The organism is Cupriavidus sp. MPR-AND1C (genome assembly GCF_058809705.1).
Genome location: NZ_JBXASU010000025.1, coordinates 1 through 57,671 on the forward strand (window position 1 = coordinate 1; position 57,671 = coordinate 57,671).

Consider the following 57,671-nt stretch of genomic DNA (forward strand, 5'->3'; position numbering starts at 1 on the left):
GGTTTGGCGGGCTTGGCGGGCTTTCTGGCGCCGTGCGTCATGGCGAGTCTCCGGGGTGCTCGGCGTGATTATAGGGTGGCAGGGCGGGGCGCGGCTGGTGCGTGCGGCGGCATCACCGGCTCGAAAAAGACAAAGGCCGGGCAAGCCCGGCCTGAGCCTTCAGTCTTTGTCCTTTACTGCAGGGCTTCCACGTAGCGCTGCGCATCCAGGGCTGCCATGCAGCCCGTGCCGGCGCTGGTGATCGCCTGGCGATAGATGTGGTCCTGCACGTCGCCGGCTGCGAACACGCCCGGGATGCTGGTGGCCGTGGCATCGCCGGCCAGGCCGCTCTTGGTGACGATATAGCCGTTGTGCATCTCGAGCTGGCCTTCGAACAGTTCGGTGTTCGGCTTGTGCCCGATGGCCACGAACACGCCCGCCAGCTTGAGGTCTTCGACCGTGCCGGTGTTCACGTTGCGCACCTTCAGGCCCGTCACGCCGGAGTCGTCGCCGGTCACTTCTTCCAGCACGGAGTTCCAGCGGATTTCCACGCGGCCTTCCTTCTCGCGCTGCAGCAGGCGGTCGACCAGGATCGGCTCGGCGCGGAACTTGTCGCGGCGATGCAGCACGGTCACCTTGCTGGCGATCTGGGACAGGTAGAGGGCTTCTTCCACGGCGGTGTTGCCGCCGCCGACCACGGCCACTTCCTGGTTCTTGTAGAAGAAACCATCGCAGGTGGCGCAGGCCGACACGCCGCGGCCCATGAACAGCTCTTCCGACGGCAGGCCGAGATACTGGGCCGAGGCGCCGGTGGCGATGATCAGCGAATCGCAGGTGTATTCACCGGCGTCGCCCACCAGGCGGATCGGGCGTTCGGTCAGCTTGGCGGTATGGATGTGATCGAAGATGATTTCGGTGTTGAAGCGTTCGGCATGCTCCAGGAAGCGCTGCATCAGTTCCGGGCCTTGCACGCCGTTGGCGTCGGCGGGCCAGTTTTCCACGTCGGTGGTGGTCATCAGCTGGCCACCCTGGGCCAGCCCGGTGATCAGCACCGGCTGCAGGTTGGCGCGGGCCGCATAGACGGCGGCGGTATAGCCGGCGGGGCCGGAACCGAGAATCAGCACTTTTGCGTGTTTGGCCATGATGCTTTCCTATGGCTGGTGCGCCTTGATGCGCACTAGCGTGAATCGAAACCAGCATTATAAGTGGACCGGCGTTTGCTCACTGTTGCAAATTCCAATGGGAGCGATAGCCCTGGCCAAGGTTAAAATGGCCGGCACCACCCTCTTCCGTTGGCAACCCAGATCCAGGCATGGCCCGAGCTACTACCACAACACGTACCGATCCTTCCGCGCTGCCCTCGCGCATCGGCAAGCTGCTGGGCGAAGTGCGCTGGTTCCTGTTGCTGGCGGTCACACTGGCCTTCGTCTGCATCCTGGCCAGCTACAGCAAGGCTGACCCTGGCTGGTCGCACGCCAACCATGTGGCCGACATCCACAACCTCGGCGGCCGCGTGGGCGCCTGGATGGCCGATGTGCTGTTCTTTATCTTCGGCTTCTCCGCCTACTGGTGGGCGGTGTTGCTGGTGCGCCGCTGCTGGCGCGGCTGGCGCGCGCTGACCGCCGAGTTGCCCGAGCGCAACGGCGAGGCCCGGCAGGGCCTGGTGGTGAGCTGGATCGGCTTTGGCCTGTCGCTGACCGCCAGCATGGGCCTGGAGGCCATCCGCATGTATCCGCTGCGCGCCGCGCTGCCACGCGCCCCGGGTGGCGTGCTGGGCGACCTGCTCGGTGGCTGGATGCAGATGGCGCTGGGCTTCACCGGCGCCACGCTGCTGCTCTTGCTGACGCTGGCCATCGGCCTGTCGCTGTTCTTCCATTTCTCGTGGCTGTCGGTGGCCGAGCATGTGGGCGGCTTCGTCGAGACGCTCTTCCTCGGCTTCAAGGCGCGGCGCGAAAGCAAGCAGGATCGCATCATCGGCGAGGCGGCCAAGGTCGTGCGCACCGAAACCGTGGAAGTGCAGCGGGTCAAGATCGAGGAGGCCACGCCGGTGCAGATCGTGCGGCCCCAGGCGGTGCCCAAGCACGAACGCGTGGAGCGCGAGAAGCAGCAGCCGCTGTTCGCCGATATCCAGGACTCCGACCTGCCGCCGCTGGCGCTGCTGGACCCGATCCCCACGCACCAGGAAACCGTCAGCGCCGAAACGCTGGAATTCACCTCGCGCCTGATCGAGAAGAAGCTCAAGGATTTCGGTGTCGAGGTCAAGGTGGTGGCGGCCTACCCGGGCCCGGTCATCACCCGCTACGAAATCGAGCCGGCCACCGGCGTCAAGGGCAGCCAGGTGGTCAACCTGGCGCGGGACCTGGCCCGTTCGCTGTCGCTGGTTTCCATCCGGGTGGTGGAAACCATTCCCGGCAAGGTCTACATGGGGCTGGAACTGCCCAACCCCAAGCGCCAGACGGTGCGGCTGTCCGAGATCCTTGGCTCGCAGGTCTACAACGAGAGCGCGTCCAACCTCACGATGGCGCTGGGCAAGGACATCGCCGGCAAGCCCATGGTGGCCGATCTGGCCAAGATGCCGCACTGCATGGTGGCGGGCACCACCGGCTCCGGCAAGTCGGTGGGCATCAACGCCATGATCCTGTCGCTGCTCTACAAGGCCAAGGCCGAGCAGGTCAGGCTGATCCTGATCGACCCGAAGATGCTGGAGATGAGCGTCTACGAAGGCATCCCGCATCTGCTGTGCCCGGTGGTGACCGATATGCGCCAGGCCGGCAACGCCCTGAACTGGGCGGTTGGCGAGATGGAGCGGCGCTACAAGCTGATGAGCAAGCTGGGCGTGCGCAACCTGGCCGGCTACAACAAAAAGATCGACGAAGCCGCCTCGCGCGAGGAGAAGCTTCCCAACCCGTTCAGCCTGACCCCGGACGCGCCCGAGCCGCTCGAGAAGCTGCCGATGATCGTGATCGTGATCGACGAGCTGGCCGACCTGATGATGGTGGTGGGCAAGAAGGTGGAAGAGCTTATCGCGCGCATCGCGCAGAAGGCTCGCGCCGCCGGCATCCACCTGGTGCTGGCTACGCAGCGTCCGTCGGTCGACGTGATCACCGGCCTGATCAAGGCCAACGTGCCGACGCGCATCGCCTTCCAGGTCAGCAGCAAGATTGATTCGCGCACCATCCTCGACCAGCAGGGCGCGGAAGCGTTGCTCGGCATGGGCGACATGCTCTACCTGGCACCTGGCACCGGCGTGCCGATCCGCGTCCACGGCGCCTTTGTCTCCGACGATGAAGTGCACCGCGTGGTCGAAAAGCTCAAGGAAGGCGGCGAGACCAACTACATCGAGGGCATCCTTGAAGGCGGTGTGGCCGAGGGCGACCTGGGCGGCGATGGCATGGGCGGTGGCGCGGGCATTGGCGGCGGCGGCGAAGCCGATCCGCTCTACGACCAGGCTGTCGACGTGGTGCTGAAGAACCGCCGCGCCTCGATTTCCCTGGTGCAGCGCCACCTGCGCATCGGCTACAACCGTGCCGCGCGGCTGCTGGAGGACATGGAAAAGGCCGGCCTGGTCTCCGCCATGTCGGGCAACGGCAATCGCGACATCCTGGCCCCGGCGGGCACCGCCCGCGAGGAAGAATAAGCGGCCGCACGTAACATGTTGTTACGTGCGAAGCACATCGTTGCGGAATCCGGCGCGTGCGCGCCGCTCTAACCGGACAGGCAGTGCAGCCGCCCCGGCGGTGCGCACCCTCCAACCCAGCAAGGACAACATCATGCGAATCCGCATTCTCGCGTCGGCATGCGCCGCGGCGGCCATGCTGTCGCTGACAGCGACGGCGGCCATGGCGGCCGGCACCGACCAGCTCCAGGCCTTCGTGGCGGGCGTGAAGAGCGCCAAGGGCGAATTTACCCAGCGCCAGGTAAAGGGGCAGGGTGACAGCCTCAAGGTGGCCGGCACCTCCAGCGGCACCTTCGCTTTTTCGCGCCCTGGCAAGTTCACCTGGCGCTACGTCAAGCCGTACGACCAGTTGCTGCAGGCTGACGGCCAGACGCTCTACATCTACGACAAGGACCTCAACCAGGTCACAGAGCGCAAGCTCGATGGCGCCCTCGGGTCCAGCCCCGCCGCGATCCTGTTCGGCAGCAACGACCTGGAAAAGAACTTTGTCGTGAAGAACGGCCCGACGCGCGACGGCGTGGAGTGGCTTGAGCTCACGCCGAGAGCCAAGGACACGCAGTTCGAGCGCATCGGCATCGGCTTCAAGAGCGGCAACCTGGAAGCGATGGAGTTGCGCGATGCCTTTGGCAACACGACGCTCCTGACCTTCAGCGCGATGCAGAAGAACCCCGTGCTGCCGGCAGACACCTTCCGCTTTGCGGTGCCCAAGGGCGCCGATGTGCTCAAGCAATGAGGCGCGCCATGATCCCCGCATTCCTGACCCGGCCGGCCTGGCACCGTTGCGGTGCCGTTGCCGGCATTGCCGCCGCAGCGTTGCTGGCCGCCTGCGCCAGCCCCGGTGCCAGCAAGCAGTTCGACGTGGATGCCTTCCTGCGTGCCTCCGATACGGCGCTGCCGGAAGTGCTTGCCAATCCGGATTTTCTCTCCGCCACGCAGGCCAGCGCCAACGATTGCGCCGTGCTGCTGCAGTCGGTCGGCAGCGGCGTGCTGGAAGGGCTGCCGCCAACCGGCGGCGGAAATGGACCCGCCTGGCTGCTGCATCCGGCGGGCGCCCCGGCCAAGGTGTGGCTGGTGGTCAGCAAGACCGGCGGCGAGCGGACCTGCCATGGGCCGCTGCCTGCCGATGCCATGAAGGCATTGGTGGAACGCGCCAGTACCTGAGTGTGATGCACGGATAACGCCGGGCGCAATCGAAGACCCGGCGGTATCTGCCGTCCCGGTCCGCGTTTCAGCGTCCCGATCGGCACTTTTACCTCCCCAGGCTTACCGCGAGAAAAGTGACAACGTTGTAACTTGACTGCCAAAACGGGAATGATTATTGTTTCTAGGTTGTCTTGTCCAGGATGCATGGATGGCATCGTCAGGACGGCATACAACAATCATCGAAGAGGAGAGTCATGACCGTATTCCGCCGCTTGCTGCCACGGGCCACAGCGCTTGCCGCGCTCGCTGTTCTGACGCTGCCGCTCGCCGCGCACGCACAAGAAAAGGTGCTGAACCTTTACACCGCGCGCCACTACCAGACCGACGAAGCGCTCTACGCCAACTTCACCAAGCAGACAGGCATCAAGATCAATCGCATCGAAGGCCAGGAAGACCCGCTGCTGGAGCGCATCAAGAGCGAGGGCGCCAACAGCCCGGCCGATGTGTTCATCACCGTCGACATCGGCCGGCTATGGCGGGCCCAGCAGGCGGGCGTGTTCGCGCCGCTCAAATCGAGCGTGCTGGAGTCGCGCATCCCCGCCAACTACCGCGACCCGAACGGCGACTGGTTCGGTTTCTCGGCTCGGGCCCGCGTAATCGCCTATAACAAGGCCGCGGTCAAGCCCGGCGACATCAAGACCTACGAAGATCTCGCCGATCCCAGGTGGAAGGGCAAGCTGTGCATCCGCTCCAGCGGCCACGTCTACAACCTGTCGCTGATGTCCAGCCTGATCGCCCATGACGGCGAGGCCAAGACCGAGCAATGGACGCGCGGCGTGGTGGCCAACCTGGCGCGCGCGCCCAAGGGCGGCGACACCGACCAGCTCAAGGCCGTGGCGGCGGGAGAGTGCGATATCGCGGTGGCCAACACGTACTACATCGCCCGTATCCTCAAGTCGGCCAAGCCCGAGGACAAGGCCGTGGCGGAGAAGCTTGGCGTGCTGTGGCCCAACCAGGCCAGCCAGGGCGTGCACATGAACATCTCCGGCGGCGGCATGCTCAAGCATGCGCCCAACAAGGCGTCCGCGCGTGCGTTCCTGGAGTACCTGGCCAGCGATGACGCGCAGCGTTATTTTGCCGATGGCAACAATGAGTGGCCCGTGGTGGAAAGCGTGAAGATCAGCAATCCGGCGCTGGAAGCGCTGGGCAGCTTCAAGGCGGACAAGATCAACGTGGCCGAACTGGGCAAGCACCAGCCGCAAGCGCAGAAGCTGGCGGACAAGGCTGGCTACAAGTAAGAGGCTGTTTCAAAATGAAGCGAAGCGGTTCTGGCTAGGCGCGCGGCCGCAGACAGTACAAGTGGTACGGCAAGGCCGCGCAACGACGCCAGAATCTTTTTGAAATGGCCTCTAAGAAATCAAGAAGAGGCCAGCGCGGCCTGGCCGGCGGGACGGGGATGGCGGCGCGAGCCGCCATTTTCTATTTCCCATTCTCCATTTCTATGGCTTGGGCAGGGGCCTGGCTTTGGTCCCCGGCCCCTTGGCGGCGTTGCTCTCGCCGCCGTCGCCAGGTTCAAGGCGGCGGAAGTTCAGCTTCGCGCCGCGCTCCCTGTGCTTCTCGAAGGTCACCTTCAACTGCTCGCGCCGCTTCTTGTGCGAGTGGCCCAACGTGCCAGCCGCATATGGCAGCTTGGCCACCACCTTGCCCGCGGTCTGGCGCTCCAGGAGCACGTCCAGCGCTTGCCGCGCGCGTACCTGTGCTTGCAGCAGCGCGTCCGAGGGATTGGCCTTGGCGCGGATCATGTCGTAAGGCAACATGACCGGCCCGGCAAGCTGGCGCAGTGCTGCGCGGATGTGCGGGCTGTCCAGCCCGGCCTCCTGGAGCACCCAGGCCGCGTCATGGCGCAGCCAAGGCTCCGGGTCGCCGAGCTTGCGCAGCAGGGCAAGTGAGATATCTGCCTGAAGGTAACCATGCGCGCGCCGCACCGCATTGAGTGCGATGCGCCTGACATGGAAGTTCTCGTGATCGAACAGGTCCGCCACAAGGCGCTCGACCATGCCCGGTTTTTCCAGTTGCTCAGCCAGTTGGCCCGCCAGGGCGATTTCCTCGACGGCGCTGATCCGGTCTTGCTGGGTCATCCGGTTCAGCTTGAACACGAGCATGCGGTAACGAAGCTGCATAACACTCCCTGAAAACGCTGCGAACAAATGCCGGGCAAGGATTGCGGCCGGCACAGTCAGGTTGCGGCGCGAAGCACGTCAGCGGTGGGGGCAGACCGCCTGGCTCGCACGAAAAGGGGTGCGGCGGGCCGGGGCGCAGCTTCGGACTAGGGGGATATCGGCAAGACGTTGGAGAACTTTAGGAAAATCCGTGGGCGGCTTGGCCGGCCTATTCCCTAGCATCCCGCGCATCCCGCCGTATCGAGCGCGACAGCAGGATCACCGGCAGCAGGCCCACTGCCACGATGACCAGCGAGGCGGTGGCGGCCTCGGCCAGTCGCTCGTCGGAGGCCAGGTTGTATGCCTGCACGGCCAGCGTGTCGAAATTGAACGGCCGCATCACGAAGGTGGCGGGCAGCTCTTTCATGACGTCGACGAAGACGATCAACGCCGCGGTCAGCAGGCTGCCGCGCAGCATTGGCAGGTGCACGCGCCGCAGCGTGGCGCCGGGGCCGTGGCCCAGGCTGCGCGCCGCCGCGTCCATGCCCGGCGTGATCTTGACCAGGCCCGCGTTGACGGTTTGCAGGGCCACGCCCAGAAAGCGCACCAGGTAGGCATAGACCAGAGCGGCAATGCCGCCGGTCAGCAGGAGCCCGGCCGACCATCCCAGATGCTGCTGCAGCCATGCCGACATGGCATTGTCCAGTCGCGCCACCGGCACCAGCACGCCGACCGCTACCACCGAGCCGGGCAGGGCATAGCCCATGCCGCACACCCGCGTCAGCCCGCGCAGCAGCCAGCCCCGGCCGGCGGCCATGCCGCGCCCGGCATAGCCGATCACCAGCGCGGCCAGCACCGCGATCAGCGCGGTCACGCTAGCCAGCAGGAAGCTATTGCGCACCAGGCCGATAAAGCGCTGGCCGAACTGCGCGTCGCCTTCGGCCAGCGCCATCTTGCACAGCATCAGCGCCGGAATGGCAAAGCCCAGCAGCACCGGCACCGCGCATACCAGCAGCGCCAGCGCGGCGCGCCAGCCATGCAGCCGGTAAGCCGGCGCGCGGCGCTGGCCACCGTGCACGCGGGCGCGGCCCCGGCTGGCACGCTCGACCAGCAGGATACCGATCACGAACAGCAACATGCAGGCCGACAACTGCGCTGCCGCGTTCTTGTCGCCCAACGAGAACCAGGCGCGGTAGATGCCCGTGGAGAAGGTCGGGATGCCGAAGTAGGCCACGGTGCCGAAATCGGCCAGCGTCTCCATCAGCGCCAGCGCTGTACCAGCCACGATGCCGGGGCGCGCCAGTGGCAGCATCACCCGCCAGACGCTGCCCCAGGTGCCATAGCCAAGCAGCCTGGCCGCTTCCAGCGTGTTCAGCGTTTGCTGCAGGAAGGCCGCGCGCGCGGTCAGGTAGACGTAGGGATAGAGCACCAGCGTGAACAACACGATGGCGCCGCCCAGCGAGCGGATATCCGGGAACCAGTACTCCCGGGCGCGCCAGCCGGTCAGCTCGCGCAGCCAGCTTTGCACCGGGCCAGCGAACTGCAGGGCATCGGTATAGGCGTAGGCGATGACATAGGCCGGCATCGCCAGCGGCAGCACCAGCGCCCATTCCAGCCAGGCCCGCCCGGCGAACCGGTAGGTGCTGACCAGCCACGCGGTGGGCACGCCCACCAGCAGCACGCCGGCGCAGACGCCGGCCAGCAGCCACAGCGTATTGCCAACGTACTCGGCCAGGACTGTGTCGGCCAGATGCCGCCAGGTGTCGCCGCTGGGCTCGAACAGGCTGCCAGCCACCTGCGCGATCGGCAGCGCGATCAGCAGCGCGGCCAGGGCGGCAACCAAGGCTAGCGGGTGCAGGCGGCGGGTACGGCTAGGGCGAAACAGGCTCATGCGGCAGCGGCGTAGGTGTCGGTATTGGCGAGGGACGGGGCGTGGCCCGGCGGCGGGGCGCGGCCGGCAGGCCTTCGGGCAGGCCATCGGGCAAGCCCCGCATTCTAGCAATGCGGATACGCCGGGCAACGCATCCGCATGTGACAGACATCCAGGGCCCGCGTCCATATAATGCTCGGCATGCCAGGCCACCCGCATTCCAATTCGTCCATGCCCGCACGATCCGATATCGTGATCGAGGTCGATCGCATTCACCATGGCTTCGGCAGCCAGCGCGTTGTCGACGACCTGTCCTTCACCCTCGCGCGCGGCAGCATCGCCTGCCTGCTCGGCCCCAGCGGCTGCGGCAAGACCACCGTGCTGCGCGCCATCGCCGGATTCGAGCCGCTACGCGAAGGCCGCATCCTGCTGCAAGGGCAGGTGATGTCGTCGCCGGGGTTTGCCGTGGCGCCCGAGCACCGGCGCATCGGCATGGTGTTCCAGGATTACGCCTTGTTCCCGCACCTGAACGTGGCCGACAACGTCGCCTTCGGGCTGCATGCCGTGGGGCGCGGCGAACGCGCGGCGCGGGTCGAGGAAATGCTCACGCTGGTGGGCCTGGCCGGTTCCGGCGGCAAGTTTGCGCACGAGCTCTCGGGCGGCCAGCAGCAGCGCGTGGCGCTGGCGCGCGCACTGGCGCCGAAGCCGGAGCTGCTGCTGCTCGACGAGCCGTTCTCCAATCTCGACGTCGACCTGCGCGAGCGCTTGAGCCTGGAGGTGCGCGACATCCTCAAGGCCCAGGGCACCACCGCCATTCTGGTCACCCACGACCAATATGAAGCCTTTGCCATGGCCGATGAGATCGGCGTGATGCACGCCGGCGCCATCGAGCAGTGGGACAGCGCGCATAACCTCTATCACCGGCCGGCCACGCGCGTGGTCGCTGACTTCATCGGGCAGGGCGTGCTGATGCCGGGCCTGCTTGCCAGCCCGCACTCGGTCACGCTGGAACTCGGCACGCTGCATAGCAGCGAGCCGTTGGGCGTACCGCCCGCAACGGCAGAGGTCGATGTGCTGATCCGCCCCGACGATATCGTGCACGACGATGACAGCCCGCTGCGCGCGAAGATCCTGCACAAGGCCTTTCGCGGTGCCGAGATCCTGTACACGCTACGCCTGGCCGGCGGCGGCCAGGTGTTGTCGCTGGTGCCTTCGCATCATGACCATGCGCTCGGCGATCACATCGGCATTCGCGTGGAGGTGGACGACGTGGTGGCGTTCCGGCGCGGCTGAGCGGGCCGCGCGGCCGGCCGCGCGCGATGGTCTACACTGTCAGGTTCCTGGGCGCAGCCGGCACGCACCGTGCGCGCCTGACCTGACTTAAAGGCCTGAATACCGTGGCGGACACGCTGTTTTCCGAAGCTCCCGATCGTTCCCAACAACCCCTGGCCGAGCGTCTGCGCCCGCGCAATATCGATGAGGTGATCGGCCAGCAACACCTGCTTGGCGCTGGCAAGCCGCTGCGGGTGGCGTTCGCGTCCGGCGAGCCGCACTCCATGATCCTGTGGGGCCCGCCCGGCGTGGGCAAGACCACGCTGGCGCGGCTGATGGCCACAGCCTTCGACGCCGAGTTCATCGCGCTGTCGGCGGTGCTGTCCGGCGTCAAGGACATCCGCGAGGCAGTCGAGCGTGCTGAGCAATACCGTGCCCACGGACGGCGCACGCTGGTGTTCGTGGACGAGGTGCACCGCTTCAACAAGAGCCAGCAGGATGCCTTCCTGCCGCACGTGGAAAGCGGGCTGTTCACCTTTATCGGTGCCACCACCGAGAACCCGTCCTTCGAGGTCAACGGCGCCTTGCTGTCGCGCGCCGCGGTCTACGTTCTCAAGAGCCTGGACGACGCCGAGCTGACGCAGCTGGCGCGGCGCGCCAGTGAAGAGCTGGGCGGCCTGCAGTGGGAGGACGAGGCGCTGCAGCTGATCGTGGCCTCGGCTGATGGCGATGGCCGCAAGCTGCTCAACAATATCGAGATCGTGGCGCGCGCCGCGCGCAGCGCCGGCGCGCCGGTCATCGACAACGCGCTGCTCGGCAGCGCGCTGTCGGAGAACCTGCGCCGCTTCGACAAGGGCGGCGACGCGTTCTACGATCAGATCAGCGCGCTGCACAAATCCGTGCGCGGCTCCGATCCCGATGCCACGTTGTACTGGTTCTGCCGCATGATCGACGGCGGCGCCGATCCGCGCTACCTGGCGCGCCGCATCGTGCGCATGGCGTGGGAGGACATCGGCCTGGCCGATCCGCGTGCCGCCCGCATCACGCTGGATGCCGCCGAGACCTACGAGCGCCTGGGCTCGCCGGAAGGCGAGCTCGCGCTGGCGCAAGCCCTGATCTACCTGGCCGTGGCGCCCAAGTCCAATGCCGGCTACAACGCCTACAACACCGCGCGCGCCTTCGTGGCCAAGGACAAGTCGCGCGGCGTGCCGGTGCACCTGCGCAACGCGCCGACCAAGCTGATGAAAGAGCTGGGCTACGGCCACGCTTACCGCTACGCGCACGACGAGCCCGAAGCCTATGCCGCAGGCGAGCATTATTTCCCCGATGACCTCAAGCGGCCGGGCTGGTACAAGCCCACGCCGCGCGGGCTGGAAGGCAAGATTAGCGACAAGCTGCGCCACCTGCGCGATCTTGACGCGCAGTGGCTCCGGCAGCAGGGCAAAGGCAAGGGCCGGGGCGAGGGCGGTGGCGAAGGCGGCGGCGAGGGCGGCGCAGCGCAATAGCACGCATCACCCCTGGCCGGCGGCATGTCCCCGCGAACAGCGGGCGCTCCGCCGGCTTGTTCTCCAGCCAGCGGTTCGGCGTGGGCCCGGGCCAGTACAGTAAAATGCCAGATCCGCCAGCATGTCGCTGGCCAATGCACCTGCCCTCACACGCAACATGCTAGACATCCAGCTGTTCCGCAAAGACATCGACGCCGTGGCGCAACGCCTTGCCACGCGCGGATTCCAACTCGACGTAGCGGCCTTCCAGGCACTCGAAGCCGAGCGCAAGCAACTGCAGACCCGGACCGAGGAGTTGCAGGCGCGCCGCAACAGCCTCTCCAAGCAGATCGGCATGCTCAAGGGCAAGGGCGAAGACGCCTCGGCGGTGATGGCCGAAGTCGGCGGCATCGGCGACGCCCTCAAGGCCTCGGCCGCGCGCCTGGAAGAAATCCAGGCCCAGCTCGCCGAGATCATGGAAGCCATCCCCAACCTGCCGCACGAAAGCGTGCCGGTGGGCCGGGACGAGACCGGCAACGTGGAGGTGCGCCGCGTCGGCACGCCGCGCAGCTTCGACTTCGAGGTCAAGGACCACGTCGACGTGGGCGAGCGCCTCGGACTGGATTTCGATACCGCGAGCAAGGTCACGGGCTCGCGCTTTGCCATGCTGCGCGGTGGCATCGCACGCATGCACCGCGCGCTGGTGCAACTGATGCTGGACACCCACACGATCGAGCACGGCTACACCGAGATGTACGTGCCTTACATCGTCAATGCCGCCTCGATGCGCGGTACCGGCCAGTTGCCCAAGTTCGAGGAAGACCTGTTCAAGGTGCCGCGCAAGGTCGGTGGCGAGAACAGCGAGGGTGGCGAGCGCACCGAGAACTTCTACCTGATCCCCACGGCCGAAGTGCCGCTGACCAACATCGTGCGCGACGCCATCGTGGCCGGCGACAAGCTGCCGCTGCGCTTCGTTGCCCACACGCCTTGCTTCCGCTCGGAAGCCGGCTCCTACGGCCGCGACACGCGCGGCATGATCCGCCAGCATCAGTTCGACAAGGTCGAGCTCGTCCAGGTGGTGCAGCCCGAGCATTCGTTCGACGCGCTCGAGCAGCTCACTGGCCACGCCGAAGCTATCCTGAAGAAGCTGGACCTGCCGTTCCGCACCATGGTGCTTTGCACTGGCGACATGGGCTTTGGCAGCACCAAGACCTATGACCTCGAAGTGTGGATCCCCGCGCAGGGCACCTACCGCGAGATCAGCTCCTGCTCGAACATGGGCGACTTCCAGGCCCGCCGCATGCAGGCCCGCTTCCGCGCAGGCCAGGGCAAGCCGGAACTGCTGCACACGCTCAACGGCTCCGGCCTGGCGGTTGGCCGCACGCTGGTGGCGATCCTGGAGAACTACCAGAACGCCGACGGCTCGCTGACAGTGCCGGCCGCATTGCAGCCGTATCTGGGCGGCTTGACGCGCCTGGAGCCCGAGGCGTAAATTTTCACGCGAGGGGCTTGCAGTGGAAACGAGATTTCCTCTATAATCTTGTTCTTCGCGACAAGCGACCCAGTTACCGGAGAGGTGGCAGAGTGGTCGAATGTACCTGACTCGAAATCAGGCGTAGGTGCGAGCCTACCGTGGGTTCGAATCCCACCCTCTCCGCCAGCAGTACGCAAAGCCCCACGATTCCTTGAGAGTCGTGGGGCTTTTGCTTTGGGGGTACGGTTCGCGCGCGTTGCCGGCTCACGCGATATCCTCTGCGCGCCTTCATTGGGCGGGCCTGGGCAGGGGAGCCTTCGGGCTCGCCGGATCCTTTTCGCCGGTGCGCCAACCTTGCCTTGCGCCCTCCCACCCTGATTGGCGCCGGGGTGCGGGATCGGGACAAGCGGCCCCGCGTGGTCAATGCACTATCATGACGCTGCTCCGATTTGAACAGCCGCTCATGACACAGTCTTCTTGCCAGCCTTCCCCGCACGCCTTGCCCGGCGCAGAGGGGTCCTCCGACTATCTCCACGGCATGCCCTACCGCCACTACAAGGGCGGCGCCTACGCCATCGTTGGCCTCGGCGTGATCGAGTCGGACCTGTCGCAGGTGGTGGTGTATGAGTCGATGCGGGACCGCTCCCGCTTGTGGGTGCGGCCGCTGGAGGTGTTCGGCGAAAGCGTGGACACGCCGCAGGGCATGCAAGCGCGTTTTGCGCCGGATTGGCCGGCCGCGCTGGCTTGCCTGGACTTCTTGCCGCGCGCGACGGTGTTGCAGGTGCTGGCCTGCTACGACGCGCCTTACCGGCATTACCACGATCGCCACCATGTGCTGGAGATGTTCGCGCTGGCGCAGGCGCGCGGCATTGCGCTCACGCCCGCGCAGGCGCTTGCCGTGCTGTTCCACGACGCGATCTACGTGCCGGGCTGCGAGCACAACGAAGCGGCGTCGGCCGTGTTGATCGAGACCATGGTGAGCGGGGTCGATGTGGCGGTGACAGCGCTGGCCGCGCGCATGGTGATGGATACCTGCGGGCATCGTGCATCGGTGCCTGAGTCCGAGGTGGTGCTGGATCTGGATCTGTCCCGGCTGGCTGCGCCGGACGCGGAATTCGACGCCTGGACTGTCGCTGTGTTCGAGGAAAACAAGGCGCTGCTGGCCAATCGCACCGGCCTGTCTGGCGATGCCCTGTACGCGGCATTCATGCAGCGGCGGATCGCGTTCCTGCAGGCGATGGCGCAACGGCCGCAGTTGTTCCTCACGCCAGCCTTTGCCGATTGCGAAGCGCCGGCACGCGCCAATATCGCGCGCATGGCGGCGGGGGGCTGAGCCGATGGTGGCCGCTCCCGTTCAAGCGCTCGCGGCCGTCCAGCCGGCTGGCGCGTCCTGGCTCACACCGGCAACGGCGCTGGGCGTGGTGGGCCTTCTCGCCTTGTTCGCGTTGTTGCTGCTCTGTGTGGTGCGCGGTTTGCTGCTGGTCATCCGCCCGCTGGTGCGCAGGCTCGATACCGCGCGCTTGCGTGGCCGCGAGGCGCTGCGCGCGCGCGACACGCAGCCCTGGCCGCGCGTGGCCGGCATGCTGGAGCGCGATATCGTCGAGCTGCTCCTGCTGGCCGCAGGCGGTGTGCTGTTGCTGGCTTGCGCGGCCGCGTTGCTGTGGCTGGGTGAATCCATCGCCGAAGGCGCGCCGCTGGTGCAGGTGGACCAGGCGGTGTTCGCGCAGCTTCGCGCGTGGCAGCAGGGCTGGCTGGATACGGTCATGGTGGCGCTGACCGAGCTGGGCGGCGCGCGGGTGTCCGTGGCCGTGGGCGTGGCGGTCTTTGGCTGGCTGGCGTGGCGCCGTGCCTGGGTGGCGGCAGCGTACTGGGTGGGGGCGCTGATTGGCGCACGCGCCTGCGTGATGGTGCTCAAGCTTGCCCTTGAGCGCAGCCGGCCGGCCAGCATCTACGGCGGCCTGGAGTCGTATTCGTTTCCCAGCGGCCACGCCACCAGCAGCATGGTGACCTATGGCTTCCTGGCCTTCCTGCTGTGCCTGCGCCAGCCGTGGCGCGTACGGATGCCGGTGGTGGCGCTGACGGCGGTGGTGGTCACGCTGATCTGCCTGTCGCGGCTCTACCTTGGCATGCACTGGCTGTCCGACGTGCTGGCGGGCTGCGCGCTCGGCTTTGCCTGGATCGTGCTGCTGGGCACCGCCTATGCCACCTTGCATGCACCGGAACGCCTGGCGCCGCTGCGCCTGGGCGCGGTTGCCGCCGCAGCGGTGGTGGTGGTCGGCACGTGGATCGTGGTGTTCCAGTTGACCGGCACGGTCGAGCGGTATCGCCGCGCGCTTACGGCTGGAACGGCTCCGCCTGCGGCAGCCGCGAAACCAGCAACTGATCGATCTTGTGATGGTCGATGTCCAGCACTTCAAAGCGGAATCCCGCGGCCTCGATCGCTTCCGACTTCTTCGGGATCCGCTTGAGCGTGTAGATGACGAGCCCGGCGGCGGTGTCGACGTAATCCTCGCCGGGCAGCTCGTCGAGCTCCAGCGCCTTCTTCAGGTCCACCAGCGGCGTGACGCCGTCGACCAGCCATGAGCTTTCGTCGCGCTGCACGATCTGTTCATCCTCGGTGGAGTAGATGATGTCGCCCATCAGCGCGCCTACGATATCGTCCAGCGTGACGATGCCCACCACCAGCCCGTACTCGTTCATGACCACCGCAAAGTTCTGGTGCATCTCGCGAAAGCGCGTGAGCGATTCGGTGAGCGTCAGCGTGTCCGGGAGCACCAGCACGTTCTTGTCGTGGTGCTTGCCGATATTGCCGATGTTGCCGATCACGCCGGTGGAGTCGTCGGCGAGGAACAGCTGGAGGATGTCTTTCGAATCGATGTAGCCCAGCACGTCGTCGAGGTTGTGCCCGCACACCGGATATTGCGCGTGCGGATAGTTGACCAGCTTGCGCCGCAGGCTGTCGGCCGATTCGTCCAGGCCGATGTAGACCACATCGTCGCGCGGGGTCATCACCGCGGTGACGTTCTTCGCGTCCAGCTCGAACACGTTCTCGATCAGGTGGATCTCGTGTTTGTGCAGCACGCCAGCCTCCGCCCCGGCATCGACCATGGCGGCGATGTCCTCCGAGGTGATCTGGTCGATGTGCTTGGTGGGCACGCCGAACAGATGCAGCGTGGCATTGGCGGCACCGTTGAACACGTAGACCAGCGGCTTGAAGATCTTGATGAGCGTTAGCATCGGCCCGATCACCGCCAGCGCGCAGGCCTCGGGAAACGTCATGGCGATGCGCTTGGGGATCAGGTCGGCGAACTGGATGAACAGCAGGGTGACGATCAGGAAGGAGCCGACATTGGCGATGCGCTGGGTGGTGACCACATCCAGGTAGGGCAGCAGCGCCGTCTGCAACAGGTCGGAGACATGCTTCTCGCCGACGATACCGGCCAGGATGGCCACGCTGTTGACGCCGATCTGCACGATGGTGAAGAAGTTGCCCGGCTCCTCCTTGAGCAGCATGATCTTGGTGGCGCGGCGGTCGCCACGCTCGGATAGCGTCTGCAGCTTGGTGCGGCGCGATGCGGTCAGCGCGATCTCGGAAATCGAGAAGAAGGCGCTGATCAGGATGAGGAGAAGCAGGGTTAGGGCGAACATAGGTTTGGGAAAGCACCGTTCAGGCACTTTGATGATGGTGCACGGCACACGGTACTGTCAAATTCCGCGAGGGCTGCGGGGCGTTTCACCTAGGCGCATGCTCAAAACTGACCGCCGGCGCTTCCAGCCGCCGCGGCAGCGCGGCAGCCAGCTCCCGTGCGGCGGCGGCAAACTGTTCGCGCATGGCGTCGGCCAGGCTGGAGCTGCCGCGGTGGCTGGCGCGCAGCAGCTGGATCTCGAAAGGCAACGCGGGCTTGACCTCGTGCAGCGAAACACGCTCCGGGTTTGCGCCCAGCGCGGTGTACTGGTCGAGCAAGGTGAGGCCCAGGCCGGCATCGACCAGGGCCAGCGCCAGCGAATAGGTCTGGACTTCCAGCGTGGAGCGCGGCTCAAGCGCATTGCGCGCCAGCGTCTGGCGCACCAGCAGCCCAAGCGAGCTGTTGTCGTCGTAGGCGATGAAGGGGCGCTCAACCAGCTTGTGCATCGGCACGTCGGCCCGCCGGCCGCGGGCCGCCAGCGGCTCGCCGCGCGGCGCCGCCAGCAGCATCTGGCCGCCCGCTACCGGTTCGCTGATGATGGCTTCGTGGCGCGGTGGCGAGAATGCGAACCCCAAGTCGATCTGGTTAGCCAGCAGCCCTTGCACGATCTCGTCGGTGTGGTGGGTGAGTACCTGGACCTGGGTGTCGGGATGGCGCGCGCAAAAGCGGCGTACGGCTGGCACCAGCAGCGGATTGGCCAGGCTGGGCGTGGCCGCCACGCGCAGGCGGCCGGCGCCTTTGTGGCGCAGGCTTTCGGAGACACGGCGCACCCGCTCGATCTCGCCGTATAGCCGCTCGACATCGCCGTACAGCGCGCCGGCTTCCGGCGTGGCCTGCAGCCTGCCTTTTACCCGGTCGAACAAGCGAAAGCCGAGCGTGGCCTCGGCATGCTGCAGCACGCGCGTGACCACCGGCTGGGAGACGTGCAGCAGGCGCGCGGCCTCGCTGACGGTGCCGGTCAGCATGACCGCGCGAAAGACTTCGATCTGACGCAATCGCATGTGCAAGGGGAGGGCGCTGCAGCAAAGCGGCACCCATAGCCTAAAGACATATTCTTGCACGTATTGGCATTGGGCAAGGCGGGCTGCGTGGTCTACCCTGTGTCGGGTCGAAAAGGACCGGATCAAAGAGGCGGGTGATGAAGGTTGTGATCGTAGGGGCGGGCGTGATCGGGATGAGCGCGGCGTGGCGGCTGGCGGGCGACGGGCACGAGGTGACCGTGCTGGAGCGGCGCGACGGCCCGGGCGAGGAAACCAGCTTCGCCAACGGCGGGCAGCTCAGCTATAGCTATGTGGCGCCGCTCGCCGGGCCGGGCGTGCTGGCCAAGGTACCCGGGTGGCTGCTGCGCGCCGATTCGCCGATGCGTTTCCGGCCATCGGCTGACCCGGCGCAGTGGCGCTGGCTGGCCGCGTTTGCACGGGCTTGCAATGCCTCGGCCAGCGAGGCCGCTACGCGCAAGCTGCTGCGGCTGGCCTTCTACTCCCGCGACCTGATGCAGGCCTTTGTCGACAGCCAGCCGGCGGACTTCGGCTTTGCCCGGCGCGGCAAGCTGATTGTGCACCGCGACGCGGCCAGCTTTGCTGCGGCGTGCCGCCTGCTCGATTACCAGGCCAGCCTGGGCTGCGAGCAGCAGGCGCTGGATGGCGACGCGTGCGTGGCGCTGGAACCGGCGTTGGCCGGCATCCGCGGCGCGATTGCCGGGGCGATTCACACGCCGAGCGAGGAGGTGGCCGATTGCCATCGTTTCTGCCTGGCGTTGGCACAGTTGCTGCATGACCGTCCTGGCGTGTCGCTGCGCTTTGGCACCAGCGTGCTGGGCATCGAGCGCGAAGGCGATCGCGTGAGCGGCGTGCGTACCGATGCCGGCATCGAGCGGGCGGATGCCGTGGTGGTGGCTGGCGGCATCGGCAGCGTGGCCTTGCTCAAGCCCCTGGGCGTGCAGGCACCGCTGTGGCCACTCAAGGGCTACAGCATCACGGTGCCGATCCGCGATGGCGAGCGCGCGCCGCACATCAGCATCACCGATGCTGCGCGCAAGATCGTCTATGCCCGCATCGGTAACACCTTGCGCGTGGCGGGCATGGCCGACCTGGTGCGCGCGGATACCAATATCGACCGTGCCCGCATCGCCACGCTGGCCTGTGAGACCCGCACGCTGTTTGGCGGCATGGCGCCGGGCATGGAGCCGGAGCAGCTGCAGCCCTGGGCGGGCCTGCGCCCGGCCACGCCGACCGGCCTGCCGATGGTGGGCCGCTCGGGCGTGCGCGGCCTGTGGCTCAACATCGGCCACGGCGCGCTTGGCTTCACGCTGGCCATGGGCAGCGCAGGTTTGCTGGCCGATGGCCTGGCCGGGCGCAAGCCGGCCATCGATGACACCGATTTCGCCGCGATGCTGGCTTGACGGGCAGCGTTGCGGGGCAGTTTTTTCGTTTGCATTACCACTGAGAAACACCGCTTCACGACCAGGCAGTACCTCGAGCCATTCCCACCCAAGGAGAAAACGATATGAAATCGCAGGTCCGCTCCAACCGATTCTCCCGCTGCCTGCTGGCGGTTGCCATGCTGGCCGGCACCGCAGGCGCTGTCAGCAATGCGCACGCCGCCGACGGCGATACGCTGCGCAAGATCAAGGAAACCGGCGTGATTTCGCTGGGCTATCGCGAGTCCTCCATCCCGTTCTCCTATACCAACGGACGCGATGTGATGGGCTACTCGCACGAGATCCTGCTGCAGATCGTCGACAAGGTGAAGGCGCAACTGCAAAACCCCAAGCTCGATATCAAGCTGGTGCCGATCACGTCGCAGAATCGCATTTCGCTGATGCAGAACGGCACCATCGACATCGAGTGCGGCACCACCACCAACAACCTGGAGCGGCAGAAGCAGGTAGCGTTTTCCAACAGCCTGTTTGTCTACGGGCTGCGCATGCTGACCAGGAAGGATTCGGGCGTGAAAGACTTCCCGGATCTCAAGGACCGCAACGTGGTGACCACCGCTGGCACCACGGACGAGCGCCTGCTGGTCAAGATGAACGGCGAGAAGACCATGAACATGAACCTGATCAGCGCCAAGGACCACGGCCAGTCCTTCCTGATCCTGGAGACGGGGCGCGCGGTGGCCTTCGTGATGGATGAGCCGCTGCTTTACGGTGAGCTGACAAAGGCCAAGAGCGCCAATGACTGGACCGTGGTGGGCACGCCGCTGCAGACCGAGAACTACGCCTGCATGTTCCGCAAGGACGATCCGTCCTTCAAGGCGCTGGCCGACGGCGTGATCGCCGACCTGATGACCAGCGGCCGCGCCGAGCAGTTGTACAAGAAGTGGTTCCAGTCGCCGATTCCGCCGCGCAACATCAACCTGAACTATCCGCTGTCGGCCGACATGAAGGATCTCTACGCCCATCCTAACGACAAGGCGTTCCAGTAATTGGACCACTTCAAGCGTGGCGGGGCAGGGCGAATCGTTATTGCTGTTCGACGCGAAATTGCGCTAGGCTAAAAGCCGGCTTGCGCGCTTGGCGGACCAACGCCGGGCCAACGCTTGCCGGACCGACGCGGACGCCGTCCGCGTCGGCTGTGCTGACTGGAGAACATATGCGATCGCTTCGTACTGGCTGTCTCAACGCCCTGTTCGCCGTTTCGCTGCTGGCGGCCGGCGCCGCCGCGCAGGCCGCCGACCTGCTCGATACCGTAAAGCAGGCCGGCGTGCTCAAGATCGGGCTGGAAGGCACCTATCCGCCATTCAACTACCGCGGCAGCAACAACCAGCTGGAAGGCTTCGACGTGGATGTGGCGAAGGGCGTGGCGGCCAAGCTGGGCGTCAAGCCGGAGTTTGTCACCACCGAGTGGAGCGGCATCATTGCCGGGCTGCAGGCCGGCAAGTTCGACGTGATCGTCAACCAGGTCGCGGTAACGCCGCAACGCAAGCAGGTGCTGGATTTCTCCACGCCTTACGTGTATTCGGCGGCGCAGCTGATCCAGCGCAAGGATGACAACCGGCAGTTCAAGTCCCTCGAGGACCTGAAAGGCAAGAAGCTCGGCGTGAGCCTGGGCAGCAACTACAACGAACTGGCCAAGTCGGTGGCCGGCATCGATGTCAAGACCTATCCGGGCGCACCCGAATACCTGCGCGACCTGGCCGCGCAGCGCGTGGATGCCGCGCTGAACGACCGCCTGATGATCGGTTACCTGATCAAGACGTCAAACCTGCCGCTGCGGCCCGGCGCGATTGTGGAAGGCGGCAATTCCGAGGTGGCGATCCCCTTTCGCAAGGACAATCCGAAGTTTGCGCAGGCCATCGACCGCGCGCTCGACGAGATGCGCAAGGACGGCAGCCTCGGCAAGCTTTCGGCCAGGTGGTTTGGCAGTGACGTGACCAAGCCGGCCAGATAAGCGCGGGCACGCCTCCCGCCAGGGCTTTCCATGTCCGCTCTCCAGCTCGTTGCCACATCGCTGCCCGTGCTGCTGCAGGGCATGCTGCTGACCATCAAGTTCGCGCTGCTGTCGATGATCTTCGGGCTGGTGCTCGGCACCGTGGTGGCGTTGATGGGCATCAGCCACCAGCCCGTGCCGAAGGCCGTCGCACGCGCCTACGTCAGCATCATGCGCGGCACGCCGCTGCTGGTGCAGATCTTCGTGGTGTATTACGGCTTGCCGGGCATCGGCATCGCGCTGGAACCCACCCCGGCGGGCGTGCTCACGCTGAGCCTGAACGTAGGGGCGTATCTCTCGGAGAGCATGCGCGGCGCTATCCTCGGCATCCCGCGCGGGCAGTGGCTGGCGGCTTACAGCCTGGGCCTGACGCAAGGCCAGGCCTTGCGCTACGTGATCGGCCCTCAGGCGCTGCGGCTGGCGGTGCCGAGCCTGTCGAACAGCCTGATCAGCCTGATCAAGGACACCTCGCTGGTGTCTGTGATCACGGTGACCGAGCTGCTGCGCACGGCCCAGGAGGTGATTGCCGCGACCTACCAGCCGTTGCCGCTTTATCTTGCCGTGGCTGCTATTTATTGGATGCTCAGTACGGCGCTGGCGCATATGCAGCGCTTGTTGGAGAGGCGGCTGTCGTTGCCGGGGAGGCATTAGGGGTGGGGGTATAGGTGGCTTTGTACCCAAGGGTCATACGGCAGTTGGGTACAAGACGCCAACGCCAACGCCAATCAAAATCCGAAAGCAAGAAAGCCAGCCGACGAGGCTGGCTTTCTGCTTGCTGCGTGGCGACTTCCCACTCACCCTTGAGCAATCCTCTGCTCAATATGCGCCAGCGCCTCCTCCACCTGATCCACCAGAATCAGGCAAAGATCCCCCGGCTGCAAATGCGACAACGCAGTATCGATAGCAAGGAACTCCCCACGGATCTCCTCGACTGCGCTGGCGCGCTTCGCGCCCTCCAGGCCTTCGCGCAGCAGGGCCAGCACTTCGCCGTCCTCGCGTCCGCGCTGGCACTGGTCCTGGTACAGGATCACTTCGTCGAACACATCGCCAAGGATCTCCGTCTGGCGGCGGATATCGACGTCGCGGCGGTCGCCGGCACCGCTGATCACCACCGAGCGGCGCTCGGCCGGCATGCCTTCGATGGCGTTGCACAGGGCCTGGATCGCATCCGGGTTGTGGCCGTAGTCGGCGATCAGCGTCGCGCCCTTGTAGTCGAATACGTTGAAGCGGCCGGGGGCGGTGGCCGCATCGTTGACGAAGGTTGCCAGGCCACGGCGGATCACTTCCCAGTCGATGCCCAGCGCCCACGCCGCCGCTGTGGCGGACATGGCGTTCTCGACCTGGAAGCCGATCGAGCCGCCGCGCGTCAGCGGAATGCTCGACAGCGCGATGCGCACCTGGTTCTCGCCTTCGGCGGCCACGATATGGCCATCCTCGACGTACACCACGCGCTTGCCCTGCGCGCAGTGCGTAGCCATCACGGGGTTGTTGAGGTCGGCCGCGAAGAACGTCACGGCGCCCGGGCAGGCGTCGGCCATACGCACCACCATGGGGTCCGCGGCATTGAGCACGGCCATGCCGTGCGGCGCCACGTTCTGCACGATGACGCTTTTCAGCACGGCGAGGTCTTCCACGGTGCTGATGAAGGACAGTCCGAGGTGATCGCCTTCGCCCACGTTGGTGACCACCGCCACGTCGCAGCGGTCGAAGGCCAGGCCTTCGCGCAGCAGGCCGCCGCGCGCGGTCTCGAACACGGCGGCGTCCACGTCGGGGTGCATCAGCACATTGCGGGCGCTGCGCGGGCCGCTGCAGTCGCCGGTATCGATGCGCTCGCCCTTGACGTAGACACCGTCGGTGCCGGTCATGCCGATGCGCAGGCCGCTGCCGGCCAGCAGGTGGGCAATCAGGCGGACCGTGGTGGTCTTGCCGTTGGTGCCGGAGACCGCCACCACGGGGATGCGGCCATCGTCGCCGTCGGCGAACATCGTGGAGATGATGGCCTCGCCCACCGCACGTCCCTTGCCGTAGGAGGGTTGCAGGTGCATGCGCAGGCCCGGCGCCGCATTGACTTCGACGATGCCGCCGGCTTGTTCCTCGAACGGCTTGAGCACGGTCTCGCAGACCGCGTCGACGCCGCAGATGTCCAGGCCGACCATGCGCGCGGCCGCCACGGCTCGGGCCGCCATGTCCGGGTGCACATCGTCGGTGACGTCCGTCGCGCTGCCGCCGGTGGACAGGTTGGCATTGTTGCGCAGCACCACGCGGGTGCCCTTGGGCGGCACCGCATCCGCGGTGAGATGCTGCTTGGCCAGCGTGGCCAGCGCGATATCGTCAAAGCGGATCTTGGTCAGTGAGGTGGCGTGTCCCTCGCCGCGGCGCGGGTCGCGATTCACTTCCTCGACCAGCTGGCGCACGGTGTGCTTGCCATCGCCGGTGACCTGGGGCGGATCGCGGCGGGCCGCGGCGACCAGGTGGTTGCCCACCACCAGCAGGCGGAAATCGTGGCCGGGAATATAGCGCTCGACGATCACGTCGGAACTGATCTCGGCGGCGACTTCATAGGCGGCGATGACTTCCTCGCGGGTGCGGATGCGCACCGCCACGCCCTTGCCCTGGTTGCCGTCGCGCGGCTTGACCACCACCGGCGCATCGATTTCCTGCGCGGCGGCCCAGGCTTCGTCGGGGTCCGAGACGGAGCGTCCCATCGGCACCGGCACGCCGGCGGCGTGCAGCAGCTTCTTGGTGAGCTCCTTGTCTTGTGCGATCGATTCCGCGACCGCGCTGGTCATGTCGGTTTCGGCGGCCTGGATGCGGCGTTGCTTGCTGCCCCAGCCAAACTGGACCATGCTGCCTTGCGTCAGGCGGCGATACGGAATGCCGCGTGCCACGCCCGCGTAGACGATGGAGCCGGTGCTCGGCCCCAGGCGCACGTCTTCGTCGAGCTCGCGCAGCCGATGCAGCGCACCAGCCAGGTCGAACGGCATGTCGTCGCGCGCGGCGCGGCACAGCGTGGCGGCTAGTTCCAGCGCCAGCCGGCCGACTTCTTCCTCGCTGTACTGCACTACCACCTGATAGGTGCCGGGTTCGACGGTGGGTGCGGTGCGGCTGAAGCTGACCGGGCAGCCGGCCTCTGCTTGCAGGCGCATGGCCGCGCATTCGAGCGCGTGCGCCAGCGACACCACGCCTTCGTTGTCATCGGGCCGCAGCGGGCCTACCTCGGGAAAGCGCGCGCGCAGGCGTTCTTCAAAACCGGGCAACTGTGCCAGCGTGTGGGCCTCGTCGGAGCAAGAAACGATGGCTTCGATGGCGGTGTGGCGGCACCACAGGTTAGGGCCGCGCAGGGCCCGGATACGTGAGACTTCCATGAAATCAGTTTCCTTGCGGATCAGGCGCGGCGGCCCGGTTGGCCCATCCACTGGTGCACCAGGTCGATCGTCGGCAGGGTCGTCGCCTCATCGCATTGCAGGACCAGCAGGTCGCCGGCCACTACTTGTGCGAGTGCGGCCTCGATCGCCTGGCGGCGCGAGCCCTCGTCGATGATCTTGGTCACGCGGCGGCCTTCATACAGGCCCTGCTTGAGCAGCGCGCGTGCCTCGGCATCCGGCAGCGCGCGCTTGACCGAGGTGTCTTCGCACAGGAAGACGCGGTCGAACGCGGCACCCAGCACCTTGCCTTGCTTGACCATGTCTTCGTCGCGGCGCGGCGCGCCGGCGCCGTACACCACCACGCGGCGCTCGCTCGGGAAGCGTTCCAGCGATGCCACCAGCGCTTCCAGCGCGGGTGCATTGTGGGCGTCGTCGATCACCACGATGGCACCGTTGCGCTCGAACAGCGTGAAGCGTCCGGGCACATCCACCTGGCCCACATCGAATGTCACCACGCCGGCACGGATCAGGTCGTTGGAGATGCCCAGCGCCCAGCCGGTGGCCACAGCCGCCAGCACGTTCTCGACCTGGAAGGCCACGCGGCCCGCATAGGTGAGGGGGATCGCGGCCACATCGGCCAGCGGCACCTCGCGGCTGCCGGTGGCGAGCACCACCTTGCCGTCGCGCACGTAGACCGCGCGGCGGCCCGCCGCGCGATGCGCGGCAATGGCGGGCAGGTCGGCCGTCATGCCGAAGAAGATCACGTCGCCATCGCACAGCTGCGCCATCTCCACCACCAGCGGGTCGCGCGCGTTGAGCACGGCCACGCCGCCGTCCAGCACCACATCGACTTGCGTGCGCAGCACGTTGTACATCTTCTCGACTTCCTCGACGTAATACTGGCCAAGGTGGTCGGGCACATCGATATTGGTCACCACGCCGACCTGGCAACGGTCGTAGGCGAGTCCTTCGGACAGGATGGCGCCGCTGTCGTTCTCGATCACGGCGGCATCCACCGCGCGGTTCATCAGGATGCGGCGGGCCGCGTCCCAGTTGGCGCGGTCGCCGCCCTGCACCTGGCGGCGGTCCAGGTAGAGACCGTCGCTGCAAGCCAGGCCGGTGTGCTTGCCCGAGAGCTGCAGCAGGCGTGCGACCAGCTTGGCCACCACGGTCTTGCCGTTGGTGCCGGTGATGCCGACCACGGGAATGCGGCCGTTGTCGTCGCCTTCGCCAGCCGGGAACAGGTGATCCACCACGGCACGGCCCACCGGGCGGGCTTCGCCGTTGGAGGGTTTCAGGTGCATCAGCAGGCCGGGGCCGGCATTGACCTCGACAATGGCGCCGCGCTGCTCGGCGAGCGGCCGCGAAATGTCCTGCGCCACCAGGTCGACGCCGGCAATGTCCAGGCCCACGATGCGGGCGGCCAGCGAGGCATGCGCGGCCACGCTCGGGTGCACGCGGTCGGTCACGTCGAAGGCCACGTTGCCGTTGCGCTGGATCAGCACATGCTTGCCCTCGGGCGGTACGGACGTGGCGTCGAAGCCCTGGCGCTTGAGTTCCAGGCGCGCGGCCGAATCCAGCCGCACTTTGTTGAGCGGGTGGTCTTCGGTGCTGCCGCGGCGCGGGTCGGAATTGATCTGCGACTCGATCAGCTCGTCGATGGTCGACTTGCCGTCGCCGGTCACGCTGGCGGTCTCGCCCATGGCGGCGGCTACCAGGCGGCCGCCCACCACCAGCAGGCGGTGTTCGTTGCCCAGCACAAAGCGCTCGACGATGACGCCGCTGCCTTCGTCGATGGCGACGCCGTAGGCGGTCTCGACTTCTTCGCGCGTGGTCAGGTTGGTGAACACGCCGCGGCCGTGGTTGCCGTCATAGGGCTTGACCACCACCGGCAGGCCGATGTCCTCGGCGGCGTCCCAGGCGTCGGCGGCACTTTCCACCAGCCGGCCTTCGGGCACGGGCACGCCGCAGGATTCCAGCAGGCTCTTGGTCAGGTCCTTGTCGCGCGAGATGCTCTCGGCGATGGCGGCGGTGCGGTCGGTCTCTGCGGTCCAGATGCGGCGCTGGCGGCTGCCATAGCCGAGTTGCACCAGGTTGCCCTCGGACAGGCGCAGCGCCGGGATGTTGCGGTCGTCGGCCGCATCGACAATGCAGGCAGTGCTCGGACCCAGGCAGTGCTTGTCCACCAGGCGGCGCAGGTGATCCACCGTCTCCTGAACGTCGTAGGGGCGGTCCTCGATGGCGGCCATCACCAGGTCGCGGGCGGCGAACAGGGCGGCACGGGTGACATCCTCGTGCCAGGCCCGCACGATCACCTTGTAGACACCCCGGATCGGGGTCTCGCGCGCCTTGCCGAAGCCGCCGGGCATGCCGGCGAGATTCTGCAGCTCAAGCGTGACGTGTTCCAGGATGTGGCCAGGCCACGTGCCTTCCTTGAGCCGCTGCAGGAAGCCGCCGCGCTCGCCGATACTGCAGCGATGCTCGACCAGCGAGGGCAGCCATGCCGACAGGCGCTCGTAGAACCCCGGAATCGTGTTGGAGGGAAAATCCTCCAGTTCCCCGATATCGACCCACGCCTCCAGCACAGGCCGATATGTCCACATATTCGGGCCGCGCAGCGACATGACATCGAAAATCTCAATGTCCTTCTTTTTCATTGATTTAGCTTGAGGCAGTGGGCGAGTGCCCGAGAAATAGAAGCCTAACCTTTCAGTAACGTTACAACGGTCAGCCGGTTGACTTTCTTGATTAAAAAGCGATTGTGCAGTGCATCAGGGGCGCCCGTGTGTTTGGCCTTATGTATACTGCGGGCAAATCGGCGGGCCGCCAGGGCGCGCCCGCGCTAAATTGTTTCAAGTTATGTCCATAGCCCAAGGACGCAGCATGCCGTACCAACGATGACCCAACTTTCCTTGCCCGTGATTGACAGCGACGCCCAGAACGAGCCGTGGCGTAACGAACTCGGCGCCCGCCTGCAGCCTGGCGAAGCCGTGCTTGCCTGGCTCGAAGTCGACCTTGACGCAAAGCTGCATTTTACCCAAGGCTGGGTACTTGTGACGGATCGTCGCTTGCTGGCGCGCATGCCGGGACAAAAAGACTGGCAGGAATGGGCGATCCAGCCCGGATTATCGCTGCATCACGCCGATCATGCGGGGGTTGGCACGCTGGAGTTGCAAGGCAACGGGCGATTGCTGGCCAGTTGGCGCTACACGCTGGGCCACAACCCGGCCGCGTTGCGCCTGATCGACCAGTTCCACGCGCAGCGCGACCTGTCGGCCTCGGGCCGGGCAGGGCAGCTGGATCTGGATGCCGAAGCGGTCTGCCCGACCTGCAAGGCCCCGCTCCCCCCGGACGACGACCAATGCCCGCAATGCAGCCGTGACCTGGAAACGCCGCCGTCGACCTGGGCGCTATTGCGCCTGTGGCGGTTCGCCCGGCCGTACCGCTTCCAGTTGCTGGCCGGTTTCCTGCTGACGCTGCTGTCCACCGCCGCGACGCTGGTGCCGCCGTACCTGACCATGCCGCTGATGGACAACGTGCTGATCCCCTACCAGAACGGGCTGCCCATCGATTACGACCGGGTCAAGCTGTACCTGGCCGGCCTGCTGGGTGCGGCGCTGGTGGCGTGGAGCCTTGGCTGGGCTCGCACCTATCTGCTGGCGCGAGTGTCCGAGCGCATCGGCGCGGACCTGCGCACTACCACGTACGAGCACTTGCTGCGCCTGTCGCTAGAGTACTTCGGCGGCAAGCGCACGGGCGACCTGATGGCCCGCATCGGCTCGGAAAGTGATCGCATCTGCGTGTTTCTGTCGCTACATCTGCTGGATTTCGCCACCGACGTGCTGATGATCGTCATGACGGCGGCCATCCTGATTTCGATCAACCCGTGGCTGGCACTGGTGACCCTGGTGCCGCTGCCGTTCATCGCGTGGATGATCCACCTGGTGCGCGACCGGCTGCGCCACGGCTTCGAGAAGATCGACCGGATCTGGTCGGAGATCACCAACGTGCTGGCCGATACCATCCCGGGCATCCGCGTGGTCAAGGCCTTCGCGCAGGAAAAGCGCGAAGTGGAACGCTTCCGGGAAGCCAACCGGCACAACCTGGCCATCAACGACCGCGTCAACGCGGTGTGGTCGCTGTTTACCCCGACCGTCACGCTGCTGACCGAGATCGGCTTGCTGGTGGTGTGGATCTTCGGCATCTGGCAGGTCTCGCACAAAGCGATCACGGTCGGCGTGCTGGTGGCCTTCCTCACCTATATCAGCCGCTTCTACACACGCCTGGATTCGATGAGCCGCATCGTCTCGGTCACGCAGAAGGCCGCCGCCGGCGCCAAGCGCATCTTCGATATCCTCGATCATGTCTCCAGCGTGCCGGAACCCACGCGGCCGGTGCATCTGGAGCGTGTGGAGGGCGCCATCGAGCTGCGCGACCTGGGCTTCCGCTACGGCAACCGTGCCGTGATCCGCGGGCTCAACCTGTCGATCGCACCGGGCGAGATGATTGGCCTGGTGGGACACAGCGGGTCAGGCAAGAGCACGCTGGTCAACCTGATCTGCCGCTTCTACGATGTCTCGGAAGGCGCGATCCGGCTGGACGGCGTCGATATCCGCTCGCTGCCGGTCTCGGAGTTCCGCAGCCATATCGGGCTGGTGCTGCAGGAGCCGTTCCTGTTCTTTGGCACGATTGCCGAGAACATTGCCTACGGCAAACCGGGTGCTTCGCGCGAAGAGATCATCGCCGCGGCGCGCGCCGCCCATGCGCACGAGTTCATTCTGCGCCTGCCGCACGGCTACGACTCTTTGGTGGGCGAGCGCGGGCAAGCGCTGTCCGGCGGCGAGCGCCAGCGCATCTCCATCGCTCGCGCGCTGCTGATCAACCCGCGCATCCTGATCATGGACGAGGCCACCTCGTCGGTGGATACGACGACGGAGAAGGAAATCCAGAAGGCGCTGGACAACCTGGTGCAAGGCCGCACCACCATCGCCATCGCCCACCGCCTGTCCACGCTGCGCAAGGCGGACCGCCTGGTGGTAATGGATCGTGGACAGATCGTGGAGGTTGGCAACCACGATGAGTTGCTGGCGCGCGAAGGCGCCTACTACAAGCTCTACCAGGCGCAGGCCCGCAATGTCGATGCCGACGCGGATCTCACCTCCGCCGATGCGGTCAACGTGCAATAAGGATGGGAGCCCACATGCAGCAAGTCGATTTCAAGCTCTCCCGCAATGCCCTTGGCCGCCTGGTGATGACCACGGCGGATGGCGTTGTGCATGATGGTGTCGTTCCCGTGCGCGCCTTCCCCATCGCCGCGCCCGACGATGGTGTCGGCCTCGTCAGCGCCGATGGCCGCGAGCTGGCCTGGCTGCCCCGCCTGGATACCTTGCCCGCCCCGGTGCGCGAGATGATCGAGGCCGAACTGGCCAGCCGTGAATTCATGCCGGAAATCCGCCGCATCCGCTCGGTATCGACCTACGCCACCCCCAGCACCTGGGAGGTGGAGACGGATCGTGGCCTCACGTCGCTGGTGCTGCGTGGCGAGGAAGACATCCGCCGCCTCGCCGGATCTACGTTGCTGATCTCCGACAGTCACGGCATCCATTACCTGGTGCGCAACCTGGCCAGCCTGGACAAGGGCAGCCGCAAGATCCTCGATCGTTTTCTCTAGGCCGTGCTTCAGAGCTTGCCAGTGAAGATGACCCCGACCTGGCGGTCGGGGCGCATCGCAAACAGGTAGATCTGGCCGGGCGTGGGCAAGCTATGCGTGGTGGTGGGGTCGTAGTAGGCGATGCCGGTCATGGGTGTGTTCGCGTAGCGGCAGGTCGGCCCAAGCAGCTGCAACGTGACGTTGTAGACCTTGCCCTGGCGCCGCGGCGTGGCGGTCCCGGTAAAGCTGCAGCCCGAGGCGCTGCCGTCTAGCGTGAGGTTGCCGCTGGCGTCGATGGAAAGCCTTACCGCACCCGCCGTGATTCCGGTCGTGTCAATGACGTTCGACGTGCCGTAGTAAGTCCCCTTCATGCCGTCGGCGGTTGCGATGAAGTTGTAGTCGGTGCTGTAGGTGGCATTGACAACCGTGCTCTTGCCGTTGCGGTAGGTGACCTGCGCCTGGATCGACTTGCCCGGCACGTAGGCCGCCATCAAGTTCGCTGCAGTCAGGCTGTAGCCCGCCGCCTCCTGATTGAAATCCAGCCCGTTGTTATTGGTGGTGAGCGCGCCGCTGCCCGAGCTGTAGTTGCCGCTCAGGACTCCGGCTGATACGTCCGGTATGCCCGCCATCGCGTAGAAGGCGTAATAGACGTTCTCGTCCAGTACCAGGATGTTGAACCGCTCACCGGCGGCAGAGGTGCCGATATAGAAGCCGGAGCCGAGCGCGATGGTGTCGGGCGCTGCCGGGATCACCGGCGTCGACGGGGCCGTGGGGGTCGTGGGTGTGGAAGCGGGAGGCGTGCGCACGATCGCCAGTCCGTCACTGTTGTCGCCCGATCCGCCGCAGCCTGCGAGGGCCAGCGCAACGCTTGCAGCCCCAATGAGTTTCTTCATTTGTACTTTGCCCGTTCCGGTGCACGTGAGCGCCTCTGGCGCCGCTTTTCGGTTTCCGAGAAAATCTCGACTGTAACAGATGATTACAATTTGTTGATGACCTTGCGTCGGTGGCCGGGCTGAGCGCTGTTCGAGCGCGCAAAAAAAGACGCCCGCACAGGACTGAGCGGGCGCTGGAGGGCAACTCCGGACGTGAAGCTACGAAGGCTCGCAGTCTGGAAGACTGCCTCTGCAGAGGCAGCTTGTGTAGATGATGCAGGCTTGAGGGTGTTATGTGAATCGGACAAATCCTAATTCGGCGGAAATTTCCCGCGTTTCCAGCAATTTCCTGGGGATAGTGCGGGCACCGCCCTCATTATCAAAGCCGGAAAAAAGAAAACCCCGAGGATGCCTATCCTCGGGGTTTCGGTAGTCCCGGAAATAACCGGGACTGAATATTGGTGGGCCGGCGGGAATCGAACCCGCGTCCGCAAGCCCTCCACAGAGAGTTCTACATACTTAGTCCTGTCATTTGATCTAACCGGTGCATCGCGGACGGACACGCTCTACAACGGCGAGTCACTAAATTTTCGTCCCTGGGTCCGTGACAAACTCAGGGCTTATCTGGCGTTAATGACCTCGCGTAGTCTTGCGACTCTAGCCCGCCAGCGAGCCAGTGCGAGGACGGCCGCAATTAAGCGGCCAGTGCGTAACGTTCGTCGTTAGCAGTTAGAGAGGTTGTACTCCGTTGGCGGCTTCGGGTGTAAATGCCCGTCGCGCCGCCGCCCGCGTCAGCGCTGTGCGCGAGGGGCCAGCAGCGCGATCAGCTCGCTGGGATGGCGCACCAGGTAGTCGGCACCCCATGCCTCGGGCGGCTCGCCATCGCCGCAGTAGCCGTAGGCAGCGGTGATGGTGATCATGCCGGCGGCCTTGCCGGCCTGGATGTCGCGCACATCATCGCCAACGTACACGCAGCGCCCGGGCGCCACGCCGCTGACTTCGGCGGCATGCAGCAGCGGTGCGGGGTGGGGCTTGGCATGCGCCGTGGTGTCGCCGCTGACCACGGCCGAGGCGCGTGGCGCCAGCCCGATGGCGGCGACCAGCGGCGCGGTGAAGCGCGTGATCTTGTTGGTGACGATACCCCAGCGGATGCCGGCGGTTTCCAGCGCGTCAAGCACTTCGGCCATGCCGTCGAACAGGCGCGTATGCACCGCGATGTCGGCCTCGTAGTAATCGAGGAAGGTGTCGCGCAGGGCGGGGAACTCGGGGTCGGCCGGGCTCTTGCCGAAGGCGGCGCCAATCAGCCCGCGCGCGCCGTGCGAGGCCACCGGGCGGAGTTTTTCGTAGTCCACGGGCGGGCGGCCATGCTCGGTGACGAGCCGGTTCGCGGCCGCGGCCAGGTCGGGGGCGGTGTCGGCGAGCGTGCCGTCGAGATCAAAGAAGACTGCGTCGTAGGTGCGCATGTTCAGGCAGGCCGGCGAAATGCCATCATATAGTTCACATCGGTGTCCCGGCCCAGCGAGTAGACCTGGGTCAGCGGGTTGTAGGTCATGCCGCGCATCTCGACCAGTTCGAGCCCGGTGTTGCGGGCGTAGCGGGCGAGTTCGGACGGCGTGATGAACTTGTCGTAGTCGTGCGTGCCGCGCGGCAGCATCTTGAGCACGTATTCAGCGCCGACCACGGCCAGCAGATAGGCCTTGAGGTTGCGGTTGATCGTGGAGCAGAACACGTGACCACCCGGGCGTACCAGGGTGGCGCAGGCGCGCAGGACCGATTGCGGGTCGGGCACGTGCTCCAGCATTTCCATGCAGGTCACCACATCGACGCTGGCGGGCATGCGCGCCGCCAGCGCTTCGGCAGCGATCTCTTCGTAGGTTACTGTCACGCCGGACTCCAGACTGTGCAGGTCGGCGACCTTCAGCGCCTTGGTGGACAGGTCGATGCCGCGCACCGTGGCGCCGGTGCGCGCCATGCTCTCCGCCAGGATGCCGCCACCGCAGCCGATGTCGACTACATCCTTGCCCTTGAGGCTGGCGATGCCATCAATCCAGCCGAGCCGCAAGGGATTGAGTTCATGCAGCGGCTTGAACTCGCTTTCCGGATCCCACCAGCGATGGGCCAGCTCGCTGAACTTGTCGATTTCGCGCGCGTCGGCGTTCTTGCCGATCAAGGTGGTTTCAACGGTCGGATGGAGCGGGGAGGATATCTGCGTCATGGAGTTTGGCGCGCCACCAGTGCGGCAGCGTGAAGGCGGAGGGTATGCCGCGACTGTATCAAAAAAAAAGCCCAGCTTGCGCTGGGCTTTCTTTCATCGGAAAGGTTCCGATTAACGTGCGCTGCGGGTGCCGACCACTTCGACTTCCACGCGGCGATTCGGCTGCTGGCAGGCGATTTGTGCCTTGCGATTGCCCTTGCACGACTTCGGGTCAACCTTCAGCTGGCGCTTGCCCTTGCCTTCGGTGTAGACACGGTTGGCTTCCACGCCCTTGCTGACCAGATACGCCTTGACGGCTTCAGCACGACGGATCGACAGGCGATCGTTGTACTTGTCCGAACCGAACGAGTCGGTGTGGCCAACTGCGATAATCACTTCCAGGGTGATGCCCGACAGCTTGGAGGACAGGTCGTCCAGCTTTGCCTTGCCTTCCGGCTTCAGCACAGCCTTGTCGAAATCGAACAGGGTGTCAGCAGCGAAAGTGACCTTTTCGCTGGAAACAACCGGGGGAACAGCTGCCGGGGGTTGCGTTGCCGCCGGAGCGACCGCCGGTGCCAGGGCGCCGTCGCACAGGGCGTTGGCGGTGGCCGGGGTCCACGAGCTGTCGCGCCAGCAGAGCTCGTTCGTGCCGTTCTTCCACACGTACTCGCTCGTACCGTTGCCCCAGCTATCGTTCACAGCCTTCTTTTCGTAGGGGACGGACTGGGCTTGAGCGGATGCAGCCATTACTGCGGTAGCTGCAACGAGCGCGAGCTTGGCAAATTTTTTCATATTTCTCCTCTCAGGATGAGATCACCGCAGGGTTACTGCGAGCAAATGGACGGAAACAAGTCATACATTCTTCGGAGTATAACATTCTCGATGCGGTGTATGCTCCACTTCGAACAATGTCTGGCTCTTCGCTGGGGAATTGTGCCACAAGGGTCGTTTCCTAAGAAGTAAATATATTCGATTCCATCAATGGGTTTTAGGCCTGTGGTGTTTGTGCAACATGGCCCTTGCGATGCCCGCAAACCCTTGTCAGGCCGTGCTTGCAGGCTTTTCGACTCGGCCTTGCGCGTGCTTTCCGGGCGCTGCCGAAGCCCCTGCCAAGGGGGGCGCCGCGGCTAAGGGAGAGGGCAGCCGCGCATGTTAGAATGTCACGTTGCCCACCTGTCAGACGCCGCTTTGGCGAATGGCGATTCACCTGGGTGCCTTCTGTTTAAATTCGCCGGATAACCCACGCCGCAATGGATCAATTCGCCAAAGAAACCCTTCCGGTCTCCCTCGAAGAGGAAATGCGCCGTTCCTATCTCGATTACGCCATGAGCGTGATCGTCGGGCGCGCGCTTCCCGATGTGCGGGATGGCTTGAAGCCGGTACACCGGCGTGTGCTCTATGCGATGCATGAGCTTAACAACGACTGGAACCGGCCGTACAAGAAATCGGCCCGTATCGTAGGGGATGTGATTGGTAAGTATCACCCCCACGGTGATACTGCTGTATACGATACGATCGTGCGGATGGCGCAGAATTTCTCGCTGCGCTACATGCTGGTCGATGGCCAGGGTAACTTCGGTTCAGTGGACGGGGATAACGCGGCAGCCATGCGTTATACCGAAATCCGCTTGTCCAAGATTGCCCACGAGATGCTGCTCGATATCGATAAGGAAACTGTCGATTTCGGGCCGAATTATGACGGCTCCGAACATGAGCCGCTGATTCTGCCGGCACGTATCCCGAATCTGCTGATTAATGGTTCGTCGGGTATCGCGGTGGGTATGGCCACCAATATCCCGCCGCATAACCTTAACGAAGTGGTCGATGGCTGCCTGCATCTGCTGCGTAATCCGCAAGCTACGATTGACGAACTGATCGAGCTGATTCCGGCACCGGACTTCCCGACCGCCGGCATTATCTATGGCATCCAGGGCGTGCGCGAAGGCTACCGCACCGGCCGCGGCCGCGTCGTCATGCGCGCCAAGACGCACTTCGAGGATATCGACCGTGGCCAGCGCCAGGCGATCATCGTCGACGAGCTGCCCTACCAGGTCAACAAGCGCACCCTGCTCGAGCGCATCGCCGAGCTGGTGACGGACAAGAAGGTCGAGGGCATCTCCGATATCCGCGACGAGTCCGACAAATCCGGCATGCGCGTGGTGATCGAGCTCAAGCGCAACGAAGTGCCGGAAGTGGTGCTTAACAATCTATATAAGCACACCCAGCTGCAGGACACCTTCGGCATGAACATGGTGGCGCTGGTCGATGGCCAGCCGCGCCTGCTGAACCTGCGCCAGATGCTGGATTGCTTCCTGTCGCACCGGCGCGAGGTCGTCACCCGCCGCACCGTGTTCGAGCTGCGCAAGGCGCGCGAGCGCGGCCACGTGCTGGAGGGCCTGGCGGTGGCTCTTGCCAACATCGATGAGTTCATCGCCATCATCAAGGCGGCGCCCACGCCCCCCATCGCCAAGCAAGGGCTGATGGCCAAGGCCTGGGATTCCAGCCTGGTGCGCGAAATGCTGGCACGCGCTGAAGGCGATACCGCCGGCGGCCGGGCGTCCTATCGCCCGGACGGCCTGCCGGCCATCTTCGGCATGCAAGCCGACGGGCTGTACCGCCTGTCCGACTCGCAAGCCCAGGAAATCCTGCAGATGCGCCTGCAGCGCCTCACGGGCCTGGAACAGGACAAGATCGTCCAGGAATACCGCGATGTCATGGCGGTCATCTCCGACCTGCTCGACATCCTGTCGCGCCCGGAGCGCATCAGCACCATCATCACCGACGAGCTGACCGCCATCCGCGCCGAGTTCGGCGACGTGCGCCGTTCGCACATCGAACTCAACGCGACCGAGCTTGATACCGAGGACCTGATCACCCCGCAGGACATGGTGGTGACCCTGTCGCACAGTGGCTATATGAAGAGCCAGCCGATTTCCGAGTACCGCGCGCAAAAGCGCGGCGGCCGCGGCAAGCTGGCGACCACCACCAAGGAAGACGACTGGATCGACACGCTGTTCGTCGCCAACACGCACGACTACATCCTGTGTTTCTCGAACCGCGGCCGGCTGTACTGGCTGAAGGTGTACGAGGTGCCACAGGGGTCGCGCAACTCGCGCGGCAGGCCGATCGTCAATATGTTCCCGCTGTCCGATGGCGAGAAGATCAACGTCATCCTGCCGGTGCGCCAGTTCGACGCCGAGCACTTCATTTTCATGAGCACTGCGCGCGGCACTGTCAAGAAGACGGCGCTGACCGAGTTTTCGAACCCGCGTAAGGCCGGCATCATCGCTGTCGATCTTGATGAGGGCGACTACCTGATCGGCGCTGCCGTCACCGATGGCCAGCACGACGTGATGCTGTTCTCGGATTCCGGCAAGGCCGTGCGCTTCGACGAAAACGACGTGCGTCCGATGGGCCGCCAGGCCCGCGGCGTGCGCGGCATGAATCTGGAAGAAAGCCAGACGGTGATCGCCATGCTGGTGGCCCCGGCTGAGACCAGCGAGCAGGCCGTCGCAGTGGGCAGTGTGCTGACCGCCACCGAAAACGGTTACGGCAAGCGCACCCCGATCGCCGAGTACACTCGACACGGTCGTGGCACCAAGGGCATGATTGCGATCCAGACGAGCGAGCGCAACGGCCGGGTAGTGGCCGCCGCGCTGGTGTCGCCGGAGGACGAGATCATGCTGATCACGACCGGCGGCGTGCTGATCCGCACACGTGTGTCTGAAATCCGCGAGATGGGGCGTGCCACGCAAGGCGTGACCCTGATCAATGTGGACGAGGGCACCAAGCTGTCCGGCCTGCAGCGAATCGTCGAAAGCGATGCCGACAACGGTGTGGCGGGCGACGAACTCGAAGAAGGGGCTGACGCGGTGGATGCGGCGGCTCCGGCTGCCGACGGTGAGCAGGCGGGTGCGCAGGACGGCACCGACGCCGGCACGCCTGACACGGGATCAAATTCGTAAGTTGTTGCAACATTGACCCGTTATCCGGAACTCGATTGCCGGTTGCGGGACTAAAACGGACATATTTACAAGGGAGTCACAATGCTCAAAACCTATCGACGTATCGCTGTTCTGGCTGCCTTCGTACCGGCCATGATGCTGGCCAACGCAGCGCATGCCCAGGACGCCGACAAGTCCGCTGCCATCAAGGAACTACTGACCGTGATGCAGGCCGACCAGGCCGTCAAGGGCCAGGCCGAGAACTGGCAGCAAGGCGCCAAGCAGGAAGCGCCCATGGTCCTGGAGCAGGTACTGGTCGAGAACAAGACGCTCAACGACAAGCAAAAGCAAGCTGCTGTCGAGAAGCTCAAGAAGAACGGCGCGGTGCAGCGCATGGTTGATGGCGCCGGCACGGCGTTCACCACCGATGGCTTCAAGACCGATGCCATGAAGGCCCACTACGACGCCTTCGGCAAGTACTACAGCGCCCAGGAAATCAAGGACCTGACCACGTTCCTGAAGTCGCCGACCGGCCAGAAGTTCATGGCTAACCAGGGCAAGGCGACCCAGGAAATCTGGGGCTCGATGATGCAAAAGTACGGCCCGCAAGTTGGCAAGTCGATGCGCGACGCCGCCGAGAAGGAGATCGCCGCCGCGGCGAAGTAATTCACCGGCGGGCAGGCTGGGCGGGCGGGGCGCTGTCCTCGCCTCCCCAATCCGGCGCGGGTTTGATGGATAATGGCTGCTTGGGTAATACCGGCAGCCATTTTTCATTTCGATCCCGATCCATGAACGAACCCCAGAATCCAGCACTTGCCGCCATGATGCAGCGCGCCGTGGCCGAGCGTGTCTATAACTTCTCGCCGGGTCCGGCGGCCCTGCCGACCGAAGTGCTGCTGCAGGCAGCCGACGAGATGCTGTCGTGGCACGGATCCGGCGTCTCGGTGATGGAAATGAGCCACCGCAGTCGCGAGTTCGAGAGCATCCAGGCCGAGGCGCTGGCCAACCTGCGCGAGCTGCTGCAGGTGCCGAAGAACTTCCGCATCCTGTTCCTGCAGGGCGGTGCCATCGGCGAAAACGGTATCGTGCCGCTGAACCTGATGCGCCGCGTGAACGCGGATCGTCCCAAGGCGGATTTCGTTGTCACCGGTACCTGGTCGGTCAAGTCCGAGCAGGAAGCGCGCCGCTACGGCGAGGTGAATATCGCAGCCACCAGCACCGCGCAAAAGTTCGCCCGCATCCCGGATGTCGCTGACTGGAAGCTGTCGGACGATGCTGCCTACGTGCACCTGTGCACCAACGAAACCATCGTTGGCGTGGAGTTCCAGGACGTGCCCGACATCGGCCAGCACCGCGACGGCGGACCGGTCGTGGTCGCCGACGTCTCCAGCCACATCCTGTCGCGCCCGGTCGACTGGTCGCGCGTGCAGGTCGCCTACGGCGGCGCGCAAAAGAACATCGGGCCGGCCGGCCTGACCATCGTGATCGTGCGCGAAGACCTGCTGGGCCATGCGCATCCCCTGTGCCCATCCGCCTTCAACTGGCGCCTGGTGGCCGAGCATGACTCGATGTACAACACGCCGCCGACCTATTCCATCTATATCGCCGGGCTGGTTTTCAAGTGGCTCAAGGCGCAGGGCGGCGTAGGCGCCATCGAGCAACGCAATATCGCCAAGTCGCACGCGCTGTATGAGTTCCTCGACCAGAGCGCGTTCTACCGCAACGAGATCGATCCAGGCAGCCGCTCGCGCATGAACGTGCCGTTTTTCCTGGCCGACGAATCCCGCAACGACGCCTTCCTGGCGGGCGCGCGTGCCAATGGCCTGGTGCAGTTGAAGGGCCACAAGTCGGTCGGCGGCATGCGCGCCAGCCTCTACAACGCCATGCCGATCGAGGGCGTTGCCGCCCTGATCGAGTATATGCGCGAGTTCGAGCGGACCGCGGCCTGATCCTTTGTTCGCTGCGGCATCGCGTGGCGATGCCGCAGTGGTGCCGATTCGGTTTTTCCCAAGGCCATTTCACTGCCATTGGCACTGCGCAATGGCGTGGCGTAGCGGATTCATACAATGACAAATCAAGACAAGCAGGGCGCGCAGGGGGAGGCGCAGCAGGACAATGGCGCGGCCGAAAAGGCGCTGGGCGTCGAGCTGACGCCGCTGCGCGAGCAGATCGACACGCTCGACCGCGAGCTGCTGGCGATGCTGAACCGCCGCGCGCAACTCGCCCTCGACGTGGGCGAGGTCAAGAAGAAGTACGGCGCGCCGGTGTTCCGCCCCGAGCGCGAGTTGCAGGTGATTCGCAAGGTGCAGGGGGCCAACCCTGGCCCCCTGCTAGACGACAGCGTGGCGGCAATCTGGCGTGAAGTCATGTCGGCCTGCCGCGGGCTGGAGAAGCCGCTCGAGGTGGCATTCCTCGGCCCGGCAGGCACCTTCTCGGAGCAGGCGCTGTACGCGCACTTTGGCCACGAGGTCAGCGGCGTACCCTGCCCCAGCATTGATGAGGTGTTCCGCGCGGTGGAAGCCGGCACCGTGGAGTACGGCGTGGTGCCGGTGGAGAATTCCACGGAGGGCGCGGTCTCGCGCACGCTGGACCTGTTCCTGCAGACCTCGCTGAAGATCAGTGGCGAGATCGCGCTGAAGGTGCACCACAACCTGATGGCATCGTCGCCCGATATGAAAGGCGTGACTGTGGTGCGCGCGCATGCGCAGGCGCTGGCGCAGTGCCAGCACTGGCTCACGGCCAACTACCCGCACCTGGAGCGCCAGGCGGTGTCGAGCAATGCGGAAGCGGCACGCATGGCCAGCGAGGATCCCACCGTGGCGGCCATCGCCGGCGAGTCGGCGGCCAATCGCTACCACCTGCATCTGGTGCGCACGCACATCCAGGATGATCCGCATAACCGCACGCGCTTTGCCGTGATCGGCCGCTACGAAACCGAGCCCTCCGGCAGCGACCAGACCTCGATGATCCTCTCGGTGCCCAACAAGGCAGGCGCGGTCTACCAGTTGCTTGCGCCGCTGGCCGATAACGGTGTGTCGATGTGCCGGTTCGAGTCGCGCCCAGCGCGCAGCGGCGCGTGGGAGTACTACTTCTACGTCGACGTCGAAGGCCACCAGCACGATGCTTCAGTGGCGCGCGCGCTGGAAGAGCTGCGCCGCAACGCGGCCTACTTCAAGGTGCTGGGCTCGTATCCGTCCAGCCGGTAACAGGATCGGCGATCCGCGAACAACGTTTCAGAGAAGGAATGAACATGGCAGAGCAGGGCAAGCAGTTCGGTCCGGAGTATGTGCGGGCGATTTCCCCGTACGTGGCGGGCAAGCCGATTTCCGAAGTGGCGCGCGAGTTTGGCCTGGTCGAGTCCACCATCGTCAAGCTGGCCTCGAACGAGAATCCGCTCGGCATGCCCGAATCGGCCCGGACCGCCATCGCTGCCGCCGTGGCCGACCTGGGCCGTTACCCGGACGCGAACGGCTTCGCCTTGAAGGGCGCGCTGTCGGCCCGCTTCGACGTGCCGCCCGACTGGCTCACGCTGGGCAACGGCAGCAACGATATCCTGGAAATCGCGGCGCATGCGCTGGTCAAGCCAGGCGAGTCGATCGTCTATGCGGAGCATTCTTTCGCGGTGTACGCGCTGGCCACGCAGGAAGTCGGCGCGCGCGCCATCGAGGTCAAGGCGCGCGACTACGGCCACGATCTCGACGCCATGGCCGTGGCCATCGCCCCGGACACGCGCCTGGTCTTTATCGCCAATCCTAACAACCCGACCGGCACCTTCCTGCCGGCCGCCGAGATCGAGACCTTCCTGGCCAAGGTGCCGGCCGATGTCGTGGTGGTGCTGGACGAGGCCTACAACGAATACCTGGACGACGCGCAGCAGTACGATTCGATCGCGTGGGTCCGCAAGTATCCCAACCTGTTGGTATCGCGCACCTTCTCCAAGGCCTATGGCCTGGCCGGGCTGCGCATTGGCTACGCCGTGGCGCAGCCCGCGCTGACCGATCTGCTCAACCGTATCCGCCAACCCTTCAACGTCAACAGCCTGGCCCAGGCAGCGGCGGTGGCGGCGCTGGGCGATGCGGCCTTCCTGCAGCGCAGCGCCGAGCTGAACCGTGCCGGCAAGGCACAACTGGTGGCTGCATTCGACCGGCTTGGCCTGCAATACGTGCCGTCCTCGGGCAATTTCGTGCTGGTGCGCGTGGGGCGGGACGATGGCGCCGGCGCGCGCGTCAACCTGGCGCTGCTCAAGCAGGGCGTGATTGTACGGCCGGTGGGCAACTACAACCTGCCGCAATGGCTGCGTATCACCATCGGCCTGCCCGAGGAAAACGCGGCGTTTATCGCGGCGCTGGAAAAGGCCCTCAAGTAAGCGCTGTTGCGAGCAATGTCCCCGCCCGCTGCGGGCCGGCGCCATGCGCGCGCGCGCGAAGGCGCAATGGCGGCGCCGCCCTCCGGCGGAGAAGTTACAATATCGGATTCCCGAACTTCCTTGCCTGGCAGCGTATCCCCGTGACCGTTCCTGCGTCCGCTCCATTTTTTTCCCGTGTCGTCATTGTCGGTGTCGGCCTGATCGGCGGCTCGCTGGCACTCGCGCTCAAGCGCGCAGGTGCGGTCGGCACGGTGGTCGGCGTCGGCCGCTCGCAAGCTTCGCTCGAGCGTGCGCTCAAGCTGGGCGTGATCGACGAGGCGGCCACGCTGGAAGACGCCGCCAAGGGCGCCAGCATGATCGTGCTGTGCGCGCCGGTGGCACAGACCTTTGCGCTGCTCCATGCACTTGAGCCGCATCTGGAGCCGGCTACGATCATCACGGATGCCGGCAGCACCAAGTCCGACGTCATCATGGCGGCCAAGACCGCGCTGGGCGACAAGGCGGCCCAGTTCGTGCCGGCCCATCCGATTGCCGGGCGCGAACTGCATGGCGTGGAAGCGGCGCTGGACGATCTCTATGTCGGCAAGAAGGTCGTGCTGTGCCCGCTGCAGGAGAATACCCGCATTGACGTGGCGGCCGTGCGCGCCATGTGGGAGACCGCGGGCGCCCAGTGCAGCGTGATGTCGGCCGTGCAGCACGATGCCGTGTTTGCCGCCGTCAGCCATTTGCCGCACCTGCTTTCCTATGCGCTGGTGGCCCAGGTGGCCAATGCCGAAGACGCTGCGCTCAAGCTCGATTTCGCGGGTGGCGGCTTCCGGGATTTCACCCGGATCGCGGCGTCGTCGCCGGAGATGTGGCGCGATATCTGCGTTGGCAACCGCGAGGCGATGTTGAGTGAGCTCAGCACCTACCAGGCCATGCTGGCGCATCTGAAGACCCTGATCGAAAACAGCAACGGCGAGGGCCTGGAGCGTATTTTCCAGCGCGCCAGCCAGGCGCGGCAGCAATGGGGCGCGCAGCGCGCGCCGGCTGTCAACGCCGAGCCCTGATCGCCACGCAATCCGGCGCTACGCGAACGCCACGTCATCAACGAAAGCGGCGCGCCTTTCATCGAAAGCCGCCCGCCAACTAGCATGGAAACCATGGAACATCTCACGCTCGGTCCCTTCACTCGCGCTTCGGGCACGGTTCGCCTGCCGGGTTCCAAGAGCATCTCGAACCGGGTCCTGCTGCTGGCGGCGCTGGCCGAAGGAGAGACCCGCGTGTGCGACCTGCTCGACTCGGATGACACGCGCGTGATGCTGCAGGCGCTGCGCACGCTGGGCGTGGAATGGCGCCAGGAGGAAGGCGTTTGCGTGGTGCGCGGCGTGGGCGGCAAATTTCCCAACAAGGCAGCCGAGCTGTTCATGGGCAATGCGGGTACGGCGATTCGCCCGCTGACCGCGGCGCTGGCGCTGCAGGGCGGGAGCTACAAGCTGTCCGGCGTGCCGCGCATGCACGAGCGGCCGATCGGCGATCTGGTCGATGGTCTGCGCCAGATTGGCGCGAGCGTCGCCTACCTTGGCACCGAGGGCTATCCGCCCTTGCAGATTTCCCCCGCGCGGATTCGCATCGATGCGCCGATCCGCGTGCGTGGCGACGTGTCCAGCCAGTTCCTGACGGCGTTGCTGATGGCCTTGCCGCTGGCCGATGCGCCTGGCGACACCATCGAGATCGAAGTGGTGGGCGAGCTGATTTCCAAGCCCTATGTGGAGATCACGCTCAACCTGTTGGCGCGCTTTGGCATCGAGATCCGGCGCGAGGGCTGGTCACGCTTCATCCTGCCGGCTCGCGCGGCATACCGCTCGCCGGGCGAGATTTTTGTCGAGGGCGACGCATCCTCGGCCTCCTACTTCCTGGCGGCGGGCGCTATCGGCGGCGGCCCGCTGCGGGTGGAGGGCGTGGGCATGGCCAGCATCCAGGGCGACGTCAAGTTTGCCGAGGCGCTTAACCGCATGGGCGCCAACGTGATGGCCGGCGCCAACTGGATCGAGGTCCGCGGCACCGAGCGCGACGACGGCCGCTTGAACGGCATCGAACTGGACTGCAACCATATTCCGGATGCTGCCATGACCCTGGCGGTGGCGGCGCTGTTCGCCGAGGGGCCTACCACGCTAACCAATATCGCCAGCTGGCGAGTCAAGGAAACCGACCGCATCAGCGCTATGGCCGCTGAGTTGCGCAAGCTAGGCGTCGAAGTGGAGGAGGGTGAGGATTACCTGAAGGTGACGCCACCGGCCCAATCGGCCTGGCAGACCCCGGCTGCCGGCATCGATACTTACGATGACCACCGCATGGCGATGTGCTTTTCGCTGGCCGCGTTCGGTCCGCTGCCGGTGCGCATCAACGAGCCTGGCTGCGTTGCAAAGACGTTCCCTGATTACTTCGAGGTGTTTGGCACGGTGGCACGCTGATCACGTAGCCAGTGGCAGGTCATCGCCGCCGCGCCCGGTCTGGGGCAGGGTCTTGTGCTTCGCCCCGGGTTCGCGCCGTTCCCAGTAGCGGTCGAAGAAGTAATGCGCCACAGTGTTGACTGCTGGTTCGATGAACGTCACGGCACCGCTGACAGCTAGATTGCCGGTCAGCGCATAAGTGACGCCGAAGGCAATGGCAACGTGCATGATGCCGAACGACAGGGTCTTGGCCATGGTAGATTGCCTCGCGAAGATGCCGGTTGTTTGCTGCATGGGCCCGCGATCCTGCCGGGTACCTCGCATGTATTGCATGCTAATGATTCTCAATTGATTTAAGAAATCGATATTTTGTTCTGCCTTAATAAACAATGACTATCGTCGACGTCATCACCATCGACGGGCCCACCGCATCGGGAAAGGGCACCGTAGCGCACAAGGTGGCCGACGCGCTCAGCTTCCATTTGCTGGACAGCGGTGCGTTGTACCGCCTGGTGGCGCTCGCCAGCGAGCGTGCGGGCATCGACATGCAGGATGTGGAGGGGCTGGCCAGCCTGGCCACCCGCCTCGATGTGAAGTTCGGGCCTGACCGTGTCTGGCTGCGCGGCGAGGAGGTCAGCCTGGCCATCCGCGCGGAAGCCACCGGCAACCGGGCCTCTGCGATCGCAGTCCACCAACCGGTGCGCGACGCCCTGACGGCGCTGCAGCGCGGTTTTCGCAAGCTGCCCGGCCTGGTTGCCGACGGCCGCGACATGGGCACCGTGATTTTCCCGGATGCCCGGCTGAAGGTGTTCCTGACGGCAAGTGTCGAGGCGCGCGCTCGCAGGCGCTATAAACAATTGATTGATAAGGGAATTTCTGCTAATATCGAAGACCTTTTGCGAGACCTTGAGTCGCGCGACCAGCGGGATCGCTCCCGCGCGGCCGCGCCGCTGCGTCCCGCAGAGGATGCGCACTTGCTCGATACCTCCGACATGACGGTGGATCAGGCGGTGGCGCAGGTGCTGCAATGGTATGGCGCGCCGGGTTCCTGATCCGCGCTTAGTCCAGCCGCTGCAACACCGAAGTGCCGGCAGAGCCTGCAAGCGCGGCTCCACCGGTGTTGTTCAACCTGACCCCGCTGCCCGGTGCAGACTGAGCGCGATCCACGCGCCGGCCCGAGTACTGCGGATTGATACTCAAGTTTATGTCCGACCTGCAAACTAACGAATCCTTTGCCGCACTGTTCGAGGAATCCGTCGCCCGCTCCAATATGAAGGCTGGCGAAGTGATTTCCGCTGAAGTCGTGCGCATCGACCACAATTTCGTGGTCGTCAACGCCGGCCTCAAATCGGAAGCCTTTGTGCCGGTGGAGGAGTTCCTGAACGACCAGGGCGAACTCGAAGTGCAGGCCGGCGACTACGTCTCCGTGGCCATCGACGCGCTCGAGAACGGCTATGGCGACACGATTCTCTCCCGCGACAAGGCCAAGCGCCTGGCATCGTGGCTGAACCTCGAGAAGGCGCTGGAAGACGGCGAAATCATCTCGGGCACGGTCACGGGCAAGGTCAAGGGCGGCCTGACCGTCATGGTCAACGGCATCCGCGCGTTCCTGCCGGGCTCGCTGGTCGATGTGCGTCCGATCAAGGACACCACGCCGTACGAAGGCAAGACCCTGGAATTCAAGGTCATCAAGCTGGACCGCAAGCGCAACAACGTGGTGCTGTCGCGCCGCGCCGTTGTGGAAGCGACCCTGGGCGAAGAGCGCCAGAAGCTGATGGAAACCCTGAAGGAAGGCGCCATCGTCAACGGTATCGTCAAGAACATCACGGACTACGGCGCATTCGTGGACCTGGGTGGCATCGACGGCCTGCTGCACATCACCGACCTGGCATGGCGTCGTGTGCGTCACCCGAGCGAAGTGCTGTCGGTTGGCCAGGAAATCACCGCCAAGATCCTCAAGTTCGACCAAGAGAAGAACCGCGTCTCGCTGGGCGTGAAGCAACTGGGCGAAGATCCGTGGGTCGGCATCTCGCGTCGTTACCCGCAAAGCACCCGCCTGTTCGGCAAGGTGACCAACCTGACCGACTACGGCGCATTCGTTGAAATCGAAGCCGGCATCGAAGGCCTGGTCCACGTTTCCGAAATGGACTGGACCAACAAGAACGTTGCTCCGTCGAAGGTTGTCCAGCTGGGCGACGAAGTCGAAGTCATGGTTCTGGATATCGACGAAGACAAGCGTCGTATCAGCCTGGGCATGAAGCAATGCAAGGCCAATCCGTGGGACGATTTCAGCCGTAACCACAAGAAGGGCGACAAGCTGGGCGGCCAGATCAAGTCGATCACCGACTTCGGCGTGTTCATCGGTCTGCCCGGTGGCATCGACGGCCTGGTGCACCTGTCCGACCTGTCCTGGCAAGAAACCGGCGAAGAAGCCGTGCGCAAGTACAAGAAGGGCGACGAAGTGGAAGCCGTGGTTCTGGGCATCGACGTCGACAAGGAACGCATCTCGCTGGGTATCAAGCAGCTGTCGGGCGACCCGTTCAACAACTTCATCTCGGCTAACGACAAGGGTTCCCTGGTCAACGGCACGATCAAGACTGTTGATGCCAAGGGCGCTGTCGTGCAACTGGCTGATGACGTCGAAGGTTACCTGCGCGCATCCGAAATCTCGGCTGACCGCGTGGAAGATGCTCGCAACGTGCTGAAGGAAGGCGAACAAATCACCGCCCTGGTGGTGAACGTTGACCGCAAGTCGCGCAACATCAACCTGTCGATCAAGGCCAAGGACAACGTCGAGCAGCAAGAAGCCATGCAGAAGTTCGCTGCCGACACCGGCACGGCTGGCACGACCAACCTGGGCGCGCTGCTGAAGGCCAAGCTCGGCCAGGACAACCAGTAAGCATTGGTTCTTACGCCTGCTAGCGGATGCCCATGACCAAGTCCGAGCTTGTCGAAAAACTGGCTGCCCGGTTCCCGCAGCTGTTGCTGCGGGATGCGGACATCTCGGTGAAGACGATCCTCGACGCGATGTCCGAAGCGCTGGCTGATGGCCACCGCATCGAGATTCGCGGATTCGGCAGTTTTGGTCTTAACCGGCGTCCGCCGCGCGTGGGACGCAACCCCAAGTCCGGCGAACGTGTGCTGGTGCCCGAGAAACGGGTGCCGCACTTCAAGGCGGGCAAGGAGTTGCGTGAACGAGTCGATCGCAGCCCGGCGCTGCCGCAGGCAGGTAGCGGCGGTGCTGGCGCCAATGCCAATGGAAGTCACGTTGGCAGCGGCAACGCGAATGGCAGTACCCATGGCGGTAGCATTGGCCATGGCGCTACGGCTGGTGCGGGTCTTGTGACCGCGCCTGGCCAGGCGTTGCCGGCAGCCGCTGCCGGCAATGCCCTGCATGATGATGGCGGGCTGAAGCTGGCCCAGTCCTGAATCCGCTGTGTTTGGCTCGTGATGTGCCTGGATAGTCAAAAAAGCGCCCCTTATCGGGGCGCTTTTTCATTTTTGCGAGCATACAAGAGGTTACCGTTGGTACGAGGCGATTCCGCTACAATGCCGGGAATCGTGCGACACGCACTATCGTGTCCGGGTAGCTCCAACGTAAGGAGCATCGACCTTGTTGGGACAAGGGGAGGGCTTCGGCCCGAACTGTCCAATCCCAACCATTTCTTGCTTAGACGAACCGGGCCGAACAGCCAGGGGGAGTCTAGAACGTTGCGAGGAAGGCCCGAACACCGGCCGGATTTGCAGCTTGCTTTTTGCTGGATGGATTTCCAGCCATTGCCCAAGGGCGGGGACGCTCGCCTTTGGGCGAGTTCTCTGTAAACGCCCCTCCACGGAGAGGCGGGTGGCTATGCAACGGAGTTTGTTGTATGGATACCACATAGCATTCAAACCGGTCCGGATGGACTGGCGCTAGGCTCTTTGGGACGGTAGGCACTCGCGAGAGTACACCGCCGTCAAGCGCTCGCTAGTAAAGGAGCACGTGAAGTAGGGAAGTGAGGTCCCGGAGCGTAAGCTCTGCGCGTTATGGTTCGGTCGGACACACCTGTAAGGGTGCTCTGATAGAGAACCTGCTATGCGACTAGCAGTAGCCTAGGGAGACATGCGTCACCGGTAACGGTGGGGTGTGAAGCTCTCCTGACAACGTAGCCCCCGTAAGGGTGTCTATCCGTCGTGAGGCGGACAGGCAGAGACTCCGAGCAGCAATGGGGTCGAGGAGCAAGGCTGGCTGGTATGGGTAATGTAAGTGAACTGCTGGTAAACGCCGTGAGCATTGCGGTGCCAAAGCTGCTGATAGGCACTAACCAAAACGGTACGTGGTCGGTTGTCCCGTTGGTTCCTCGGGACACGTCGTCAATGGACCACCGGCGAAGAGGCGGACCCTAACCCAGTCGTGTAACGCGCAGGGAACGTGGTAAGCCCGTATGGCTGCCGAAGCGCAGTTGGCTCAGGCAGGCGAACCGCAAGGAACGCTGTTGGCTATGCGGGTATGGGAGGTTGGAAAAAGCGAATGCCGGGCTGTAATGGTTCGGATAGGGGTTGAAACATCATCCCACGCGAAAGCGGGCAGACTTCCAACTGGTCTTTCGTCGCAAGACGGCTGACTGAACTCGCTTGTTTAAATTTTCTTCCCTTGAGGGGCAACTGTCCCTCAAGGGGCATGTTGTCTCTAGATTTTGGGGAGGATCCTCAAGATAGGAGAGCAGCATGGAAGCATTGATCCGTGAGGATGAATCTGCGCCCTCCGGCGTACCGCAACGATGGGGCGACATCAATTGGCGCCGTGTTGAACGGAACGTTCGGGTAATGCAGATTCGAATTGCGAAGGCAACACAGGAAGGGGACTGGCGCAGGGTGAAAGCCCTGCAACGGTCTTTGACCCGCTCGTGGTCCGCCAAGGCATCGGCGGTGCGGCGAGTGACGGAGAACCAAGGTGCGCGGACAGTAGGTGTTGACCGCGAACAGTGGAACTCGCCTGAAGTCCGGTGGGAAGCCATCGGGCGGTTGAAGCGCCGGGGGTATCGGCCCATGCCATTAAGGAGGGTCTTTATTCCTAAAGCCAACGGGAAAGAGCGCCCTCTGGGCATTCCGACCATGTTGGATCGAGCCATGCAGGCGTTATACCTGCTGGCGCTGGAACCGGTGTCCGAAGGGACGAGTGATCTGAACTCCTATGGGTTCCGGATCAATCGCTCTACCGCGGATGCCATGTCTCAGCTATTTGTCTCGTTGTCCCAGAAGGCTTCGGCTCAATGGGTACTCGAGGCGGATATCAAGGGGTGCTTTGACCATATCAGTCACGACTGGCTGGAACGCAACGTCCCGATGGACAAAGCAATCCTGCGGAAATGGCTGAAAGCTGGCGTGGTATTTCAGGGTCAGTTTCAGGCGACCGAAGCCGGAACACCACAGGGGGGCATCATTTCCCCGACTCTGGCAAACGTGGCATTGAACGGGTTGGAACGGCAACTGGTGGAGTTCCTCAGGACAAAGCTAGGAGTCAACAACACGAAGAAGCTGAAGGTGAATGTTGTGCGCTATGCGGACGACTTCGTGATCACCGGCAATACGCCGGAAGTTTTGGAGCACGAGGTGAAGCCATGGGTAGAGCAGTTCCTGGCAGTACGGGGGCTGACGCTATCGACGGAGAAAACGCGGATCGTCCACATTGCCGAAGGCTTTGACTTCCTTGGGTGGAATTTCCGGAAGTACTCGGGAACGCTATTCATCAAGCCGAGCAAAAAGAACGTGCAGACGTTCTATCGCAAGGTGAAGGCGGTTATCAGTGCTAACAAGGCGGTGAAGCAGGCCGATCTGATCGAACTGCTGAACCCGATGCTAAGGGGCTGGGCGCAGTATCACAGTCCAGTGGTTGCGAAGGCGACGTTCACACGCGTGGAGCATGCGGTATTTAAGGCTCTATGGCGATGGGCGAAACGGCGACACCAAGGAAAGAACGCCGATTGGGTGCGGAAGAAGTATTTCACATCGGTCGGGGAACGGAACTGGGTGTTTGGGACCAAAGCAAGGGACAAGAACGGCAATAGCTATTGGACGGAGTTGTACCCGCTTGCGGGGACGCCCATTCGGCGGCACAAGAAGATTCGAGGGGATTACAACCCCTTCGATCCAGCGCAGGAACGCTACGGCGAGACGTTGCGGCAGGAGCGCATGCAAGCAAGCATGACGCACCGAAAGCAGTGGATCAAACTGTATGTATCCCAGCGAGGCTTGTGTGCGGTGTGTCAGTGCAAGATAACCAAGGAAACAGGATGGGAAGATCATCACATCGAATCCCGCATGCTTGGGGGTTCCGATGCTCTAGGGAATCGTGTGCTGCTGCATCCGAACTGCCATATCCAAGTTCACCACCACGGCCAAACTGTTGTGAAACCGGTGTTTAATTAACATTTTGTAGAGGCTTGAGCCGTATGCGGGGAAACTCGCACGTACGGTTCTTAGGGGGGGACAGATCAGCAATGATCTCGTCCCTACCCTACCACCGAGGGGGCGCCGCCCGCCGACGTCCGCATCACCGGAGTCCGATTCATCCCATCTGCCGCATGAAGCCCGCATGAAACTTGTCGCCTGGATCATCCGCATTGTCCTGTTCGCGCTGCTGTTCGTGCTGGCGCTGCGCAATACCACCGACGTCTCGCTGCAGCTCTTTTTTGATGCCGTCTGGCGCGCGCCGCTGATCCTGATCTTGCTGGCCGCATTCGGGCTGGGCATCCTCGCCGCGCTCGCCGCGCTGGCGCCCGTGCTGATGCGACAGCGCATGGAGGCGGGCCGGCTGCGGCGTGCGCTGGGCGAGGCGCACAGCCAGTCGGCGGAAAGTGCGCGCGACCCGCAGGCCGCGGCAGGTTCCGGCATTCCTTACAACGTAGTTGGCCCGAAAGTCTGACCCATGATTTTTGAAACCTGGTGGCTGCTGGCGCTGCCGCTCATTTTCGGCCTTGGCTGGATGGCTGCCCGCTTCGATGCGCGGCAACTGATGAGCGAGCAGGGCGCGCTGCCGCGCTCCTATTTCAAGGGGCTGAACTTCCTGCTCAACGAGCAGCCCGATCAAGCCATCGACGCGTTCATCGAGGTGGTGCGCCTGGACCCCGAGACCACAGAGCTGCACTTTGCGCTTGGCGCTTTGTTCCGCCGGCGTGGTGAAACCGAACGTGCCATCCGCGTGCACCAGAACCTGGCTAGCCGTCAGGATCTTCCCGATGCCGAACGTGAGCACGCGCTCTATGAGCTGGGCCAGGATTTCCTGCGCGCCGGCCTGCTTGACCGCGCGGAGGAATCGCTGCGCCGGCTGATGTCGGGGCCGTACGCGGCCCCGGCCAAGCATGTGCTTCTGGAGCTTTACGAAGTCGAGAAAGAGTGGAAGAAAGCCATCGACGCGGCACGTGAGCTGCAGCCGCTGGAGCAGAAGGACTACAGCGTGCAGATCGCTCAGTTCTGCTGCGAACTGGCGCAGGACGCGCTGCAGCGCAAGCAGCCTGATGACGCCATCGGCTGGCTGCAGCAGGCCGCCAGGGAAAACCCCGCCAATGTGCGTGCGCCGATGCTGCTGGGCGATGTGGCCATGGCCGCGGGCGACGCGCAAGGCGCGCTTGGCCACTGGCTGGGCATCGAGAAGCAGGACGCTACTTATCTGCCGCTGGTGGCGGATCGCGTGGTCAAAGCGTACCGCCAGCTCGGCGACGATGGCCGGGCGCTGGAGTGGTTGCGCGGCCTGCTGAAAACGAACCTGGCTGCCGAGTTGCTCGATAGTGCCTATCGTGCCGAGCTGGAGCAGCACGGCGCGCATGCCGCGGCCGTGCTGATGCGAGAGCAATTGCGCCGGCAGCCGTCGCTGCAGGCCCTGACCAAGTATTTTGAGGCGCAGGCCGCCGAGGTCGCGCAAGCCAGCGTGGCTGTCACGGCCAATGCGGCTGATGTGGCCGATGGCGAGCCGGCGGGCTGCGCGCACGATGTCGAACATGAGCAGGAGGTGTCGGCGATCCGCGACCTGCTGCAGCACCGCACACGTAACCTGGCACGCTATACCTGCCGGGAGTGCGGTTTCCGAGCCCGGTTGTTCTATTGGCAGTGCCCTGGCTGCAACCGCTGGGAAACCTACGCACCGCGCCGTTCCGAGGCGCTCGGCTGATGCCGATGCCGATGTTGTTGCCTTAGCGTCGCACGCCAATCCCTATCTGGAGTACAAGTTATGAAAGTCACCATTATCGGCAGCGGCTACGTCGGTCTAGTGACCGGGGCCTGCCTGGCTGAGCTGGGCAACGATGTGTTTTGCCTGGACGTAGACGAACGCAAGATCGCGATGCTCAATGCTGGCGGCGTGCCGATCTACGAGCCGGGCTTGAAGGAGCTAATCCAGCGTAATCGCGAGGCTGGCCGGCTGACATTTTCCACCGATGTGGCGGCCAGCGTGGAGCATGCCGACGTGCAGTTCATCGCCGTTGGCACGCCGCCTGACGAGGATGGCTCCGCTGACCTGCAATATGTGCTGGCGGCGGCCCGCAATATCGGCAAGTACATGACCGGCTTCAAGGTGGTGGTGGACAAGTCCACCGTGCCGGTCGGCACCGGCGATCGTGTTGCCGAAGCCATTCGTGAAGAGCTGGCCGCGCGTGGCCTCGAGGACCTGCAGTTCTCCGTGGTCTCGAATCCGGAGTTCCTGAAGGAAGGCGCCGCGGTGGAGGACTTCATGCGTCCCGACCGCATCGTGCTGGGCTGCAATGCCGACGTGGCGGGCCGGCACGCCAAGGCGATCATGCGCCAGCTCTACGCGCCCTTCAACCGCAATCACGAGCGTACGTTCTATATGGACGTGCGCTCGGCCGAGTTCACCAAGTACGCCGCCAACTCGATGCTGGCCACGCGCATCTCGTTCATGAACGAGCTGGCGAACCTGGCCGATGAAGTCGGCGCCGATATCGAGCTGGTCCGCATGGGCATCGGTTCCGATCCGCGCATCGGCTATAGTTTCCTGTACGCCGGTGCCGGCTACGGCGGCTCGTGTTTCCCCAAGGATGTGCAGGCGCTGATGCGCACCGCCAGCGCGCATGGCAAGCCCATGCGCGTGCTGGAAGCGGTGGAAGCCGTCAACGACGCGCAAAAGCAGGTGCTGGCCGACAAGGTCGTGCGCCGCTTTGGCGAGGATCTCACTGGCCGTACCTTTGCGATCTGGGGCCTGGCCTTCAAGCCCAATACCGACGACATGCGCGAAGCGCCGTCGCGGGTGCTGGCGCAAGCGCTGGTGTCGCGCGGCGCCTCGCTGCGCGTGCATGATCCGATCTCGATGGCCGAGGCCAAGCATGCGCTGGCCCTCGATCTCGCACACATCGATGGCGGTTTTGCACGCGTGCATTTCTGCGACGCGCAGATGGACACGCTCGACGGCGCCGATGCTCTGGTCATCGTTACAGAGTGGAAGGTGTTCCGCAGCCCGGATTTCAACCAGATCAAGCGCCGCCTGAAGGCACCCGTCATCTTCGATGGACGCAATCTGTACGAGCCCGAAGCCATGCAGGAAACGGGCATCGAATATCATGCGATCGGGCGGCCGACCACGACGCGCTGAAACGCAACCCAACGGGAACGACAAGCCAACACCCCGGCTGACGGACCGGGCCGTGTTGCCAAGGATGTCCATGAGCAAGAACCATATTCCGCAGCAACAGATCAATCAATCGCGCATCCTGGTGGCGGGCGACATGATGCTCGACCGCTATTGGTTCGGCGATGTCGAGCGCATTTCCCCGGAAGCCCCGGTGCCGGTGGTGCAGATCAAGCGCAGCGACGAACGCCTTGGCGGCGCTGCCAACGTGGCGCGCAATGCCGCCGCGCTGGGCGCCCAGGTGGGCATGCTGGGCGTGGTCGGCGATGATGAGCCCGGCCGTACGCTGGAGGCGCTGCTCAGCGCCAGCCACGTGCAGCCTTACCTGCATCGCGACCCCAGTGTCAACACCACCATCAAGCTGCGCGTGGTGGCGCACCAGCAGCAGTTGCTGCGCGTGGACTTCGAGAATGCACCGGGACATGAAGTGCTGGCCGCGGTGCAGGATCGTTTCCTGGCCCTGGTCAAAGAGTACAAGGTTCTGGTGCTCTCCGACTACGGCAAGGGCGGCCTGGCCCATGTGGGCCGCATGGTCGAGGCGGGCCGCGCCGCGGGCTGCCTGGTGCTGGTCGATCCCAAGGGCGACGATTACTCACGCTATCGCGGCGCCACGCTGATCACCCCCAACCGTGCCGAAATGCGGCACGTGGTGGGCGCCTGGAAGACCGAGTCCGATCTCACCATCCGGGCCCAGAACCTGCGGCGCGAGCTGCATCTCGAAGCGCTGCTGCTGACGCGCTCGGAAGAGGGCATGACGCTCTACACCGAAGCCGAGGTGCTGCACGTGTCGGCGCAGGCGCGCGAAGTCTACGACGTGTCCGGCGCCGGCGACACCGTGATCGCCACGCTGGCGACCATGCTGGGCGCGGGCGTGCCGCTCAAGGAGGCCGTGCAGCACGCCAATCGCGCTGGCAGCATCGTGGTGGGCAAGCTGGGCACCGCGGTCGTCACCTATCCTGAATTGTTTGGCACGCCGGTGTAATGGCCGCGCTGCCTCCTGGCTCTTTTGAGCCCACACGACCATGACCATCATCGTAACCGGCGCTGCCGGCTTTATCGGCAGCAACCTCGTCAAGGGCCTGAACGAGCGCGGCGAAGACAATGTCGTCGCCGTCGACAACCTGACGCGCGCCGACAAGTTCCACAACCTCGTCGACTGCGAGATCCGCGACTACCTAGACAAGAGCGAGTTCATCGAGCGCTTCAAGCGCGGTGAGTTCGGCAAGGTACGCGCGGTGTTCCATGAGGGAGCCTGCTCCGACACCATGGAGACCGACGGCCGCTACATGATGGAGAACAACTTTCGCTACACCCAGGCGTTGATGGATGCCTGCCTGGAGCAGGGCACGCAGTTCCTCTACGCCTCTTCGGCAGCCACCTATGGCGCCTCGCAGGTGTTCAAGGAAGAGCGCCAGTACGAGAAGCCGCTGAACGTCTACGGCTACTCGAAGTTCCTGTTCGACCAGGTGGTGCGGCGCAAGCTGCCGTGCGCGTTGTCGCAGATCGTGGGCTTTCGCTACTTCAACGTGTATGGCCCGCGCGAAGCGCACAAGGGCCGCATGGCCTCGGTGGCGTTCCACAATTTCAACCAGTTCTGCGCCGATGGCACGGTGAAGCTGTTTGGCGAATATGGCGGCTATGCGCCGGGTGGCCATACCCGCGACTTCGTCTCGGTTGAGGACGTGGTGAAGGTCAACCTGTTCTTCCTGGAGCATCCGGACAAGTCGGGCATCTTCAACCTCGGCACCGGCCGCGCGCAACCGTTCAACGACATTGCCGCGACCGTGGTCAACACGCTGCGCGAGGCCGATGGCCGGCCCCAGCTGACGCTCGACGAGATGGTGCAGGAGGGATTGGTGGAATACATCAAGTTCCCCGACGCGCTGCGCGGCAAGTACCAGTGCTACACCCAGTCCGATGTCTCGCGCCTGCGTGGCGCCGGGTACAAGGACGCGTTCTACACCGTGGAAGAAGGCGTGTCGCGCTACTGCCGCTGGCTGCTGCAGAACAAGGGCTGAAGTCGCAAAGACATGCGTGTAAAGGCGTCTTTTGTGGGCCTTGCGCGCGCTGTGGAGACACCTCGGTAGCGTTGAGGTGAACTTTTGTTGCGAGGTGCGCCAAGCCGGTTGCGTGCTCCTATCCTGCGTGTTGCTTCGTCCAGCCAGGGCGAAGCGACTTTCATCAATGGATAGGAGAAACTCCCATGTTCAAGCCAACTCTGACGCGCGCGTCCAGGCAGGTCCTGCTGGCTGCCGCCGTCTGGTTCTCGCTATCGGGTGCCGCGTTTGCGGCGGTCGATGTGAATACCGCCGATGAGGCCGCGCTGGTGTCGCTCAAGGGCATCGGGCCGGCCACGGCCAGCACCATTGTCAGCGAACGCAGCCGGGGCGGTCCCTTCAAGGATGCCGCGGATCTCGCCGATCGGGTCAAGGGCCTGGGGCAGAAATCTGTCGTGCGCTTGCAGGAGGCCGGCATGACCATCGGTGCCGGCAGTGCTGCGGCGCCGAAGGCCACGGTGGCGGCGGCTCCTGCCAAGAAGGACGCCAAGACGGAGAAGCCGCCGGCCAAGGCCGTTCGCTAAGCTTGCCGCGGGCGTGCAGCGCGGCGCCCGCATCCAAGCTATCCGACCCTCGAAGCCCCGGCCGAGCCCGGGGCTTTTTGCTGCTCGTGCACCAGCACGAAGATCCGGCGCTGGTATGGCTCGTGCTAGGACACTGGTGCCGTTTGGCTTATCACGAATGCGGCCGCGCGGTATCATGCGGACGCTGTTGTGGCCCGAGCCGCCTGCGTGGCCAACAAAATCCAAGATCGCGCCGGACCTGCCCGCATACGGGGCGGCCAGGCCAATAAAAAGGGAGCTGGACAATGGGAAATAACGAGGACGCGGGATTCCTGCCCAAGTGGCGGCTAAAGACGCACGGCGTGATCGCGCCTGATGAGCGCTTGCCCGCCGGCCAGACCCTGCTGGCAGGTATCCAGCACGTGGTAGCGATGTTCGGCTCGACCGCGATCGCACCGATCCTGATGGGCTTCAATCCCAATATCGCCATCCTGTTTTCCGGCATCGGCACGCTGATTTTTTTCCTGTGCGTGCGCGGCAGGGTGCCGAGCTACCTGGGTTCCAGCTTTGCCTTCATCGCGGTGGTGATCGCCGCGACCGGCTACGCCGGCAGCGGCCCCAACGCTAATATCCCGGTGGCGCTTGGCGGCATCATCGCCGCGGGCGTGTTGTACCTGCTGATCGGGCTGGTGGTGCAGGCGGTGGGGTATCGCTGGGTGGAGCGGCTGATGCCGCCGGTGGTGACGGGTGCCATCGTCGCGGCCATCGGCCTGAACCTCGCGCCGGTGGCGGTCAAGGCCGTGAGCGGCGCGCCGTTGGATACCTGGGTGGGGTTGGCGACCGTGCTGGCCGTGGGCGTGGTGGCGGTGCATGCGCCGGGCATGCTGCGCCGGCTGCCGGTACTGGTGGGCGGACTGTTCGGCTACGTGCTGTACTACGTTTGCACCAACGGGCTGGGCATGGGCAAAGGCATCGACTTCTCCGGCGTCGCCGCCGCGGCCTGGTTCGGGCTGCCGGTATTTTCCACGCCAGTGTTCCAGGCCAGCGCCATGCTGCTGATCGCGCCGGTGGCCATCGTGCTGGTGGCGGAAAACCTCGGGCACATCAAGGCCATCAGCGTGATGACCGGCCGCAATCTCGATCCCTATATCGGCCGTGCCTTCATCGGCGATGGCATTGCCACCATCATTTCCGCCGGCGGCGGCGGCACGGGCGTGACCACTTACGCTGAAAACATGGGCGTGATGGCAGTGACCAAGATCTACTCCACGCTGATCTTCGTGGTGGCGGCGGTGGTGGCGCTGGTGCTGGGCTTTTCGCCCAAGTTCGGTGCGCTGATCCTGACCATCCCGGGCCCCGTGATCGGTGGCCTGACCATTGTGGTGTTCGGCCTGATCGCCGCCACTGCCGGGCGTATCTGGGTGCAGAACAAGGTCGACTTCTCCAGTTCGCGCAACCTGATCACGGTCGGCGCTACGCTGACCGTGGCGGCTGGCGAC

44 protein-coding genes, 1 tRNA gene, 1 other RNA gene and 1 pseudogene (1 of these 47 running past the window's edge) are annotated in these 57,671 nt (G+C 64.7%); 34 read left to right on the top strand and 13 right to left on the bottom strand.

Translation table 11 applies throughout. The annotated features are described in order from the left end of the window. Positions 1-173: 173 nt before the first annotated feature. A complete protein-coding gene (gene trxB, locus AC1RWI_RS15685; protein WP_043344442.1) occupies positions 174-1,121 on the bottom strand; it encodes a thioredoxin-disulfide reductase in 948 nt (315 codons plus the stop codon). A 170-nt stretch (positions 1,122-1,291) separates the two neighbouring features. Here trxB and AC1RWI_RS15690 point away from each other — a divergent pair, with 170 nt between their 5' ends. From AC1RWI_RS15690 to AC1RWI_RS15705, 4 genes are all read left to right on the top strand, one after another. Continuing rightward, entirely contained in the window at positions 1,292-3,616 is a 2,325-nt protein-coding gene (locus AC1RWI_RS15690) for a DNA translocase FtsK (RefSeq protein ID WP_043344443.1), read from the top strand. 133 nt (positions 3,617-3,749) lie between these two features. Further along, positions 3,750-4,388: an outer membrane lipoprotein chaperone LolA gene (gene lolA / locus AC1RWI_RS15695; protein ID WP_043351351.1), complete on the top strand. Its 639-nt coding sequence runs from the start codon at positions 3,750-3,752 to the stop codon at positions 4,386-4,388. 8 nt (positions 4,389-4,396) lie between these two features. After that, positions 4,397-4,816: a hypothetical protein gene (locus AC1RWI_RS15700; protein ID WP_052494443.1), complete on the top strand. Its 420-nt coding sequence runs from the start codon at positions 4,397-4,399 to the stop codon at positions 4,814-4,816. A gap of 236 nt (positions 4,817-5,052) precedes the next feature. Then, positions 5,053-6,096 (top strand): Fe(3+) ABC transporter substrate-binding protein, encoded by a 1,044-nt coding sequence (locus AC1RWI_RS15705; protein WP_492867350.1) that lies wholly within the window; start codon positions 5,053-5,055, stop codon positions 6,094-6,096. Positions 6,097-6,297: 201 nt separating this feature from the next. Here the strand turns inward: AC1RWI_RS15705 and AC1RWI_RS15710 are convergent, their stop codons facing one another. Together AC1RWI_RS15710 and AC1RWI_RS15715 are read right to left on the bottom strand one after the other, a co-directional pair. Next, positions 6,298-6,978: a hypothetical protein gene (locus tag AC1RWI_RS15710; protein WP_492867352.1), complete on the bottom strand. Its 681-nt coding sequence runs from the start codon at positions 6,976-6,978 to the stop codon at positions 6,298-6,300. Between the two features lie 208 nt (positions 6,979-7,186). Further along, positions 7,187-8,848, bottom strand: coding sequence for an ABC transporter permease (locus AC1RWI_RS15715; protein WP_492867354.1), 1,662 nt, complete (start codon positions 8,846-8,848; stop codon positions 7,187-7,189). A gap of 210 nt (positions 8,849-9,058) precedes the next feature. Here AC1RWI_RS15715 and AC1RWI_RS15720 point away from each other — a divergent pair, with 210 nt between their 5' ends. The 6 genes and pseudogenes from AC1RWI_RS15720 to AC1RWI_RS15745 all read left to right on the top strand — a co-directional run. After that, a complete protein-coding gene (locus AC1RWI_RS15720) occupies positions 9,059-10,120 on the top strand; it encodes an ABC transporter ATP-binding protein (protein WP_492867356.1) in 1,062 nt (353 codons plus the stop codon). 104 nt (positions 10,121-10,224) lie between these two features. Continuing rightward, positions 10,225-11,604 carry a replication-associated recombination protein A gene (locus AC1RWI_RS15725; protein ID WP_052494445.1) on the top strand — a complete coding sequence of 460 codons (1,380 nt, stop codon included), beginning with the start codon at positions 10,225-10,227 and terminating at the stop codon, positions 11,602-11,604. A 157-nt stretch (positions 11,605-11,761) separates the two neighbouring features. After that, positions 11,762-13,075, top strand: a complete 1,314-nt coding sequence (gene serS / locus AC1RWI_RS15730; protein ID WP_043351360.1) for a serine--tRNA ligase — start codon at positions 11,762-11,764, stop codon at positions 13,073-13,075. A 78-nt stretch (positions 13,076-13,153) separates the two neighbouring features. Further along, a tRNA-Ser gene (locus tag AC1RWI_RS15735) sits at positions 13,154-13,243 on the top strand. Positions 13,244-13,520: 277 nt separating this feature from the next. After that, positions 13,521-14,390 (top strand): DUF1653 domain-containing protein, encoded by an 870-nt coding sequence (locus AC1RWI_RS15740; RefSeq protein ID WP_492867359.1) that lies wholly within the window; start codon positions 13,521-13,523, stop codon positions 14,388-14,390. A gap of 430 nt (positions 14,391-14,820) precedes the next feature. Beyond that, a pseudogene (locus tag AC1RWI_RS15745) lies at positions 14,821-15,234 on the top strand (phosphatase PAP2 family protein); the annotation flags it as partial. A gap of 157 nt (positions 15,235-15,391) precedes the next feature. Here AC1RWI_RS15745 and paeA read toward each other — a convergent pair. After that, positions 15,392-16,705 (bottom strand): polyamine export protein PaeA, encoded by a 1,314-nt coding sequence (paeA, locus tag AC1RWI_RS15750; RefSeq protein WP_043344452.1) that lies wholly within the window; start codon positions 16,703-16,705, stop codon positions 15,392-15,394. Between the two features lie 85 nt (positions 16,706-16,790). Continuing rightward, positions 16,791-17,744 carry a LysR family transcriptional regulator gene (locus AC1RWI_RS15755; RefSeq protein WP_043344454.1) on the bottom strand — a complete coding sequence of 318 codons (954 nt, stop codon included), beginning with the start codon at positions 17,742-17,744 and terminating at the stop codon, positions 16,791-16,793. Positions 17,745-17,881: 137 nt separating this feature from the next. On the opposite strand from AC1RWI_RS15755, the gene AC1RWI_RS15760 reads away from it, so the two are divergent. The 4 genes from AC1RWI_RS15760 (at position 17,882) to AC1RWI_RS15775 (ending at position 21,824) form a co-directional block, all read left to right on the top strand. Beyond that, positions 17,882-19,144: a D-amino acid dehydrogenase gene (locus tag AC1RWI_RS15760; protein ID WP_043344455.1), complete on the top strand. Its 1,263-nt coding sequence runs from the start codon at positions 17,882-17,884 to the stop codon at positions 19,142-19,144. A gap of 104 nt (positions 19,145-19,248) precedes the next feature. After that, complete coding sequence (locus AC1RWI_RS15765; protein ID WP_043344457.1) at positions 19,249-20,169, top strand: glutamate/aspartate ABC transporter substrate-binding protein; 921 nt, start codon at positions 19,249-19,251, stop codon at positions 20,167-20,169. Between the two features lie 167 nt (positions 20,170-20,336). After that, positions 20,337-21,134, top strand: a complete 798-nt coding sequence (locus AC1RWI_RS15770) for a transporter substrate-binding domain-containing protein (protein WP_043344459.1) — start codon at positions 20,337-20,339, stop codon at positions 21,132-21,134. Between the two features lie 30 nt (positions 21,135-21,164). After that, complete coding sequence (locus AC1RWI_RS15775; RefSeq protein WP_043344462.1) at positions 21,165-21,824, top strand: amino acid ABC transporter permease; 660 nt, start codon at positions 21,165-21,167, stop codon at positions 21,822-21,824. Between the two features lie 143 nt (positions 21,825-21,967). On the opposite strand, the gene cphA (AC1RWI_RS15780) is transcribed toward AC1RWI_RS15775, so the two are convergent. Together cphA (AC1RWI_RS15780) and cphA (AC1RWI_RS15785) are read right to left on the bottom strand one after the other, a co-directional pair. Beyond that, complete coding sequence (gene cphA / locus AC1RWI_RS15780) at positions 21,968-24,538, bottom strand: cyanophycin synthetase (RefSeq protein ID WP_043351361.1); 2,571 nt, start codon at positions 24,536-24,538, stop codon at positions 21,968-21,970. 20 nt (positions 24,539-24,558) lie between these two features. After that, the gene (cphA, locus tag AC1RWI_RS15785; RefSeq protein ID WP_492867363.1) at positions 24,559-27,195 is read right to left on the bottom strand and encodes a cyanophycin synthetase; all 2,637 of its coding nucleotides are present in this window, start codon (positions 27,193-27,195) and stop codon (positions 24,559-24,561) included. 240 nt (positions 27,196-27,435) lie between these two features. Here cphA (AC1RWI_RS15785) and AC1RWI_RS15790 point away from each other — a divergent pair, with 240 nt between their 5' ends. Both AC1RWI_RS15790 and AC1RWI_RS15795 read left to right on the top strand, forming a co-directional pair. Then, entirely contained in the window at positions 27,436-29,724 is a 2,289-nt protein-coding gene (locus AC1RWI_RS15790) for a cyanophycin metabolism-associated ABC transporter (RefSeq protein WP_492867365.1), read from the top strand. A 14-nt stretch (positions 29,725-29,738) separates the two neighbouring features. Then, positions 29,739-30,209, top strand: coding sequence for a cyanophycin metabolism-associated DUF1854 family protein (locus tag AC1RWI_RS15795; RefSeq protein WP_144409738.1), 471 nt, complete (start codon positions 29,739-29,741; stop codon positions 30,207-30,209). 8 nt (positions 30,210-30,217) lie between these two features. Here the strand turns inward: AC1RWI_RS15795 and AC1RWI_RS15800 are convergent, their stop codons facing one another. The 5 genes from AC1RWI_RS15800 to ompA form a co-directional block, all read right to left on the bottom strand. Next, positions 30,218-31,081, bottom strand: coding sequence for a hypothetical protein (locus AC1RWI_RS15800; RefSeq protein WP_043344470.1), 864 nt, complete (start codon positions 31,079-31,081; stop codon positions 30,218-30,220). Between the two features lie 438 nt (positions 31,082-31,519). After that, positions 31,520-31,858, bottom strand: a transfer-messenger RNA (tmRNA) gene (gene ssrA, locus AC1RWI_RS15805). Continuing rightward, positions 31,852-32,523: a phosphoglycolate phosphatase gene (gph, locus tag AC1RWI_RS15810; RefSeq protein WP_043344471.1), complete on the bottom strand. Its 672-nt coding sequence runs from the start codon at positions 32,521-32,523 to the stop codon at positions 31,852-31,854. The genes ssrA and gph overlap by 7 nt, the downstream gene beginning before the upstream one ends. 2 nt (positions 32,524-32,525) lie before the next feature. Beyond that, positions 32,526-33,275: a bifunctional 2-polyprenyl-6-hydroxyphenol methylase/3-demethylubiquinol 3-O-methyltransferase UbiG gene (gene ubiG, locus AC1RWI_RS15815; RefSeq protein WP_043344472.1), complete on the bottom strand. Its 750-nt coding sequence runs from the start codon at positions 33,273-33,275 to the stop codon at positions 32,526-32,528. A 111-nt stretch (positions 33,276-33,386) separates the two neighbouring features. Next, positions 33,387-34,046 carry an outer membrane protein OmpA gene (gene ompA / locus AC1RWI_RS15820; protein ID WP_043344473.1) on the bottom strand — a complete coding sequence of 220 codons (660 nt, stop codon included), beginning with the start codon at positions 34,044-34,046 and terminating at the stop codon, positions 33,387-33,389. 458 nt (positions 34,047-34,504) lie between these two features. On the opposite strand from ompA, the gene gyrA reads away from it, so the two are divergent. From gyrA to aroA, 7 genes are all read left to right on the top strand, one after another. Next, on the top strand, positions 34,505-37,219 hold the full coding sequence (gene gyrA, locus AC1RWI_RS15825) for a DNA gyrase subunit A (protein ID WP_043344474.1): 2,715 nt from the start codon (positions 34,505-34,507) through the stop codon (positions 37,217-37,219). 81 nt (positions 37,220-37,300) lie between these two features. Further along, complete coding sequence (locus AC1RWI_RS15830) at positions 37,301-37,864, top strand: DUF2059 domain-containing protein (protein ID WP_492867368.1); 564 nt, start codon at positions 37,301-37,303, stop codon at positions 37,862-37,864. 122 nt (positions 37,865-37,986) lie between these two features. Further along, positions 37,987-39,147, top strand: coding sequence for a 3-phosphoserine/phosphohydroxythreonine transaminase (serC, locus tag AC1RWI_RS15835; protein ID WP_043344478.1), 1,161 nt, complete (start codon positions 37,987-37,989; stop codon positions 39,145-39,147). Between the two features lie 117 nt (positions 39,148-39,264). Further along, entirely contained in the window at positions 39,265-40,404 is a 1,140-nt protein-coding gene (pheA, locus tag AC1RWI_RS15840) for a prephenate dehydratase (protein WP_043344480.1), read from the top strand. A 44-nt stretch (positions 40,405-40,448) separates the two neighbouring features. Next, positions 40,449-41,564, top strand: a complete 1,116-nt coding sequence (hisC, locus tag AC1RWI_RS15845) for a histidinol-phosphate transaminase (protein ID WP_043351363.1) — start codon at positions 40,449-40,451, stop codon at positions 41,562-41,564. Between the two features lie 140 nt (positions 41,565-41,704). Continuing rightward, complete coding sequence (locus tag AC1RWI_RS15850) at positions 41,705-42,613, top strand: prephenate dehydrogenase (protein WP_492867370.1); 909 nt, start codon at positions 41,705-41,707, stop codon at positions 42,611-42,613. Between the two features lie 93 nt (positions 42,614-42,706). Continuing rightward, a complete protein-coding gene (gene aroA / locus AC1RWI_RS15855) occupies positions 42,707-44,017 on the top strand; it encodes a 3-phosphoshikimate 1-carboxyvinyltransferase (RefSeq protein WP_492867372.1) in 1,311 nt (436 codons plus the stop codon). On the opposite strand, the gene AC1RWI_RS15860 is transcribed toward aroA, so the two are convergent. Continuing rightward, entirely contained in the window at positions 44,018-44,251 is a 234-nt protein-coding gene (locus tag AC1RWI_RS15860; protein WP_492867374.1) for a DUF2061 domain-containing protein, read from the bottom strand. 134 nt (positions 44,252-44,385) lie between these two features. On the opposite strand from AC1RWI_RS15860, the gene cmk reads away from it, so the two are divergent. From cmk to AC1RWI_RS15915, 11 genes are all read left to right on the top strand, one after another. Continuing rightward, positions 44,386-45,048: a (d)CMP kinase gene (gene cmk / locus AC1RWI_RS15865; RefSeq protein ID WP_183032074.1), complete on the top strand. Its 663-nt coding sequence runs from the start codon at positions 44,386-44,388 to the stop codon at positions 45,046-45,048. A 152-nt stretch (positions 45,049-45,200) separates the two neighbouring features. Continuing rightward, the gene (gene rpsA, locus AC1RWI_RS15870; protein ID WP_006158411.1) at positions 45,201-46,895 is read left to right on the top strand and encodes a 30S ribosomal protein S1; all 1,695 of its coding nucleotides are present in this window, start codon (positions 45,201-45,203) and stop codon (positions 46,893-46,895) included. A 32-nt stretch (positions 46,896-46,927) separates the two neighbouring features. Next, the gene (locus AC1RWI_RS15875; protein ID WP_043351368.1) at positions 46,928-47,425 is read left to right on the top strand and encodes an integration host factor subunit beta; all 498 of its coding nucleotides are present in this window, start codon (positions 46,928-46,930) and stop codon (positions 47,423-47,425) included. A gap of 1,278 nt (positions 47,426-48,703) precedes the next feature. After that, on the top strand, positions 48,704-50,404 hold the full coding sequence (gene ltrA / locus AC1RWI_RS15880; protein WP_492867377.1) for a group II intron reverse transcriptase/maturase: 1,701 nt from the start codon (positions 48,704-48,706) through the stop codon (positions 50,402-50,404). A 166-nt stretch (positions 50,405-50,570) separates the two neighbouring features. Continuing rightward, complete coding sequence (locus tag AC1RWI_RS15885) at positions 50,571-50,900, top strand: lipopolysaccharide assembly protein LapA domain-containing protein (protein ID WP_043344486.1); 330 nt, start codon at positions 50,571-50,573, stop codon at positions 50,898-50,900. Positions 50,901-50,903: 3 nt separating this feature from the next. After that, complete coding sequence (lapB, locus tag AC1RWI_RS15890) at positions 50,904-52,142, top strand: lipopolysaccharide assembly protein LapB (protein WP_043344489.1); 1,239 nt, start codon at positions 50,904-50,906, stop codon at positions 52,140-52,142. Between the two features lie 60 nt (positions 52,143-52,202). After that, on the top strand, positions 52,203-53,576 hold the full coding sequence (locus AC1RWI_RS15895; protein WP_043344491.1) for a UDP-glucose dehydrogenase family protein: 1,374 nt from the start codon (positions 52,203-52,205) through the stop codon (positions 53,574-53,576). Positions 53,577-53,646: 70 nt separating this feature from the next. Further along, positions 53,647-54,594, top strand: coding sequence for a D-glycero-beta-D-manno-heptose-7-phosphate kinase (gene rfaE1, locus AC1RWI_RS15900; RefSeq protein ID WP_052494446.1), 948 nt, complete (start codon positions 53,647-53,649; stop codon positions 54,592-54,594). A gap of 40 nt (positions 54,595-54,634) precedes the next feature. Then, positions 54,635-55,630, top strand: coding sequence for an ADP-glyceromanno-heptose 6-epimerase (rfaD, locus tag AC1RWI_RS15905; RefSeq protein ID WP_492867380.1), 996 nt, complete (start codon positions 54,635-54,637; stop codon positions 55,628-55,630). Between the two features lie 185 nt (positions 55,631-55,815). Beyond that, entirely contained in the window at positions 55,816-56,193 is a 378-nt protein-coding gene (locus tag AC1RWI_RS15910; RefSeq protein WP_052494447.1) for a ComEA family DNA-binding protein, read from the top strand. 284 nt (positions 56,194-56,477) lie between these two features. After that, a protein-coding gene (locus AC1RWI_RS15915; RefSeq protein ID WP_492867382.1) for a solute carrier family 23 protein crosses the window boundary here: on the top strand, positions 56,478-57,671 show its 5' portion. Its footprint extends 111 nt past the window's final position; only the first 1,194 of its 1,305 coding nucleotides appear in the window; its start codon is at positions 56,478-56,480; the stop codon falls past the right edge of the window.

Excerpts from the sequence above, each read along its gene's own strand:
- AC1RWI_RS15910 (WP_052494447.1), top strand. The coding sequence starts at position 55,816 with ATGTTCAAGCCAACTCTGACGCGCGCGTCCAGGCAGGTCCTGCTGGCT.
- ompA (WP_043344473.1), bottom strand. The coding sequence starts at position 34,046 with ATGAAAAAATTTGCCAAGCTCGCGCTCGTTGCAGCTACCGCAGTAATG.
- lapB (WP_043344489.1), top strand. The coding sequence starts at position 50,904 with ATGATTTTTGAAACCTGGTGGCTGCTGGCGCTGCCGCTCATTTTCGGC.
- AC1RWI_RS15760 (WP_043344455.1), top strand. The coding sequence starts at position 17,882 with ATGAAGGTTGTGATCGTAGGGGCGGGCGTGATCGGGATGAGCGCGGCG.
- AC1RWI_RS15720 (WP_492867356.1), top strand. The coding sequence starts at position 9,059 with ATGCCCGCACGATCCGATATCGTGATCGAGGTCGATCGCATTCACCAT.
- AC1RWI_RS15830 (WP_492867368.1), top strand. The coding sequence starts at position 37,301 with ATGCTCAAAACCTATCGACGTATCGCTGTTCTGGCTGCCTTCGTACCG.
- AC1RWI_RS15705 (WP_492867350.1), top strand. The coding sequence starts at position 5,053 with ATGACCGTATTCCGCCGCTTGCTGCCACGGGCCACAGCGCTTGCCGCG.
- ubiG (WP_043344472.1), bottom strand. The coding sequence starts at position 33,275 with ATGACGCAGATATCCTCCCCGCTCCATCCGACCGTTGAAACCACCTTG.
- gyrA (WP_043344474.1), top strand. The coding sequence starts at position 34,505 with ATGGATCAATTCGCCAAAGAAACCCTTCCGGTCTCCCTCGAAGAGGAA.
- AC1RWI_RS15690 (WP_043344443.1), top strand. The coding sequence starts at position 1,292 with ATGGCCCGAGCTACTACCACAACACGTACCGATCCTTCCGCGCTGCCC.
- rpsA (WP_006158411.1), top strand. The coding sequence starts at position 45,201 with ATGTCCGACCTGCAAACTAACGAATCCTTTGCCGCACTGTTCGAGGAA.
- AC1RWI_RS15710 (WP_492867352.1), bottom strand. The coding sequence starts at position 6,978 with ATGCAGCTTCGTTACCGCATGCTCGTGTTCAAGCTGAACCGGATGACC.
- AC1RWI_RS15795 (WP_144409738.1), top strand. The coding sequence starts at position 29,739 with ATGCAGCAAGTCGATTTCAAGCTCTCCCGCAATGCCCTTGGCCGCCTG.
- AC1RWI_RS15885 (WP_043344486.1), top strand. The coding sequence starts at position 50,571 with ATGAAACTTGTCGCCTGGATCATCCGCATTGTCCTGTTCGCGCTGCTG.
- AC1RWI_RS15715 (WP_492867354.1), bottom strand. The coding sequence starts at position 8,848 with ATGAGCCTGTTTCGCCCTAGCCGTACCCGCCGCCTGCACCCGCTAGCC.
- lolA (WP_043351351.1), top strand. The coding sequence starts at position 3,750 with ATGCGAATCCGCATTCTCGCGTCGGCATGCGCCGCGGCGGCCATGCTG.
- gph (WP_043344471.1), bottom strand. The coding sequence starts at position 32,523 with ATGCGCACCTACGACGCAGTCTTCTTTGATCTCGACGGCACGCTCGCC.
- AC1RWI_RS15790 (WP_492867365.1), top strand. The coding sequence starts at position 27,436 with ATGACCCAACTTTCCTTGCCCGTGATTGACAGCGACGCCCAGAACGAG.
- rfaD (WP_492867380.1), top strand. The coding sequence starts at position 54,635 with ATGACCATCATCGTAACCGGCGCTGCCGGCTTTATCGGCAGCAACCTC.
- AC1RWI_RS15740 (WP_492867359.1), top strand. The coding sequence starts at position 13,521 with ATGACACAGTCTTCTTGCCAGCCTTCCCCGCACGCCTTGCCCGGCGCA.
- serC (WP_043344478.1), top strand. The coding sequence starts at position 37,987 with ATGAACGAACCCCAGAATCCAGCACTTGCCGCCATGATGCAGCGCGCC.
- cphA (WP_043351361.1), bottom strand. The coding sequence starts at position 24,538 with ATGGAAGTCTCACGTATCCGGGCCCTGCGCGGCCCTAACCTGTGGTGC.
- AC1RWI_RS15895 (WP_043344491.1), top strand. The coding sequence starts at position 52,203 with ATGAAAGTCACCATTATCGGCAGCGGCTACGTCGGTCTAGTGACCGGG.
- cphA (WP_492867363.1), bottom strand. The coding sequence starts at position 27,195 with ATGAAAAAGAAGGACATTGAGATTTTCGATGTCATGTCGCTGCGCGGC.
- rfaE1 (WP_052494446.1), top strand. The coding sequence starts at position 53,647 with ATGAGCAAGAACCATATTCCGCAGCAACAGATCAATCAATCGCGCATC.
- AC1RWI_RS15755 (WP_043344454.1), bottom strand. The coding sequence starts at position 17,744 with ATGCGATTGCGTCAGATCGAAGTCTTTCGCGCGGTCATGCTGACCGGC.
- AC1RWI_RS15800 (WP_043344470.1), bottom strand. The coding sequence starts at position 31,081 with ATGAAGAAACTCATTGGGGCTGCAAGCGTTGCGCTGGCCCTCGCAGGC.
- pheA (WP_043344480.1), top strand. The coding sequence starts at position 39,265 with ATGACAAATCAAGACAAGCAGGGCGCGCAGGGGGAGGCGCAGCAGGAC.
- paeA (WP_043344452.1), bottom strand. The coding sequence starts at position 16,705 with ATGTTCGCCCTAACCCTGCTTCTCCTCATCCTGATCAGCGCCTTCTTC.
- AC1RWI_RS15775 (WP_043344462.1), top strand. The coding sequence starts at position 21,165 with ATGTCCGCTCTCCAGCTCGTTGCCACATCGCTGCCCGTGCTGCTGCAG.
- AC1RWI_RS15860 (WP_492867374.1), bottom strand. The coding sequence starts at position 44,251 with ATGGCCAAGACCCTGTCGTTCGGCATCATGCACGTTGCCATTGCCTTC.
- serS (WP_043351360.1), top strand. The coding sequence starts at position 11,762 with ATGCTAGACATCCAGCTGTTCCGCAAAGACATCGACGCCGTGGCGCAA.
- AC1RWI_RS15765 (WP_043344457.1), top strand. The coding sequence starts at position 19,249 with ATGAAATCGCAGGTCCGCTCCAACCGATTCTCCCGCTGCCTGCTGGCG.
- cmk (WP_183032074.1), top strand. The coding sequence starts at position 44,386 with ATGACTATCGTCGACGTCATCACCATCGACGGGCCCACCGCATCGGGA.
- ltrA (WP_492867377.1), top strand. The coding sequence starts at position 48,704 with ATGGAAGCATTGATCCGTGAGGATGAATCTGCGCCCTCCGGCGTACCG.
- AC1RWI_RS15700 (WP_052494443.1), top strand. The coding sequence starts at position 4,397 with ATGATCCCCGCATTCCTGACCCGGCCGGCCTGGCACCGTTGCGGTGCC.
- aroA (WP_492867372.1), top strand. The coding sequence starts at position 42,707 with ATGGAACATCTCACGCTCGGTCCCTTCACTCGCGCTTCGGGCACGGTT.
- AC1RWI_RS15770 (WP_043344459.1), top strand. The coding sequence starts at position 20,337 with ATGCGATCGCTTCGTACTGGCTGTCTCAACGCCCTGTTCGCCGTTTCG.
- hisC (WP_043351363.1), top strand. The coding sequence starts at position 40,449 with ATGGCAGAGCAGGGCAAGCAGTTCGGTCCGGAGTATGTGCGGGCGATT.
- AC1RWI_RS15875 (WP_043351368.1), top strand. The coding sequence starts at position 46,928 with ATGACCAAGTCCGAGCTTGTCGAAAAACTGGCTGCCCGGTTCCCGCAG.
- trxB (WP_043344442.1), bottom strand. The coding sequence starts at position 1,121 with ATGGCCAAACACGCAAAAGTGCTGATTCTCGGTTCCGGCCCCGCCGGC.